Raw genomic sequence first — 55,364 nt, 5'->3', positions numbered from 1 at the left:
CGATCTCCTCCTCGCTGCTACAGCCAACGCACCGGACGGGGCTTTCGTTCCTCGGATTGCCCTGTGCGGGGGAGCGGCCGGAGCACGGCCGCCACCTCCACTCTGCCAGGTTCTGACCGTTCCGGCGCCCGGGCTGTGAGATGCCTCGCAATTTTCGGGGCATAACCAGGCATTCTCCCCCAGGATTCGAGCGTTGTCCTCCACCACCCCTGCGGGCGGGTCTCCGGTTCGCGTATGGTCCCAAGCCGGGAGCGGCCCCCTGCGCTCCCTTCGCCCGCCCCCGGCCCGGGCCACCGGGGTGGACCGACCGAGGACTGGCGCCGCCTAGGATGGCCTCCGTGATGCAGCCGTGATCAGATTCGACAACGTCTCCAAGACCTATCCCAAGCAGAACCGTCCCGCCCTGGACAACGTCTCGCTGGAGATCGAGAAGGGCGAGTTCGTCTTCCTGGTCGGCTCGTCCGGCTCCGGCAAGTCCACCTTCCTGCGCCTGTGCCTGCGCGAGGAGCGCCCGTCCACGGGCGCGGTGCACGTGCTGGGCAAGGACCTCGGCAAGCTGTCCAACTGGAAGGTGCCGCACATGCGCCGCCAGCTGGGCACCGTCTTCCAGGACTTCCGCCTGCTGCCGAACAAGACGGTCGCGCAGAACGTCGCCTTCGCGCTGGAGGTGATCGGCAAGCCCAAGAGCGCCATCAACAAGGTGGTGCCCGAGGTGCTGGAGCTGGTCGGCCTCGGCGGCAAGGAGGACCGCATGCCCGGCGAGCTCTCCGGCGGTGAGCAGCAGCGCGTGGCCATCGCCCGCGCCTTCGTGAACCGCCCGATGCTGCTGATCGCGGACGAGCCCACCGGAAACCTCGACCCGCAGAACTCGGTCGGCATCATGAAGCTGCTCGACCGCATCAACCGCACCGGGACCACGGTCCTGATGGCCACCCACGACCAGGCGATCGTCGACCAGATGCGCAAGCGCGTCATCGAGCTCGACAAGGGGCTGCTCGTCCGCGACCAGGCTCGCGGCGTCTACGGGTACCAGCACTGACCCACCAGCGCTGACCCGTAGGGCCGTCGGCCCGATCCGCCCGACCGAGCACCACCGACCCTGGAGTTGTTTCCCGCATGCGTGCCCAGTTCGTCCTGTCGGAGATCGGTGTGGGTCTCCGACGCAACCTGACCATGACCATCGCGGTCGTGGTCAGCGTCGCGCTCTCCCTCGCCCTCGCCGGCTCGTCCCTCCTGGTCCGCGACCAGGTGAACTCCATGAAGGGGTACTGGTACGACAAGGTCGAGGTGAGCATCTACTTCTGCACGAAGGCGGATGCCCGCAACTCGCCGCAGTGCGACAAGGGCGCGGCCACCGACCAGCAGGTCCAGGACATCAAGGGCCAGCTGGACAAGATGGATTCGGTGGTCCAGTCCTCCACGTACGAGAGCTCCGCCGAGGCGTACAAGCACTGGAAGGAGATGAACCCGGACAACCCGCTCATCTCCGTCCTGGGCCCGGACGCGATGCCGCAGTCCTGGCGGGTCAAGCTCAACGACCCGACCAAGTACGACGTCATCCAGAGCGCCTTCGCGGGGAAGCCCGGCGTGAAGTCGGTCGAGGACCAGCGCAAGATCCTGGAGAACCTCTTCGGCCTGCTCAACGGCCTCCAGACGGCGGCCTTCGTGATCATGGTGCTGATGCTCTTCGTCGCGCTGTTGCTGATCGTCAACACCGTCCGGGTGTCGGCGTACAGCAGGCGGCGTGAAACCGGCATCATGCGCCTGGTCGGCGCCTCGAACTTCTACGTGCAGATGCCGTTCATCGCGGAGGCCGCGTTCGCCGCGCTGCTCGGTGCGGCGATGGCCTCCGGCCTCCTGGTCGGCGGGCACTTCTTCGTCCAGAACTGGCTGGCCGACCGCGTCCAGTTCATCCACTTCATCGGCCTCGGCTCGGTGCTGGCGGTGATTCCGCTGCTGGTCGTGGTGGGTATGGGCATGGCCGGCATCGCGGCGTTCTTCACGCTGCGCAAGTACCTCAAGGTCTGACGGGCCACGGCCCCCGCGGCCCCGGACGGCACTGCGCCGTCCGGGGCCGCCGCCGTTCCCCGGCCCCCGTTCCGGCCCGGCGCGCGCGGTGCGGTGTCTACACTCCGGTTCCATGCTGCAAACTCCGCGCAGGGCACGGCAGGTGGCCACCCTCAGCCTGGTGTTCGGCGCCGTGCTGCTGGCCGGGGCCGCCACCGGTGCCTGGGGCGACGCCGACCGGCCGTCGCCCCGCCCGTCCGCCGACACGGCCCCGGCCCTCGCGGGGCCCGGCGCCGACCCGGCCGGCCGGGCGCTGTCCGAGCAGCAGGCCGAGCACCTGCTCGCGGCGGGCGGGGACCGCTGGGGGGCGTACTACAGCGCCCAGGAGTACGCCGAGTTCAGCCAGGGCCTCGACGGCCGGTACCTGGGCGTGGGCCTGTCGGTCGGCCGCGGCGAGGACGGCGTGACCGCCGTCTCCCAGGTCGCCCCCGCCGGGCCCGCGGCGCAGTCCGGGATCGCCCCCGGCGACCGGCTGCTGAGGATCGACCAGGACCAGGCCGACCACCTGCCCGTCACCGAGGTGGTGGCCCGGCTGCGCGGCCAGGGCGCCGAGCACCGGGCGGGCTCCGAAGTGACCCTCGCCGTCCAGCGCGGCGGCGGCGAGGTGCGCGAACTGCGGCTGCGGCGCGCGCTGCTGGACAGCCAGCAGGTCGCCGTCGAGCGCCTGGACAAGGGCGGGCTGCGGATCACCGTCCGCGCCTTCACCACCGGCGTGGCCGACCAGGTGCGCGCCGCCCTGCGTGCCCCGCACGCCGGGGTGGTGCTCGACCTGCGCGGCAACTCCGGCGGCCTGCTGGACGAGGCGGCCGGCACCGCCGGGATCTTCCTGGACGGCGGCTCCGTCGGCTCGTACCAGGAGCGCGGCGAGACCAGGGAGCTGACCGTCCCGGCCGGCGGCGACGTGCGCACCCCGCTGGTGGTGCTGGTGGACGGCGGCACGATGAGCGCCGCCGAACTGCTCGCCGGAGCCCTCCAGGACCGCAGCCGCGCCGTGGTCGTGGGCGCGCGCACCTTCGGCAAGGGCACCGTCCAGCAGCCCAGCAGGCTCGCGGACGGCGCCGTGCTGGAGATGACCGTCGGCCGCTACCACACCCCCGGCGGCCGCTCGCCGGACGGCACCGGGCTCACCCCGGACGTCCCCGCCACCGGCGGCGAGGACGCCGGCGCCCTCGCCCTGCGCGTGCTGGCCGGCCTCGGCACCCCCGCGTAAAGCGGCTGCCCGTTCCGCCCCCGAAGTGCGAGAATGACCGCGCTATGGCAAAGGAAACCGGACACAAGCTGATCGCGCAGAACAAGAAGGCGCGGCACGAGTACACGATCCTCGACACCTACGAGTGCGGCCTCGTACTCACCGGCACCGAGGTGAAGTCGCTGCGCGAGGGGCGGGCCAACCTGGTCGACGGCTACGCGTACATCCAGAACCACGAGGCGTGGATCGACAACGTCTTCATCCCCGAGTACACCCAGGGGACGTGGACCAACCACGCGGCCCGCCGCAAGCGCAAGCTGCTGCTGCACAGGATGGAGATCCACAAGATCGAGTCCAAGGTCCGCGACGCGGGCCACACCCTGATCCCGCTGTCGCTCTACTTCAAGGACGGCCGCGTCAAGCTCGAACTGGCGCTCGCGGTCGGCAAGAAGCTGTACGACAAGCGCCAGACGCTCCGCGAGAAGCAGGACACCCGCGAGACCGCCCGCGCCGTCGCGGCGGCCCGTCGGCGTCAGGGTTAATCCGCTGGACCCTCGCCCGTCGCCTGCCGTACTATGGCGCAAGCAACACGGACGGTCACAGTCCGAGCTGTTTCTCAAAAAAACATGGGGATGATCGGTTTCGACAGGGGATGTTGAAACAGGGGAAGCGAGCCGAGGAACGCGGCAATGATCTCGTTAACCACGTGTCGCAAAAAAATAATCGCCAACTCTAAGCGCGATTCCCAGCAGTTCGCTCTCGCTGCCTAATTAAGCAACGATAGCGCTTGGGTGTCAGCCCGGGGAGTTCCCGACCCGGATCCTGGCATAATCTAGGGAACTCAACCGTCCACCCGGGCTGCGAGGGTGGAGGGGAAATCAAACAGCAGCTGGGCCTGTTGGCGGCTTGTCCGTGTGACCGCCAGGGCCGAGAAAAGCACAGCGGACTGCGCTCGGAGAAGCCCTGAATTAACTCCACTGGACCCGGGTTCGATTCCCGGCATCTCCACCACCCCATGTTCACACCGAAGGCCGTCCACCGCTTCACGCGGAGGGCGGCCTTCGGATTTTGTACGGTCCGGAGCAGCGCGCCCCCCGGGTTGCGGCGTAGGATCATCCGTCCGCTCGTTTTCCGGAGCCGGATTCCGTCGCTACCACCGAGGGCCATGCAGAGCAACACGGGCGCCACCCACGCCGCCGACCACGAGACCATCAGAGAGCGCGAGATCGCCGGCGAGCAGCGGCACCTCGACACCGTCTACCACCGGCTGGAGGAGAAGCTCGCCGAAGCCGAGTACATCCTCGAGGACGCCGCCAAGCGGGTCCACGTCGGCACCCCCGGCGCCCTCGCCGAGCGCGACGCCCAGGTCTACCGGGCCGGTGCCCACCTCCAGCGCCTCAACAACGAGTTCGAGGACTTCCTCTTCGGCCGGATCGACCTCCAGCGGGCGGACGCCCCGGAGGAGCACGGCATCCCGTCGAACACCCCGCTCGACCCGGCCGACCCGGCCGTCGCCGAGACCCTCCACATCGGCCGCCTCGGCGTGCTCGACGCCGAGTACGGCCCGCTGGTGATCGACTGGCGCGCCCCCGCCGCCGCCCCGTTCTACCGCGCCACCCCGGTCGAGCCCGGCCGGGTGATCCGCCGCCGGGTGATCCGCTCCAAGGGCCGCAAGGTGGTCGGCGTCGAGGACGACCTGCTGCGCCCCGACCTCACCCCCACCCTGGGCGGCGAGGAACTGGCCGTGGTCGGCGACGGCGCGCTGATGGCCTCGCTCGGCCGCGCCCGCAGCCACTCGATGCGCGACATCGTCTCCTCCATCCAGAAGGAGCAGGACGAGGTGATCCGCGCGGCCGCGGCCGGCGCCACCCTCGTCACCGGCGGCCCCGGCACCGGCAAGACCGCCGTGGCCCTGCACCGCGCCGCCTACCTCCTCTACCAGGACCGCCGCCGCTACGCCGGGGGCATCCTGGTCGTCTCGCCCACCGCGCTGCTCGTCTCCTACACCGAGGGCGTGCTCCCCTCGCTGGGCGAGGAGGGCCAGGTCGCCGTCCGCGCGGTCGGCTCCCTGGTGGACGGCATCGAGGCCGGCACCTACGACACCCCGGAGACCGCCCGGGTCAAGGGGTCCTCCCGGATGACGCAGCTGACGCGCCGCGCCGCCCGCGCCGCGCTGGAGCTCGGTGCCCCGCAGGAGCTCAAGGTGGTGGCCCGCGGCGAGGTGCTGAAGCTCGACGCGGGCCGCCTCAAGGCCGTCCGCGGCAACGTGATCGGCGCCGGCGGCACCCCGCTCAACCTGCTGCGCCCCCGCGCCCGCCGGCTGCTGCTGGACGCGCTCTGGCACGAGGCGGTCAAGGACCTGCCCCGCCCCACCGACCACTACGCCCGCGAGCAGCGCCAGGAGGAGAAGGAGTCCTTCGACGACTACGTCTCGGACGAGGCGCCCTTCCTGGACTTCCTGGACGCCTGGTGGCCGGCCGTGACCCCGCGCCGGGTGCTCGGCACGCTCAAGCACCACCGCCACATCAACCGGATCGCCCGCCGCGCCGTCACCCCGGACGAGGCTCGGCTGCTGGCAGCCTCCTGGCGGCACCTGACCCCGGCGGGCGAGGGCGCGCTGTCCGCGCACGACGTGGCCCTGGTGGACGAGCTCCAGGTGCTGCTCGGCGAGCCGCACCGCCCGAAGGTCCGCGAGGTGGACGCGGTGGACCTGCTGTCCGGCCTGGAGGAGGTCACCACCTTCGCCGACCGCAGCTCCCGCCGGCGCGAGCGCCAGCCCGTCGAGCGCACCGAGTACGCGCACGTCATCGTGGACGAGGCCCAGGACCTCACCCCGATGCAGTGGCGGATGATCGGCCGCCGGGCCCGGATGGCGACCTGGACGATCGTGGGGGACCCTGCGCAGTCCTCCTGGCCGTTCCCGCAGGAGGCCCAGGCGGCGCTGGACGAGGTGCTCTCGGGCAAGCCGCGTCGCCGGTTCACCCTGACCGTCAACTACCGCAACCCGGCCGAGATCGCCGAGGTCGCCGCCAAGGTGCTGGCCCTGGCCGCGCCCGGCACGCCGTCCCCCAGCGCGGTGCGCCACGTCGGCGTCCACCCGCGCTTCGCGGCCGTCGCCGACCCGTCGCCGGAGGCCTTCGGCCGGGCGGCCCGGGCCGAGCTGGAGCGGCTGCTGTCCGAGGTGGACGGCACCGTGGCGATCGTGGTGCCGATGGACCGCCGCGCCGAGGCGGCGGGCTGGGCCGAGGGCCTGGGCGAGCGCGTGGTGGCCCTGGGCAGCCTGGAGGCCAAGGGCCTGGAGTACGACGCGACGGTGGTCGCGGACCCGACCGGCATCGCCGGCGAGTCCGAGGCGGGCCTGCGGGTGCTCTACGTGGCGCTGACCCGCGCGACCCAGCGGCTGACGGTGCTCTCCGGCCCGGACGACCTGCCGGACGCGGAGGGCGTGCCCGCCCTGCTGCACGGCTGACGGGCCCTACGGCCGACGGAAGAAGGCCCCTCACCCGATGGGTGAGGGGCCTTCAGACGTTTGAACACCGACCCGCCATGCTCGCCTCGCGGCAAGTGGTCCCTCGAAGGGACGAAGGTTGGGCCCGGGGGCTTGGATCGAGCCGGTGCCCGTCCAATGTAACGCATCGGCCCGCAGAGGCAAGGAGTCGGCGGACGCGAGGCCCGATCGAGCCGCGCTGTGGCGGGCGGGCGCCCAATGCCGTCGAGGGGTTGTGGGGACCGCACACTCAATGAACGTTATTTCTGGCAACCCCTTGGAAGGTGCGACGATCGAGGTCTAGCATGCGCAGGCGATGCCTTCAACAAAATGTTGAACCTGCGGGACGGACGGAAGAAGGAAGCGTCGATGGCGACGGTGCCCAGTGTCTCGAACTCGATCACGGTACGGCTGGAGGTCCCGGCCCGGGGCAACGCCGTCAGTGCGATCACCACGGCCGTGGAGTCCTCCGGCGGTTCGGTGACCGGTCTCGATGTCACCGCCTCCGGCCTGGAGGCCCTGCGGATCGACGTCACGGTGGCGGCCTCCTCCGTCGCGCACGGCGAGGAGATCGTCGAGAAGCTGCGCGCCATCGACGGCGTGGCCATCGGCAAGGTCTCGGACCGCACCTTCCTGATGCACCTCGGCGGCAAGATCGAGATGTCCTCCAAGCTGCCGATCCGCAACCGTGACGACCTCAGCATGATCTACACCCCGGGTGTCGCCCGGGTCTGCATGGCGATCGCCGAGAACCCCGAGGACGCCCGCCGCCTGACCATCAAGCGCAACAGCGTCGCCGTGGTCACCGACGGCTCGGCCGTGCTGGGCCTGGGCAACATCGGCCCGGCCGCCGCCCTGCCCGTCATGGAGGGCAAGGCCGCCCTGTTCAAGCGCTTCGCCGGCATCGACGCCTGGCCGATCTGCCTGGACACCCAGGACTCCGACGAGATCGTGGCCATCGTCAAGGCGATCGCCCCGGGCTTCGCCGGCATCAACCTGGAGGACATCTCCGCGCCGCGCTGCTTCGAGATCGAGGCCCGGCTGCGCGAGGCCCTGGACATCCCGGTCTTCCACGACGACCAGCACGGCACCGCCATCGTGGTGCTCGCCGCCCTCACCAACGCCCTCAAGGTCGTCGGCAAGGAGATCGGCGACATCCGCGTGGTGATGTCGGGCGCCGGCGCCGCCGGCACCGCGATCCTCAAGCTGCTGCTGGCCGCCGGCGTCGAGCACGCCACCGTGGCGGACGTGCGCGGCGTGGTCCACCTGGGCCGTGACGACCTCAACGACAGCCTGCGCTGGATCGCCGAGCACACCAACCGCTCGGGCCGCACCGGCACCCTCAAGGAGGCCGTGGCCGACGCGGACGTCTTCATCGGCGTCTCGGCCCCGAACGTGCTGGACGGCGACGACCTGGCCACCATGGCCGAGAACTCCATCGTCTTCGCCCTGGCCAACCCCGACCCCGAGGTCGACCCGGCCATCGCCCGCCAGACCGCCGCCGTGGTCGCCACCGGCCGCAGCGACTTCCCGAACCAGATCAACAACGTGCTGGTCTTCCCGGGTGTCTTCCGCGGCCTGCTGGACGCCCAGAGCCGTACGGTCAACACCGAGATGATGATCGCCGCCGCCCGCGCGCTGGCCACCACCGTCGCCGACGACGAGCTCAACGCGAACTACATCATCCCCAGCGTCTTCAACAAGGACGTCGCCAAGACCGTCGCCTCCGCGGTGCGCGAGGCGGCCCTGGCGGGGGCCCAGGAGGCCGTCGCGCCGCCCCGCCCCACCCCGGGCATCGTCGGCACCCTGGACACCGCCGCGTTCCCCACCGTCAAGCTCTGACCCTCCCGCCCCGAGGACGTGTCGGCGGTCGGTCAAATGTCCGATTGGCGGCCATACCCGCCCAAGCCCGCCCCGAACCCTTGCGACACAAGGGCGAGGGGCGTGTTTGGGCTTGTCAGTCCTAGGGCGTACGGTAGCCCTGCACGGGGCAGGCGTGTCCGACAATTACGGAACGTCCCCCTGGATTCCCGGCGTGTCGTCCCGACCGCCGCCCGCGCCCGGTTCGCCGGAGCCGACGGAGCGTCACAACTCCAACGGGCGGGTGATGTTCGGGTGGCTCGGCCGGGGCCCGATTGGCTTTCTCGGGGCCGGTCGGGGCAGGATTCGTACCCGGCAAGGCGGGCGTTGCCTTCGATGGCACCGGCGCGCGGCATCGGGCACGGACCCGGCCTGCGACCACGCATTGCCTGCATGAGCACAGTGTGCGGACCTGCGGCCCATCCGGGTGCCCCCCGGTGGGAGCACCGATGGGCCCCCGCACACCGCAAGCGAACAGACCACAGGAGTACACATGAACCGCAGTGAGCTGGTGGCCGCGCTGTCCGAGCGCGCCGAGGTGACCCGCAAGGACGCCGACGCCGTTCTGGCCGCCTTCGCCGAGATCGTCGGCGAGGTCGTCGCCAAGGGCGACGAGAAGGTCACCATCCCCGGTTTCCTGACCTTCGAGCGCACCCACCGCGCTGCCCGCACCGCCCGCAACCCGCAGACCGGCGAGCCGATCCAGATCGCGGCCGGCTACAGCGCCAAGGTGAGCGCCGGCTCCAAGCTGAAGGAAGCCGCCAAGGGCGCCTGAACCACCCCTTGAACGCCCGAGAAGGCCGGGCTCCCCGCGGGGAGCCCGGCCTTCTCGTCGTGCGTTCGGACGTTACGCGTCGACCAGCTGCTCGCTGGGCAGCTCGACGTGGGCGCCGAGGTCGCGCAGCTTCTCCATGAAGTTCTCGTAGCCGCGGTTGATCAGGTCGATGCCGTGCACGGTCGAGGTGCCCTCGGCCGCCAGCGCCGCGATCAGGTACGAGAAGCCGCCGCGCAGGTCCGGGATGACCAGCTCGGCGCCCATCAGCTTGGACGGGCCGGAGACGACCGCCGAGTGCAGGAAGTTGCGGGCGCCGAAGCGGCACGGGACGGCGCCCAGGCACTCGCGGTAGAGCTGGATGTGGGCGCCCATCTGGTTGAGCGCGCCGGTGAAGCCGAGCCGGGACTCGTACACCGTCTCGTGGACGATGGACAGGCCCGTGGCCTGGGTCAGCGCCACGACCAGGGGCTGCTGCCAGTCGGTCTGGAAGCCCGGGTGCACGTCCGTCTCCAGGGCGATGGCCTTGAGCTCGCCGCCCGGGTGCCAGAACCGGATGCCCTCGTCGTCCACCTCGAAGGCGCCGCCGACCTTCCGGAAGGTGTTGAGGAAGGTCATCATCTCCAGCTGGCGGGCGCCGCGGACGTAGATGTCGCCCTTGGTGGCCAGCGCCGCGCAGGCCCAGGAAGCGGCCTCCAGCCGGTCCGGCAGGGCCCGGTGGTTGTAGCCGTTCAGCTCGTCCACACCGGTGATCAGGATGGTGCGGTCGGTGCCCAGGGTGATGATCGCGCCCATCTTCTGCAGCACGCAGATCAGGTCGACGATCTCCGGCTCGATGGCCGCGTTGCGCAGCTCGGTGACGCCCTCGGCGAGGACGGCCGTGAGCAGCACCTGCTCGGTCGCGCCGACCGAGGGGTAGGGCAGCTCGATCCTGGTGCCGCGCAGGCGCTGCTGCGCGACCAGGTAGGTGCCCTGGGGGTGCTTCTCGATGCTGGCGCCGAACTGGCGCAGCACCTCGAAGTGGAAGTCGACGGGGCGGCCGCCGATGTCGCAGCCGCCCAGGCCCGGGATGAAGGCGTGGCCGAGGCGGTGCAGCAGCGGGCCGCAGAAGAGGATCGGAATCCGCGAGGAGCCCGCGTGCGCGTCGATGTCGGCGACGTTGGCGCTCTCCACGTGGGAGGGGTCGAGGATCAGCTCGCCGTCCTCGTCGCCGGTGCGCACGGTCACGCCGTGCAGCTGGAGCAGGCCGCGGACCACCTTGACGTCGCGGATGTCCGGGACGTTGCGCAGTCTGCTGGGGCCCTGCCCGAGGAGGGCGGCGACCATGGCCTTGGGGACCAGGTTCTTCGCACCGCGGACGCGGATCTCGCCTTCGAGGGGGTTTCCGCCGTGGACCAGCAGGACGTCGTCGGTCATCGTTCTCGCAATCCGGGGTGCCAGAGGGAGTGGGACGGGCTCCGGTGCGGAGCCGTCGGTGGACCGGTGTTACGGGCGTACGGGCGCGTTCGGGCCCCCGGCGAATCCGAGTCGGCACCGTAGAAGGGCGTCCACCATCCGTAGATGGTAGTAGGCGCGCCGCTGGTTCCCGTGAGCCTCTCCCGTGATGGTGCTCTCTCCCGGGGGGATACCGCCCGCCGGTACGGCCGTACGGGTGTTCGTCCGGCGTGGCGGGGTTTCGACCGTCGAGCTGTCCGAGGGGCCCCGGTTTGCGGGATCATGTGTGGCATGACCGCGGCCCACTCGCACGCAGGCCGGTCCCACACCGGCCGTCTGCTCGTCGCGACGCCCCTGCTCACCGACCCGAACTTCGCGCGCTCGGTGGTGCTGCTGCTGGACCACGACGCCGAGGGGGCGCTCGGGGTGGTCCTCAACCGGCCGACACCGGTCGAGGTGGGCAGCGTACTGGACGGCTGGGGCAGGCTCGTCGGCCGGCCGGCGGTGGTGTTCCAGGGCGGGCCGGTGGCGCTGGACTCGGCGCTGGGCCTGGCCGTGGCGCCGGGGGAGCCGGGCACCGGGCAGCCGCTGGGCTGGCGCCGGGTGCACGGGGCGATCGGCCTGGTCGACCTGGAGGCGCCGCCCGAGGTGCTGGCCGGGGAGCTGGGCGGCCTGCGGATCTTCGCCGGGTACGCCGGCTGGTCGCCGGGCCAGCTGGAGGCGGAGCTGGAGAGCGGCGCCTGGCACCTGGTGGACTGCGAGCCGGGGGACATCTCCAGCCCCGAGCCGGAGCGGCTCTGGCGTGCGGTGCTGCGCCGCCAGCGCGGCCCGCTGGCGCTGCTGGCGACGTACCCGGACGACCCGACGCTGAACTGAGGACGGGCCCGGGGGCAGGGGCCCGCCGCGCGACACTGGCCGGGTCTCCGGGGGCGCCCATAGACTTGGCACCTATGAGCACTCTTGAGCCCGAGCGCGGCCTCGGCACCGGCACCCTGGTCGAGCCCGTCCCGCAGGTGTCCCACGGGGACGGCGACCACGAGCGCTTCGCGCACTACGTCCAGAAGGACAAGATCATGGAGAGCGCGCTCTCCGGGTCTCCCGTGGTCGCGCTCTGCGGCAAGGTGTGGGTGCCCGGGCGCGACCCGAAGAAGTACCCGGTCTGCCCGATGTGCAAGGAGATCTACGACGGCATCGGCAAGCCGCAGGGCGGCGACGGGGACGACAAGAAGTAGTCCCGAAGCGGTCCCGTGCCTCCTCGCGGGGCCGTTTTGCATGGTGCCGTGTTCCCGGTAGTGGTCTATGCCAGTGGATCGGGCCGGGGCAGGATGTCGGAATGGACCTCATTCCCGCACCCACGAGTTCCGTCCTCCGCCCGGGCGAGGACTTCCCCCTCGACGCCGCCACCACGCTGACCGCGCCGCCGGAGCTGGCCGACGCCGAGCGCTGGCTGCGCGCCGCGCTGGGCGCCGCCACCGGGCTGCCGCTCGGGCCCGGGCGGGCGGGCGAGGGGATCGAGCTGGTCCTGGACGGGGCGCTGGCCGCCGAGGCGTACCGGCTCACGGTGCGCCCCGGCCACGCCCTCGTCGCCGCGGGCGGGCCGGCCGGGGCCCTGTGGGGCGCGCAGACCCTGCGCCGACTGCTCGGGCCGGACGCGTACCGCCGCTCCGCGCTGCGCGACGGGGGCTGGGTGCTGCCCGGCGCGGACGTCGAGGACGCCCCCCGGTTCGGCTGGCGCGGGGTGCTGCTGGACGTCGCCCGGCACTTCCTGCCCAAGTCGGACGTGCTGCGCTTCGTCGACCTGATCGCCGCGCACAAGCTCAACGTGCTGCACCTGCACCTGACCGACGACCAGGGCTGGCGGGTGGAGATCAGGCGCTACCCGGAGCTGACCGGGCGCGGCGCCTGGCGGGAGCGCTCGATGGTCGGCTACCGGGCCGGGCAGCGCCGGGACGACCGGCCGCACGGCGGCTTCTACACCCAGGACGACCTGCGGGAGATCGTCGCGTACGCGGCCGCGCGCGGGGTCACCGTCGTTCCCGAGATCGACCTGCCCGGCCACACCCAGGCCGTTGTCGCCGCCTACCCCGAGCTGGGCAACACCGACGTGGTGGACACCTCCGCGCTGGGCGTCTGGACGGACTGGGGGGTCAGCCCGAACGTCCTCAACGCCTCCGAGGAGACGCTGCGCTTCTTCGAGGGCGTGCTGGAGGAGGTGCTGGAGCTGTTCCCGTCCGAGTTCATCCACCTCGGCGGCGACGAGTGCCCCAAGGAGCAGTGGAAGGAGAGCGCCGCCGCCCAGGCGCGCATCCGCGAGCTCGGCCTGGCCAACGAGGACGAGCTGCAGAGCCACGTCATCCGGCACTTCGACCGCTGGCTGGCCGAGCGCGGGCGCCGGCTGATCGGCTGGGACGAGATCCTGGAGGGCGGGCTGGCCCCCGGCGCGGCCGTCTCCTCCTGGCGGGGGTTCGGCGGGGGGATCGCGGCGGCGACGGCCGGGCACGACGTGGTGATGTGCCCCGAGCAGTACGTCTACTTCGACCACCGGCAGGCGGACGGGCCGGACGAGCCGATCCCGGTCGGCTTCGTGCGGAGCCTGGAGGACGTCTACCGCTTCGAGCCGGTGCCGGCGCAGCTGGACGAGGAGGCGGCGCGTCATGTGATCGGGACGCAGGCCAACCTGTGGAGCGAGTTCATGGACAGCGCCCGGGACATCGACTACCGGGCCTTCCCCCGGCTCGCGGCCTTCGCCGAGGTGGCCTGGTCCGAGCTGCCGCGCGAGGGGGCCGAGCGCGACTACGCGGGCTTCGAGCGGAGGCTGGGGGAGCACCTCGCCGTGCTGGACGCGCTCGGCGTGGAGTACCGCCCGGTCGACGGTCCGCACCCCTGGCAGCGGTGGCCCGGGGTGGTCGGCCGGCCGATCGAGGGGCCGCCCCCGGTGCGATGAAAGCCCTCGTCGGGAACTAATGAGCGATCATCTGACGTCAAGAACAGATGAACATCTGCCCTGGCCCGGTCCGGGTCGGGGCAGATACCGCCCGGTATCCGTCCCAATCGGGCAGCCTCGTTCAGCGGCCCCGAAATGATCATCGAGCATTGTGTGCCAGAGTTGCCCAACCCGGCCCGATCGCCCGTACCCTACGGGCCAGGCCGGGCTGCCGACGCGGACAGCACGGCCGGTGCCGCGGCGGCAGGCGATCGATGAGCAAGTGGAGCACGGTGGGACCCAGGTGAACCGGACGATCATGCTGCCGGCCTCGCTCGACGAGGCCGTCGAGGCGCTGGCCACCGCCCCGGGCGCGGTGCCGGTGGCCGGGGCCACCGACCTGATGGAGGCCGTCAACGCCGGGCGGCTGCGCCCCGCCTCCCTGCTCGGCCTCGGCCGCATCACCGAACTGCGCGGCTGGCGCTACGAGGACGGCGGCACCGCCGTCCTCGGCGCGGGACTCACCCACGCCCGGATGGACCGCCCCGACTTCGCCGCGCTCATCCCCGCGCTCGCCGACGCCGCCCGCACCGCCGGCCCGCCCCAGGTCCGCAACGTCGGCACCCTGGGCGGCAACATCGTCACCGCCGCCCCGGCCGGCGACACCCTCCCGGTGCTCACCGCCCTGGAGGCGAGCGTCACCCTCGCCCGCGCCGGCGGCACCCGCGAGGTGCCGGTCAGTCACCTGCTCACCGGGCTCGACCCGGTGCGCCCCGGCGAACTGCTCACCTGGGTGCGCGTCCCCCTGCTGCACGCGCCGCAGGTCTACCTCAAGGCCACCGGCCGCAGCGGCCCCGCCCGCGCCACCGCCTCCGTCGCCCTCGTCCTCGACCCGGCCCGGCGCGGCGTGCGCTGCGCCGTCGGAGCCGTCGCGCCGGTGCCGCTGCGCCCGCTGGAGGCCGAGGCCTGGGTCGCCGGCTGCATCGACTGGGACGGCAGCCGGGAGATCGACCCGGCCGCCACCGCCGCCTTCGGCGAGTACGTGGCCGCCGCCTGCGTCCCCGCCGACTACGGGGCCGAGGGCGCCTGGGAGGCCGTCACCGAGGGGCCGACCGCGGCGGCCGTCCGGCTGCGGCGTACCGTGGCGGTGCTGGCCCGCCGGGCACTGGGAAGGGCGCTGAAGTGACTACGGACCCCATCGAGACCCTCGACGCCGACCCGCTCGGCCCGGGCACCCCGCAGGTCAGCCGTGAACTGCGCCCCTGCGCCTCGTACACCCTGAGGGTCAACGGCTTCGAACGGCCCGTCACCGACGCCTGGATCGGCGAGAGCCTGCTCTACGTGCTGCGCGAGCGCCTCGGCCTGGCCGGCGCCAAGGACGGCTGCGAGCAGGGCGAGTGCGGGGCCTGCTCGGTGCAGGTGGACGGCCAGCTGGTGGCCGGCTGCCTGGTGCCCGCCGCGCTGGCCGCCGACTGCGAGGTCAACACCGTCGAGGGCCTCTCGGCCGCCGGTGGCGCCAGCGACGTCCAGCAGGCCCTGGCCGCCTCCGGAGCCGTCCAGTGCGGCTACTGCGCGCCCGGCATGGCGATGGCCGTGCACGACCTGCTCCAGCGCAACCACCGGCCCACCGAGGTCGAGGCCCGGCAGGCGCTCTGCGGCAACCTCTGCCGCTGCACCGGCTACCGGGGCGTGCTGGCCGCCGTCCAGACCGTCGCGGACGCCCGGGCCCTGGACGCCGAGGAGGCCGAGGCGGCCGCCGTCGCCGCCGTCGAGGAGGCCCCGGCGCCCGTCGTGGAGGAGTCGGCGCCCGAGCCCGTCGTCGAGGAGCCCGTCTACGCCGATGCCGAGGCCTGGATCGAGGCCGCCCCGCCGGCCGCCCCGGCCGCCGCCGCTCCCGTCACCGCGCCCCTCGCCGACCCGAACTCCCCGTACGCCGACCCGGCCGGCGGCTACGACACCGGCGTGTACGACACCTCGGCCCTGACGGCCCACCAGGCCGTCATCCCCGCCCAGGCCGCCGACGACCAGGTCTACCAGCCGGCCCAGGGCTACTCCGAACAGCCGTACCAGGCCACCCCGGCGCACGGCACCTACGTGCCCGTCGGCTACCCGGACGGCTACCAGCAGGCCGCGGGCTACGACGCCGGGTACGACGCCCCCGTCTACGAGCCCACCCCCGCGCACGGCACCCCGCTGCCCGGCTACGACCCGGCGGCCGTGCCCCCGCACGCCACCCCCGCCCACGGCATCCGCCTCCCCGAGGACGACCACGCATCATGACGTCGCCTACCGACATCGGCGCAGCACTCCAGCAGGACGGCGGCGCGGGCGGCGCCGCACCGGAGGCCGCGGGCCTGGGCAGCTCCCCGCTGCGCGGCGACGCCCTGCCCAAGGCGCTCGGCATCTACCCGTACGCGGCCGACCTCTGGGCCGAGGGCCTGCTCTGGGGCGCCGTGCTGCGCTCCCCGCACCCGCACGCGCGCATCCGGGGCATCGACACCTCGGCCGCGCTCGCCCTGCCCGGCGTGCACGCCGTCGTCACCGGCGCCGACCTGCCGCCCGGCCCGGACGGCAGCCCCGACGGCGCGCCCTCGGGCCCGATCGTCGCCGACCGGCCCGTGCTGGCCGTCGGCGTGGTGCGCCACCACGGCGAGCCCGTCGCGGCGGTGGCGGCCGACCACCCGGACACGGCCCGGCTGGCGGTCGGTCTGATCGCGGTCGACTACGAGCCGCTGGAGGCCGTCACCGACCCCGAGCAGGCCTTCACCGCCCCGGCGCTGCACCCGGACGGCAACCTCTTCCGCCACCTGCCGCTGCGCACGGGGGACCCGGACGCGGCCGGCGAGATCATCGTCGAGGGCCTCTACCAGGTCGGCCGTCAGGACCCGGCCCCGCTCGGCGCCGAGGCCGGCCTCGCCGTGCCGCGCCCGGACGGCGGGGTGGAACTGCACCTGTCCTCCACCGACCCGCACGGCGACCGCGACCGCACCGCCGCCTGCCTCGGCCTGGAGCCGGACCGCGTCCGGCTGGTCGCCACCGGCGTGCCCGGGGCCACCACCGACCGCGAGGACCTCTCCTTCCAGGTCACCCTGGCCCTGCTGGCGCTGCGCACCGGCCGCCCGGTGAAGATGACCCTCACCCGCGAGGAGTCCTTCCACACCCACACCTCGCGCCACCCCGCGCTGCTGCGCTACCGCCACCACGCCGACGCCGAGGGCGTCCTGGTGAAGGTCGAGGCGCAGGTCCTGCTGGACGGCGGGGCCTACGCCGACGTCTCCTCCGAGGCGCTGGCCGCCGCGACGGCCTTCTCCGTCGGCCCGTACAACTGCCCCAACGTCTTCGTGGACGCCTGGGCGGTGCGCACCAACAACCCGCCGGCCGGGCGGATGCGCGGCGAGGGCGCGCTGCAGGCCTGCTTCGCGTACGAGTCGCAGCTGGACCAGCTGGCCGCCCGGGTGGGCGTGGACCCGGTGGAGATCCGCCGGCGCAACGCGATGTCCACCGGCGACCCGCTGCCCACCGGACAGGCCGTCACCTGCCCCGCGCCGGTGAAGGCGCTGCTGGACGCGGTGGCCGCCGAGCCGCTGCCGGCCCTGCCGGTGGACGACCCGGACGCCGAGTGGCTGCTGCCGGGAGGGCCCGGCGGCGCCGGGGACCCGGCGGCGGTGCGGCGGGGGATCGGCTACGCCGTCGGCATGGTGCACATGCTGGGCGCCGAGGGCGAGGACGAGGTCTCCACCGCCACCGTGCGGGTCAGCGGGGACCACGCCACCGTCATCTGCGCGGCCGTGGACGCGGGCCAGGGCTTCGCCACGCTGGCCCGGCAGATCGTGCAGACCGTGCTGGGCGTCAGCGAGGTCTACCTGGCGCCGGCCGACAGCGACCAGTCCGTCGCCGGGCCCTCCGCCCGGGGGCGGCACACCTGGGTCTCCGGCGGGGCCGTCGAGCGGGCCGCGCTGATGGTCCGCCACCAGCTGCTCCAGCCGATCGCGGCCAACTTCGGGATGTCCGCCGAGCTGCTCCAGATCGCCGACGGCAAGATCACCTCCTACGACGGGGTGCTCGGCATGCCGGTCGCGGAGGCGCTGGAGGGCAAGGAGCTGTGGGCGACCGCGCAGTGCCGCCCGCACCCGACCGAGCCGCTGGACGACAACGGGCAGGGCGACGCCTTCGTCTCCATCTCCTTCTGCGCGATGCGCGCGGTGGTGGACGTGGACATCGAGCTGGGCGCCGTCCGGGTGGTCGAGATGGCCGTCGCCCAGGAGGTGGGCCGCGCGCTGAACCCGCGCCAGATCGAGGACCGCATCGAGGCGGGCGTGGCCCAGGGCGTGGGCCTGGCCCTGCTGGAGGACCTGCGCACCGAGGGCGGCCTGCTGCTCAACCCCTCGCTGACGGGCTACCGGCTGCCGACCGCGCTGGACACCCCGGAGGTGCGGATCGCCGCGCTGCTGGAGGAGCGGGACGTGGTGGCCACCTTCGGCGCCAAGGCCGTCAGCGCCGTCCCCGCCGTGGTCGCCCCGGCGGCCGTGGCCGCCGCCGTCCGGGCCGCCACCGGCCTGCCGGTCGGCCGGCTGCCGATCCGGCCGGAGGACGCCGTCTCGGCCTGAGATCCGGGAGGATCCCCGGAAACGCGGAATTGCCGGTCGACTTTTCGGAGTCGACCGGCAATTCCTTTTCCATCGAGGCCGTGGCGGGAATTGAACCCGCGTGCACCGCTTTGCAGACGGTTCCCTGAGCCACTCGGGCACACGGCCAGTGAATTCAGGATGGCGGAATTCGCGAATCAGGTCAACGCCGTATTGTAAATTCTGCATGGCGAAGTGTGCTACCGTCGGAATCCGGTGGCTGTTTTCCCGCCACCCCGGACGAGCGCGTCGTACCCGGTGACGACAAGACGGCGCAGTTCAGCGGCAACCCGGCCGCTGTGAACTGCGGAGGTGGCCGTCATGGCCTGGCTCGTTCTGCTCGTCTCCGGTCTCCTGGAGACCGTGTGGGCGGTGGCCCTGGAATCGTCCAAGGGCTTCTCCCGTCTCGTCCCCAGCGTCGTCTTCGGCGTCGCCCTGCTGCTCAGCATGGGCGGGCTCGCGTACGCGATGCGCACCATCCCGATCGGCACCGGCTACGCGGTCTGGGTCGGCATCGGCGCGGTCGGCACCGCGGTCTACGGCATGGCCGTGCTGGGGGACGCGGTGACGGCGGCCCGGATCGGCTGCCTGCTGCTGATCGTCTCCGGCGTGGTGGGGCTCAAGGTGCTGCACTGACCCGCCGGACCCACCCGCCGGACCTACGCCCCGGGGCGGAGGCGAACAGCGACTCCCGTCAGGGGTCAACGAACCAGTCGGCACTTACGATGTTACGTATGACCACAGCCTCCCCCACCTCGGTCGACACCGCCCCTCCGCCCTCCGGAACCGACCCCGGCGGAGGGGTGCTCGGCGCCCGCTACCGCGCGCTGACGCTGGGGATCGTCTCCGTGGTCCTGGTGATCGCCTTCGAGGCGACCGCCGTCAACACCGCGATGCCGGTCGCGGCCCGGCAGTTGGACGGCCTCGGGCTGTACGCCTTCGCCTTCTCCGGCTACTTCACCACCACGCTGTTCGCCCTGGTCGTCTCCGGCCAGTGGTGCGACAAGCGCGGGCCGCTGCAGCCGCTGTTCGCGGGCATCGCGGTGTTCGGCGTGGGCCTGGTGGTGGCCGGGACGGCGCCCGGCATGTGGGTGTTCGTCGCCGGGCGCGCGATACAGGGGCTGGGCGGCGGGCTGGTGATCGTCGCCCTGTACGTGGTCGTCGGCCGGGCCTACCCGGAGCGGCTGCGGCCGGCCGTCTTCGCGGCCTTCTCCTCGGCCTGGGTGCTGCCCTCGATCGTCGGCCCGCTGGTCTCCGGGGCCGTCACCCAGCACCTGGGCTGGCGCTGGGTGTTCCTGGCCGTGCCGGCGCTGATCCTGCTGCCGCTGGCCGTCATGGGCCCGGCGCTGGCCCGCTCGGAGCGCGAGCACCCGGTGCTCAAGGGCGCCGACTTCGACCGCCGGCGCACCCTGCTGGCCGCGATGGCGGCGCTGGGAGCCGGCCTGCTCCAGTACGCCGGGCAGCGGCTCGACCTGATCGGGCTGGTCCCGGGCGCGGCGGGGGTGGCGCTGCTGGCCCCGGCCGTCCTCGGGCTGCTGCCGACCGGCACCCTGCGCTCCGGGCGGGGCCTGCCCACGGTGATCCTGCTGCGCGGGGTCGCGGCCGGGGCGTTCTTCGCGGCCGAGGCGTTCGTCCCGCTGATGATGGTCACCCAGCGCGGCCTGTCGCCGACGCTGGCCGGGCTCACCCTGACCAGCGGCGGGCTCTCCTGGGCGCTGGGCTCCTGGCTCCAGGGCCGGCCCGGGGCCGAGCGCTACCGGGCGGTCATGATCCGCGGCGGCTTCCTGCTGAGCGCGGTGGCGATCGCGGGCGCGGCGCTGGTGCTCGTCCCGGCGGTGCCGGCCTGGGCGGCGGCGGTGGCCTGGGGCGTGGGCGGCATCGGGATGGGGCTGACGGTCTCCTCCGTCAGCGTGCTGATGATGAAGCTCTCCGCACCGGAGGACGCCGGGGCCAACTCGGCGGCGCTCCAGATGAGCGACGCGCTGGGCAACGTGCTGCTGACCGGCCTGGCCGGGGTGATCTTCGCGGCCCTCGGCGGCGGTTCGCTGGCCGTGGCCCACGAGAGCGCCGAAGGCGCCGGCTCGGCCGGCGCCTTCGCGGTGATCCTGCTGACCATGGCCGGGGTCGCGCTGGTCGGGGCGGTGCTCGCCGGCCGGGTCCGGGCGAGGGCCTAGTTGGCCGCGGGCGAGGCGGGCGAGGCGGGCGGGGCGGCGGGGGTGCCGAGGAAGGTCGCCCAGCCGCCCGCCGGGGACTGGCCCGGGGCCAGGCTCTGCAGCTTGCGCAGCACCGCCGGGTCCTGGGCGTCCAGCCAGTCCACGAGCTGGCGGAAGGAGACCAGCCGGACCTCGGGCTTGCCCGCGATCTGCTTCAGGGCGTCCTCGACGGCGTTCATGTAGATGCCGCCGTTCCACTCCTCGAAGTGGTTGCCGATCACGTACGGCGCCCGGTTGCTGTTGTACGTCCGGTCGAAGCCCATCATGTACGAGTCCCGGGCCTGGGTCTGGAAGCCCGGGTGGAGGGCCGGGTCGGCCTTGGTGTTGGGGCCGCACTGGTTGTACATGATGTTGTAGTCCATCGACAGCACCTGGAAGGTGTGCCCGGGGAAGGGGATGGACTGCAGCGGGAGGTCCCACAGGGCGCCGCCCTGGATCTTCTGCGGCCAGACCTGGGTGCCGTTGCCGCTGCTGTCGTAGCGCCAGCCGCGCTTGACGGCGGTGGGCAGCAGGTTGCGCTGGCCCTCCAGGCAGGGGGTGCGGCTGCCGATCAGCTCCTTGCCGTAGTCGAAGGGCAGCGGGGGCAGGTCGGTGAAGCCGGTGTTGGTGCGCCAGTTGGTCACGAAGTCCATGGCCTGCTGGATCTCGCTGTCCCACTCCTCGGGGGACCACCGGCCGACACCCGTCGAGCCGCAGAAGTGGCCGTTGAAGTGGGTGCCGATCTCGTGGCCCTCCAGCCAGGCCGCGTGGACGTTCTCCAGGGTGTCGCGGATGTGCTGGTCGCTCAGGTACCCGATGTCGGAGGCGCCCGCCTTGTGCTGCGGCGGGCGGTAGAGGTCCTTCTTGGACTCGGGCAGCAGGTAGAGGCCGCTCAGGAAGAACGTCATCTTGGCGTCGTGCTCCTGCGCCAGCTTGCGGAAGCGGGCGAACAGGCCGTTGTCGAGTTCGCCGGCGCCGTCCCAGGAGAAGACCACGAACTGCGGGGGCCGCTGGCCCGGCTGCAGCTTCTCGGGGACGGGCTGGTGCGGCTGGGCGCCGGTGTCGGAGGTGGAGCCGTCGCCGATCAGGACGGCCTTCGGCTGGGGCGCCGGGGCCGGGGTGGGGGTCTCGGTGGCGGTGGCGGAGCCGGGGGCGTCGCTCACCGCCGGGGCCGCGCGCTCCCCGCCGTTGCCGTTGCCGGTCCCGCAGCCGGCCGCCAGGGCGGCGGCCGTCGCCGCGCCGGCGGCCAGCAGGGTGCGGCGCGAGAGGGCGTCCATGATCACTCCGTTCATCGGGCGTTCGGCGGGGGTGTGCGCAGGTGCGGTCCGGTGGGACAAGTGGGGTGATAGACCCGTGACCGGGTCAGCATGGCACGCGGGTCGTGACGGTCGTCGCGGCTCGGCGGACGGTCGTGAGCGATCGCTCGATTGACGCAACCGAACGCGCGGAGCGCTCGTCGAAGCACGTGTCGGGACCGCTGCCGCACCGGTGCGGGCCGCACCCCGAGGTCGCTCTCCGTGCCCGTTCGAGTGCTCGGCGCTGTCGCGGAGGCCCCGGCCCTGCCGATCGGGGGGTGTCGATGTGACCGTCGTGCCGACGTGGCTTACGGTTCGATCCGATTGAATGGGTTCTCAGGAAATTCCCAGGAAGCGGGATTCCGGTTCCGGCGGGTCGACAGAGGGGAGCGCTCGTGGGCGTCCAGAGCAGGAGCCCCTGGCCGGGCACCCTCGCGGCCGGCGCGGCGCTGGTGTTCGGGGCCTGGATGCTGCACGACGGCGGCTCCCTCACCCTGCCGCCCGCCCCGGGCGCCGGGCAGGCGCAGGCCGGCTTCGCGCCGGTCTCCGTCGTCCCGCCGCTGGGCCCGTCCGCCCCCGTCCGCATCCGCATCCCGTCCGTCCGCCTCGACGCCCCGGTCACCGCGCTCGGCCTCGACGCGGCCGGCCACCTCCAGGCCCCGCCGGCCGAGGACCGCAACCTCGCGGGCTGGTACCGCGGCGGCGCGGCCCCCGGCGCCCGGGGCACCGCGATCCTGGCCGGGCACGTCGACAACAAGGCCGGCCCGGCCGTCTTCTACCACCTGGGAGCGCTCCACCGGGGAGACCGGATCGAGATCGCCCGGGCGGACGGCGCCACCGCCGTCTACCAGCTGTACGCCATCGAAGTGCACGACCGAAAGGACTTCCCGGACGAGCGGGTCTACCGCCAGGCCGCCGACGCCCAGCTGCGGGTCATCACCTGCGGCGGCGCGTACAGCGCGGAGCACGGCTACGAGGGCAACGTCGTCGCCTACGGCTTCCTGGCCGACACCACCCCGCCGGGTAAAGCCGCATGACCACGGACAACCTCGCCGCACACCTGAACCCGCTCTACTGGCCGCTCACGCACGGTCCGATCCCCAAGGCCGTCCTCCTCGCGGGTTGGACGGCGCTGATCCTGCTGGCGCTGCGCCGGGACCGCGCCTGGTGGCGCTTCGGCCTGCCCGCGGCCCTGTTCACCGCCGCCGCCGTCAGCCTGCTGCTCGGCCTCGTGGTGGACGGCTGGCTGCGCCCCTTCCCCGAGGGGACGCCCCGGAACGTCACCTGGTGGGTCGCCACCGCGCTGCTCGGCCTCTGCCTGGCCGGCTACCGGCTGCGCCGCAGCACCTGGCCGCGCCGGGCGTTCTCGCTCGGCCTGGGCGCGGTGGTGGTGCTGATGGCCTCCTCGCAGGTCAACATCAGCTTCGACATGTACCCGAACGGCCGCGTCATGCTGGCGCCCTGGCTCGACAAGCCCGTCGTCCTGGTGACCACCAAGGCCGACGAGACCGTGTCGGCCCCGCCGGAGAAGTCGCTGGAGGAGGTCTGGACGCCCCCGCCGGGCCTGCCCGCCAAGGGCACCGTCTCCCAGGCGACGATCCCGGGGACCAAGTCGGGCTTCCGGGCGCGCAACGCGTACGTCTACCTGCCGCCCGCCTACCAGGCCAGCCCGCGCCCGCTGCTGCCCGTGCTGGTGATGATCACCGGCCAGCCCGGCTCGCCGGACGAGTGGGTGCACCAGGGGCAGATCGACGAGCTGATGGACGCCTTCGCCGCCAAGCACGGCGGCCTCGCGCCCATCGTCGTGATGCCGGACCAGCTCGGCGCCCACTGGAGCAACACGCTCTGCATGGACTCGAAGATCGCCAAGGTGCAGACCTACCTGGCCGTCGACGTGCCCCGGTGGGTCGAGCAGAACCTGCAGGCCGCCACCGACCGTCGGTCGTGGGCGATCGGCGGCGCCTCGATGGGTGGAACCTGCGCGCTGCAGATGGGCGTCAACGCTCCCGACGTGTACGGAACCGTCCTGGACATCTCCGGCCAGGAGGAGCCGACGCTCGGCAGCCGGGCCGCCACCGTCAAGGCGGCCTTCGGCGGTGACGAGGCGAAGTTCGACGCGGTGGACCCCGTCCAGGTGATGGCCCGCCGCAAGTTCCCCGACACCTCCGTCGCCGTGGTCGTCGGCGACGGGGACGGGTTGTTCAGGCCGGGGCAGGAGAAGGTGTTCAAGGCCGTTCAGGGGGCAGACATGAAGGCCACGTTCGTGCTGGTGCAGAACGGCGGTCACGCGTGGAGCGTGTTCCGCACCGCCGTCACCGGGCAGCTGCCCTGGCTGGGCCGGCAGACCGGGCTGATCCGGTGAACGGGGCCGCCACCGCGCTCGTCGTCGAGCAGCGCACTCCGCGCACCGAGCGGGAGCCCGACCGGGCGCCCGTCACCGGCGAGCCCGGCTCGCGCGGGCAGCGGCTGCGCCGCGCCGCCCGGGCCCTCGGCGCCCGGCTGCGGGCCGCGCCGCTGACCATGACGCTGCTGCTCGGGCTCTGGACGATCGGCGCCGCCACCGGCAGCCTCGCCCACGGCCCGTCCGAGCGGCTGCTCGACCACGCGGGCGTCGGCCTGCCCACCCTCGCCGAGGGGCGCTGGTGGACGCCGCTGTCCTCGCTGCTGTGGTGCTCCGGCCTCGGCTCGTACGTGTTCACCAGCCTGCTGCTGCTCCTGGTCGGCCCGGCCGCCGAGCAGCGGCTCGGGCGGGCCGGCACCCTGGCGGTGCTGGTCGGCGGGCAGGTGGCCGGGACCCTGGCCGGGACGGGGCTGGTCAAGGCCGGCTCCCTCGCCGGGGAGCAGTGGACCGTCTCCGTCGCCGACCAGACCTCGATCGGGCCGGGCGTCGGCCTGTTCGCCCTGGCCGGGGTGCTCGGCTACCGGCTCACCGTGCTGTGGCGGCGCCGGCTGCACCTGCTGGTGCTGCTCGTCCCGCTGGTCATGACGCTGTACGTGGGCCACCTGCAGAGCGTCCAGCGGTGCGCCGCCGCGCTCGCCGGGCTGGGCGCGGGCGCGCTGATCGGGCGAGGCCGCCCGTACCTGCGCAGCCACCGGTCCTCGCACGCCGAGACGCGCGTGCTGGTGGCGCTGTGCCTGGTGGCGGCCGCGTTCGGGCCGTTGATCGCCTCGCTGTACGACAACGCCAGCGGGCCGTTCAACACCTTCTCCGAGCTGTACTTCTCGCACCGGCTCAGTCCGGAGGAGGTCGCCGACTTCTGCGCGGTCTCGGCGCACGACTGCGCCCGCGCGCACGCCGTCGAGCGGATCTTCGACACCCCGGGCCGGCTGATGGCCGCGCTGTTCCCGGCGCTGCTGCTGGTCCTCGCCGAGGGGCTGCGCCGGGGGCTGCGGTTCGCCTGGCGGATCACCGTGGCCACCGAGCTGCTCTGGGTGGCGCTGCTGGGCTGGCTGTACCTGGACGCCGGGCCGGTGGACCGGGACCTGGTGCAGTACTTCGTCGAGGCGATGCTGCTGCCGCTGCTGACCACCGCGCTGCTGCTGGCCACCCGCCAGCGCTTCCGGCTGCGGCTGCCCGGAGGGGCGGTGCGCCGGATCGGCCTGCTCGTCGGCGGCGCCGCGCTGGTCACCGCCGCCGCGTACGTGGGCGTCGGGCGGCTGGCCGCCGGCCAGTTCGAGCCGGGGGCGGGGGTGCGGAGCCTGGTCAACGGGCTGCCCGCGCAGTTCCTGCCGCCCGCGTACAACGACCTGCTGCCGGACTACCCGATCGCCGTCGGCCCGGTGGCGCTGTTCCTGGAGACGTACTGCGGGCTGGCGTTCTGGGTCGTCGCCCTGGGCGCGCTGCTGACCTCGTTCCGGCGCCCGGTGCCGCACACCGACGCGGACGCGGCGGCCCGCGCGAGGGCGCTGCTCACCGAGCACGGCGGCGGCACGCTCTCCTTCATCACCACCTGGGACGGCAACCACTACTGGTTCGACGAGTCGGGCCGGGCGGCCGTCGCCTACCGGCTGCTCGGCACGGTCGCGCTGACCACCGGGGACCCGTTCGGCGCCCCGCAGGCCCGCGCCGAGGCGGTGGTGGGCTTCGCCCGGTACTGCGACGCGCGCGGCTGGACGCCCTGCTTCTACAGCGTCTCCCCACAGACCAGGTCGGCCGCCGGGCTGCTCGGCTGGCGCTCGGTGCAGGTCGCCGAGGACACCGTCGTCCCGCTGCCCGAACTGGCCTTCACCGGCAAGAAGTGGCAGGACATCCGCACCGCGCTCAACAAGGCGGGCAAGCAGGGCATCACCGCCGAGTGGTGGTCGTACCACGAGGCGCCGCTGGCCCTGAAGGACCAGATCCGCGCGATCTCCGAGGAGTGGGTCTCCGAGAAGGGGCTGCCCGAGATGGGCTTCACCCTCGGCGGGCTGGAGGAGCTGGACGACCCGGACGTGCGGGTGCTGGTCGCGGTGGACGGGCAGCGGACGGTGCACGGGCTGACCAGCTGGATGCCGGTCTACGAGGACGGCGTGGCCGTCGGCTGGACGCTGGACTTCATGCGCCGGCGCTCGGAGGGCTTCCGCGGGGTCAGCGAGTTCCTGATCGCCTCGGCCGCGCTCGGCTTCAAGGAGGAGGGCGCCCGCTTCCTGTCCCTCTCCGGCGCGCCGCTGGCCCGCACCGGGCAGGAGGAGCCCACCGGGCTGCAGCGGATGCTGGACTGGATGGGCAGGGTGCTGGAGCCGGTGTACGGCTTCCGCTCGCTGCTGGCGTTCAAGGCGAAGTTCCAGCCGGAGTACCGGCCGATGTACATGTGCTACTCGGACCCGGCGGCGCTGCCCGCGATCACCAGGGCGATCGGCAAGGCGTACCTGCCGCACCTGACGCCCGCGCAGGGCGTGCGGCTGATGCGCCGGCTGTCGGGCTGACGGCCGTCCCGCCCCGCTCCATCCTCCCGGGCCCCGGACCCGGGTGGGCGGTGGCGGTGGGACGGCCGGAAGCGCGGGGCGCTCCCGGACGCCGTACCGCCGTCAGCCGAGCAGCTCGGCCAGTGCGCGGTCGGCGTCCAGGTGCAGGTGCTCCTCGCCCTCGGGGACGGCGAGGCGGCTGCGCCACAGGAAGCGCCGCAGGTCGGTGGAGTCGAACTGGATGAGCGCGGTGCCCTCCGGGGCGCGCAGCTCGACCAGGGTGCGGCGGCCGACCGCGGGCCGGACGTGGACGTCGCCGGCGCCGGAGGGCAGCTCCAGCCCGGCCGCGAGGAGCTGGCGGGCGAAGACCCAGACGATGTCGGCGGCGTCGGGGCCGTCGGTGGCGTCCCCGTCGAGGGAGAACTCGGCGGGGAAGGCCATGTGGACGGCGAGGGGGTCCTCGGGGAGGTAGGACAGGAGGACCCGGAGCCGGGCCGAGCGCTGCGCGGAGAGGATCAGGCGGGCCTGGACGGTCTCTTCGACGGATTCGACGGAGTGGTGCACGGGTGGGTCCCTTCGTTGCTGCGCGGCCGGGAGGGCAGGGTGGGGTGGGGCGGCCTCGCACTGGTGAGAGCGGTGGGAGCGGATGTGATTACCCGGTTCGGCGAGTGATTCCCTGTGATCCGGGTCACACCGATTTCCGGCCGCCCGGGCCCGGCGCGGGAGGCCGCCTGGAGGCCCGTACGGCGCCGGGCCGGTAGGCTGGGCGGGTTGTCCGACCGCCGACCGACCGCGGGGCGGGGCCTCGAAAACGCCTCTGACCTGCGATGATCCCCCTCGGAGCCCGTGAGTACCGCCGCCGCCTCCTCGATGCCGCTGTTCTCCGACGCGCCTGACTCGCAGGCGCCCGTCAGGTCGGTGGGCCATGCCGCCCCCGCCGCTTCGCACCACCTGTCGCCCGCCTTCCCCGGCCGCGCCCCCTGGGGCACCGCCGGCAAGCTGCGGGCCTGGCAGCAGGGCGCGCTGGACAAGTACATCGAGACCCAGCCGCGCGACTTCCTCGCGGTCGCCACCCCGGGCGCGGGCAAGACCACCTTCGCGCTCACCCTGGCCTCGTACCTGCTGCACAACCACCTCGTGCAGCAGATCACCGTCGTCGCCCCGACCGAGCACCTCAAGAAGCAGTGGGCCGAGGCCGCCGCCCGGATAGGGATCAAGCTCGACCCGGCGTACTCCTCGGGGCCGCTGTCCCGCGAGTACCACGGCATCGTGGTCACCTACGCGGGCGTCGGCGTGAACCCGATGCTGCACCGCAACCGGACCGAGGCCCGCAAGACCCTCGTGATCATGGACGAGATCCACCACGCGGGCGACTCCAAGTCCTGGGGCGAGGCCTGCTTCGAGGCCTTCGAGCCGGCCACCCGGCGGCTGGCGCTGACCGGGACGCCGTTCCGCTCGGACACCAACCCGATCCCGTTCGTCGCGTACGACGCGGGCAGCGACGGCATCCGCAAGTCCGTCGCCGACTACACCTACGGCTACGGGCACGCGCTCGCCGACCACGTCGTCCGCCCGGTGATCTTCCTCAGCTACAGCGGCAACATGCGCTGGCGCACCAAGTCCGGCGACGAGCTGGAGGCCCGGCTCGGCGAGCCGATGACCAAGGACCTCATCGCCCAGGCCTGGCGCACCGCGCTCTCCCCGCAGGGCGAGTGGATCCCCGCCGTGCTCCAGGCCGCCGACCGGCGCCTGAGCGAGGTCCGCAAGGCCATCCCGGACGCGGGCGGCCTGGTCATCGCCACCGACCAGAACGTGGCCCGCGCCTACGCCAAGATGCTGCGCGAGATCAGCGGCGAGAAGGTCGCCATCGTCCTCTCCGACGAGGCCGAGGCCTCGAAGCGGATCTCCGACTTCTCGGAGGGCACCTCGCGCTGGATGGTCGCCGTCCGCATGGTGTCCGAGGGCGTCGACGTGCCCCGGCTGGCCGTCGGCGTCTACGCCACCTCGATCTCCACCCCGCTGTTCTTCGCCCAGGCCGTGGGCCGCTTCGTGCGCGCCCGCAAGCGCGGCGAGACCGCCTCGGTGTTCCTGCCGACCATCCCGATGCTGCTCGGCTTCGCCAACGAGATGGAGGTCCAGCGCGACCACGTGCTGGACCGGCCCAAGAAGGAGGGCGACGGCCTCTTCGACGAGGAGGACCGGCTGCTCGCCGAGGCCGAGAGGGCCAACGACGGGCCGGACGGCGCCGGGGGCGAGGAGTTCTCGTACGAGGCGCTGGGCTCCGACGCCGTCTTCGACCGCGTGCTGTACAACGCGATGGAGTTCGGCATGCAGGCCCACCCGGGGAGCGAGGAGGAGGAGGACTACCTCGGCATCCCGGGCCTGCTGGAACCCGACCAGGTGCAGATGCTGCTGCAGAAGCGTCAGCACCGGCAGATCCAGCGCAGCAAGACCAAGCCCGCCGAGGAGGCGGACCTGCTGGAGATGCCCGCCGAGCAGCGGCCGGTCGTCACCCACCAGGAAATGCGGGAGCTGCGCAAGGAGTTGAACGCGCTGGTGGCCGCCTGGCACCACCGCACCAGCCAGCCGCACGGCACCATCCACAACGAGCTGCGCCGCGAGTGCGGGGGGCCGCTCACCGCGCAGGCCACCGCCAACCAGCTCAAGGCGCGGATCGTCCGCATCCGGGAGTGGGCGGCGAAGTAACGGTCCGTCAGAATTCCCCGGCGGACGGTCATGGCCGGGCCCGCGGGGCGGTGGGGGCAATTCGGTATGCCGAAACGTGACATGACATTTTGATATATGTGCGGGATTGATGAAGGCCGCACGTCAGTTCGCTCGGCTAGTGTTCCGCCTATCACGCCACCCGGCAGCGGTCCCGCGCCACGCCGGACATGTCATTCAAGGAGCGCAGCGAACGTGACGTACCCCCCTCAGCCCGGCCAGCCGTACCCGGGCCAGGAGTACCCGGGTCACCCGGGCTACTCGGACAAGTCGAAGATCGTTGCGGGCATCCTGCAGCTGTTCCTCGGCGGGTTCGGCATCGGCCGCTTCTACACCGGTCACATCGGCATGGGCATCGCCCAGCTCCTGACCTGCGGCGGCTTCGGCATCTGGGCCCTGATCGACGGCATCATGTTCCTGGTCAGCAACGACCGCACGGACGCCCAGGGTCGTCTGCTGCGCGGCTGACCGTGCGCACCCCGAACGACGCAGGCCGCCCCGGCTCCGGCCGGGGCGGCCTCGCCGTGCCCGCCCGCCTGCGCACCGCGGGCCTGCCGCTGGCGGCCCTGCTCGGCGGCGTGGCCGGGTCGGCGTACCTCTGGTCGCGCAACCCCCACCTGCCCGGGCAGGCCCTGCCGTTCTGCCCCTTCCGGCGCGTCACCGGCCTGCAGTGCCCCGGCTGCGGCGGCACCCGGATGGCGTACGACCTCCTGCACGGCGACCTCGCGGCGGCCTTCCACGACAACGCGCTGCTGCTGCTCTCGCTGCCGCTCGTCGCGCTGATGTACCTGACCTGGCTGCGCGAGGGGCTGGCCGGGCGCAGCTGGAGCCCGCCGCTCGGCCGGCGCGGCACGGCGGCGGTGCTCGGCACGGCCCTGCTCTGGACGGTCGCGCGCAACCTCCGGTGACCTCCGGCTCGCCCTGCCCGATGTGTCCGGTTTTCGGATCGGGTCCGAACGCGCGGCCGGACCGGCAGGGTGATCCGCCCCGGTTCGTCCCGGTTTTGCCGAGGCGTTGGCGCTGATCACGCCCGAATTTTGGACAACCACTTCCGTCCCGACATTTCCTTCACTACCTTTCCCCCACGCTCTTCCGCCGGGCGACCCCCGCGGGACGGGCTCCGCAGGGCCGCACGGGCGTCAAGGACGACATCCGTACGGTCCGAGCGCGGCCACCCCGCCTGCGCGCGACACCGACCTCTGGACCGGAGCCGCCCGCCCCGCGAGCGCCGCGGAAAGGATTGCCCGTCGTGACTGCCGAGACCTCCCAGACCCTGGACCGTGGCGTCAGGGTCCTCAAGCTCCTCGCCGACTCCGAACGCGGACTGACCGTCACCGAGCTCGCCGCCCGGCTGGCCGTCAACCGCACCGTCGTCTACCGGCTGCTCGCCACCCTCGAACAGCACGGCCTCGTCCGCCGGGACATCGGCGGTCGGGCCAGGGTCGGCCTCGGCGTGCTGCGGCTCGCCCACCGGGTGCACCCGCTGCTGCGCGAGGCCGCGCTGCCCGCGCTGCGCAGCCTCGCCGAGGACCTCGGCGCCACCGCCCACCTCACCCTGGTGGACGGCAACGAGGCGCTGGCCGTCGCCGTGGTCGAGCCGAGCTGGACGGACTTCCACGTCGCCTACCGCACCGGGCTGCGCCACCCGCTCACCGAGAGCGCCGCCGGCCGGGCGATCCTGGAGGCCCGGGGCTTCCCCAGCCAGCGGCGGCCCGAGCAGGGCTTCGTCATCACCCGCGCGGAGGAGCAGTCCGGGGCCAGCGGCGCGGCCGCCGCGCTGATCGGGCTCAGCGGCATCGAGGGCAGCGTCGGCGTGGTGATGCTCAACGGGATGGTGCCCGAGCGGGTCGGCCCCCGGGTGGTGGAGGCGGCCACCGAGGTCGCCGACGCCCTGCGGTAGCGCCCGCCCACCCCGTCGGGTGTGTTTGGATTCCCCTTGTGTCCGAGACCAAGCCACCCAAGGCCCTGACCTCCCCGCGCACCCGCACCCTGGCGGTGTGCGGGGCGCTGGTGACCGCGCTGTTCGGCGTCGCCGCGTTCGTCCCGCTCCCGTACACCCTCACCTGGCCGGGGCTGACCGCGGACACCCTGGGCAGCTACCAGGACCGGCCGGTGCTCACCGTCACCGGGGCGCCGCTGCGCACCACCGAGGGCGAGCTGCGGATGGTCACCATCTCGGCCACCAACCCGGGGGAGCGGACGAAGCTCTGGCGGGCGCTCCAGGCCTGGTTCGACCCGCACGAGGCCGTGCGCCCGACCGAGACGGTGTACCCGCAGGGCGACCCGGCCAAGGCCGAGGAGGTGACGGCCCAGCAGATGGCCGACTCCCAGGACAGCGCCACCGCGGCCGCGCTCGGCTACCTGAAGCTGTCGCCGGCCCAGGTGAAGGTCAAGGTCGACCTCGGGGACGTCGGCGGGCCGAGCGCCGGCCAGATGCTGGCGCTGGGGATCGTCGACAAGCTCGCCGGCGACGGCAAGGGCGGTGACCTCACGGGCGGGGCGAAGATCGCGGGCACCGGCACGATCGACAAGGACGGCACCGTCGGCGCGGTGGGCGGCGTCCCGCTCAAGACGCAGGCCGCGGCCCGGGACGGGGCCACGGTGTTCCTGCTGCCCAAGGACGAGTGCGCGGACGCCAAGGTGAACACGCCCGGGACGCTGCGGCTGGTGCCGGTGGGCACGCTCGCCGAGGCGGTCTCGGCGCTGGAGGCGCTCAAGAGCGGCGGCAGCGTCCCGAGCTGCTGAGGCACGTCCGCCCCCGCTCTCCCGGCCTGCCCTGCCGGGGGAGCGGGGCGGTCAGAACCCGAAGGCGGCCGAGGTGAAGTCGTCGCCGAGGCGGTCGCACAGCTGGGAGGCGATCCCGGCCAGGCGGTGCGCCTGGGCCATCGGCAGCGAGACCGAGACGGCTCCGATGCCGTTGCCCGCGACGATCGGCACCGCCGCGCCGGCCGTGCCCAGCGAGTACTCCTGGAACTGGGTGATCGGCGTCCCGCGGCGGGTGCCCTGGCGCGGCAGCAGCGGGAGGTCCGCCGGGTCGCGCAGGGTGTGCCGGGTGAAGGGGATCATCGGGTGGCGGGCCAGGTGGTCGCGGCGCTCGTCCGCGGACATCAGGGCGAGCAGGGTCTTGCCGGCCGAGTGGGCGTGTGCGCCGGCCCGGTAGCGGCGGGGGTCGACCATGGGGGCGCCGGGGGCCTCGACCGCGTCGACCAGTTCGACCTCGCCGTCGCGGTACCAGGTGAAGTAGACGGCGGCGGACAACTCGTCCGCCAGCGTGGTGAGCAGGGTGCGCAGCCGGGCCCGCCCGGTGGCCGGGCACTCCTCGCGGACCAGCCCGGCGACGGCGGGGCCCGTCCGGTAGTGGCCGGAGAAGCGCTCCAGGTAGCGGTCGTGGACCAGGGTGCGCAGCAGGTGGTACGCGGTGCCCAGGGCGAGGTCGGTGTCGCGGGCGAGCTGCTTGGCGGTGGCGCCCTTGGGGTAGCGGGCGGCGGCCTCCAGCAGGCGCAGGGCGCGCTGGGCGGAGGCGATGAGGGTGGGGGCGGCTGAGGCCGCGACGGTGCTGCTCATGCGTGGGTCACGGTGGGGGGCACGGGGTGACCGGACGCGGGGGGCACGGGTTTGAGCCGGTGGCGTGACGACATGACGAATAGTAGAACGTTCATACGTTGATCTTGCGGGAGTCGGGGGGCGGTGCCTCTGCCGAATCGGCGCATACCGCCCGAGGGACCGTCCTACTCGGCGGCCGCCTGGTCCACGAGCGGCAGGATGCGGTACGGCACCGGGTTCTCCAGGGCGATCGCGGTGGAGGAGCGGACGATCCCGTCGAAGCCGACCACCCGGTCGATCACCCGCTGGAGGTCGGCGTTGGAGCGGGCCACGATCCGCACCATCATGTCCCCGGCGCCGGTGATGGTGTGCAGCTCCAGCACCTCCGGCACGCTCGCCAGGTGCGCCCGGACGTCCGCGCCCTGGCCCTGGGAGATCTCCAGCGTGGCGAAGGCCGTCACCGGGTAGCCGAGGGCGGCCGGGTCGACCTCGGGGCCGAAGCCGCCGATGACGCCCTTGGCCTGGAGGCGGTCCAGCCGGGCCTGCACGGTGCCCCGGGCGACCTGGAGGCGTCTGGAGCACTCCAGCACGCCGATCCGGGGCTCCTCCGCCAGCAGCCGGATCAGCCGGCCGTCCAGGGCGTCGATCGCGTCGTTGATGCTGCCGCCGGGAGCGGGCGAAGACACCTGCGGGGCAGGGGAGTTGGCCGGGCCGGGTGGGCTCGGGGGGTGGGTGGCGGACATCGTCGCTCCGTCCTGGGGTGGGCATTGTGTACAGCTGCGCCGCCGATTCTCCCGCCCGGGCGCGCAGCTTGACCAGGATGAAACGGAACAGTTGCGCGGTGGTCGACCCGGCGCCACCCTCCAGCCACGACCCCGTGCAGCCCCTGCTCCGGCCGCTCGGGAGGTACGCCGACCGGGAGGCCGCCATGACCGACATCGCCGACATCGCCGCGGGGTTCCTGGCCCCCGGGGTCCCGGACGCCCCGGGGGATCCCGGGGTGCTGCGGGCGGGCCGCGCCGACGCGGTGGTGTTCGTGGTCGGCGACGCCGAGCGGGCCGCCCGCCGCTACCGGGCCGCGCTCGGGCTGCGCTGCGTCGCGTACGCCGGGCCCGAGACCGGCGAGCCGGAGACCGTCTCCTACGTGTTGGCCGCGCCGGGGACCCGGATCGTGCTCACCTCGCTGGTGCAGGTCATCGGGCCGCGCGGGCGGGAGCTGGCGGCGCACCTGGCCCGGCACGGGGACGGGGTGCTGGACCTCGCGGTGGGGGTGGCGGACGTCCCGTACGCCTACGACTACGCGGTGGACCGGGGCGCGCTGTCGCTCGCCGAGCCGTACGAGGTGCGGGACTCCTACGGGGCGGTGGTGCTGGCCGCCATCGGGGTGCCCGGGGGGACGCGGCACACGCTGGTGGACCGGAGCGGGTACGCCGGGCCGTACCTGCCGGGGTACGTGCCGTTCTCGGGGTGGTGAGGCGGTGGTGGGGCCGTGATGAGGCGGGTGGTGAGGCGGTGGTGAGGCCGCTCAGCGGACGGCGGTCTCCACGATCGGGGGGTGGCCGTTCCAGGCGACGAACACCGAGTTGGCCTCGGTGTCCCTGATGAAGTCGACCCGCATCCACATGTCGCCGTTCCACACCTTCATCTGCCAGCCCGGGTCCGGGACGGCGGAGACCAGCGTGGCCTTGTCCGGGCGCAGGTCCAGCGCGACGCGGCCGCCGGGGATCGGGTAGCTCTGCACGGTGGACGTCGGGGTGGGGGTCGGCGTCGGTCGGCGGACGGGCGTCGGGGTGGCCGGGGCCGGGGCGTGGGCCGCGGTGGTGGCCGGGGCGGGGGAGGCGGTCTGGGTGGTGGTGCGCGCCTGGTCGGGCGTGGGGGCGGTGGTGGCCGGCTGGGGGGCGCCGGCGAGCTTCGGGGAGGGCAGCGGCAGGGCGGTGGGCCGCTCGAACGCGGCGCCGCTCATCACCGCGTGCACCCCCAGCCAGGACAGCAGCACCGCAGCTCCGGTGGCCGCCACCCAGGCGCCGAGTTGTACCAGTCCGTTGCGCATCGTGCGGACATCCTGCCCCATCGGGGGGCCGGGGCGGACCCGCACCCCCGAAGTGACGCAGTCCTGTTGTGACCCATGGGAGTTGAACCTTGGCAGGTCCGAGCACGTGGTACCACCCGAGGTACAGACCACTGAGCGCCGATGGCGTACCGTGCAGGGCCATGGCAACAGTGCTCGTGGTCGAGGACGACCCCTTCGTACGCTCCGCCCTCATCCGGCACCTCACCGACACCGGCCACGCCGTCCGCAGCGTGGGCACCGCTCTGGAGGCGCTGCGCGAGGTGGCCCAGGTCGGCTGCGACCTGGTGATCCTCGACCTGGGCCTGCCGGATCTCGACGGCAGCGAGGCGCTGAAGATGATCCGGGGGCTGACCAACGTGCCGGTGATCATCTGTACCGCGCGCGACGACGAGGCCGAGATCGTCCGGCTGCTCAACGACGGCGCCGACGACTACCTGGTGAAACCTTTCTCCGGGGAGCACCTGAGCGCCCGGATGACTGCCGTGCTGCGTCGGCTCGGCGGCGGCGCGGCCCCCGCCACCCAGGTGCTGCGGGTGGGCGGGCTGGCCATCGACCTCCAGCGCCGCGAGGCCGCCCTGGACGGCAGGGCACTGGACCTGACCCGCCGTGAGTTCGACCTGCTCGCCTTCCTCGCGCGCCGGCCCGGGGTGGTCGTGCCGCGCAAGGAGATCCTCGCCGAGGTGTGGCAGCAGACCTACGGTGGCGACCAGACCATCGACGTCCACCTGTCCTGGCTGCGCCGCAAGCTCGGCGAGACCGCCTCCAGCCCCCGCTACCTGCACACCGTCCGGGGCGTCGGGGTCCGGCTGGAGGTCGCCGGAGGGCTCGCGGAGCACCGGGCATGAGGAGGTTCGGGCGCTCGCTGCGCTGGGCCTTCGTCAAGGCCGCCGTCGCCGGGACGACCATGGTCGCGCTGGCCTTCCTGATCCCGCTCGGCCTGATGGTCCAGCAGACCGCGCGGGACCGGGCCTTCACCGCCGCCGAGCGGCAGGCCGCCGCGCTCGGGCCGGCCCTGGCCATCACCACGGACCAGGACGCCATCAACCGGGCGCTGGCCAGCACGGACGCGGGCGGGCAGCGGCGGATGGCCGTCCACCTGCCGGTGCCGGCGGGCGCGGCGGTGCTGCCGGGGACGCCCGCGGGGGGCGGCTCCGGCGCCGGGTCCGCCGTCGGCGGGGGGCCGGACGGGCCGACGATCGGGGTGGTGCGCGCGGCCGCCGAGGACGTCTCCACCGCCGGGCTGCAGGGCCGGGCCTTCACCGTCGCCGTGCCCGGCGGCTACGTGCTGCTCCAGCCCGTCGCCGTCGACACCGGCCGCACCGCCGTGGTCGAGGTCTTCGTCGCCGAGGGCGACCTCACCCGGGGCGTGGTCACCGCCTGGCTGGTGCTCTCCGGCGTCGCGCTCGGGCTCGTCGCCATCTCGGTGCTGGTCGCGGACCGGATGGGCGCCCGGATCGTCGCCTCGGCCCGCCGACTCGCCACCGCCGCACGGTCGTTGGGCACCGGCAACCTCACCGTACGGGTGCCGCTGGAGGGCAAGCAGGCCGCCGACAGCCCGGAGGAACTGCGCGAGGCCGCCCACGCGTTCAACGCCATGGCCGACCGGGTCGTCCAACTCCTCGCCGCCGAGCGGGAGTTGGCCGCCGACCTGTCGCACCGGCTGCGCACCCCGCTGACCGTGCTGCGGCTCAACGCCGCCTCGCTCGGCGACGGGGACGCGGCCGACGCCACCCGGCACGCCGTCGCCCAACTGGAGCGGGAGGTCGACCAGATCATCCGCTCCGCCCGGCGCGACCCGGAGGACGCCCAGCCCGCCGTCGCCGTCGGCTGCGACGCCGGGGAGGTGATCCGCGAGCGGGTGGGCTTCTGGTCCGCCCTCGCCGAGGACGAGGGGCGGCACTGGCAGCTGGCCGGCGCCGAGTGCCCGGCGCCCGTCCCCGTCCAGCGGGCCGACCTCGCGGCCGTGGTGGACGCGCTGCTCGGCAACGTCTTCCGGCACACCGCCGTCGGCACCGCCTTCTCGGTGGACGTCCTGGCCACCGGCGGCTCGGTGGTCGTCCTGGTCGGCGACGCCGGACCGGGCTTCTCCGACCCGGCCGCCGCCCTCAAGCGCGGCGAGGGCGACGGGGGCGAGGGCTCCACCGGGCTGGGCCTGGACATCGTCCGCAAGCTCGCCGAGTCCACGGGCGGGGACCTCGCGCTCGGGCGCTCGGCGGTGCTCGGCGGCGCCGAGATCCGGCTGCGGATGCGGACCGGGCCGGCGGAGGAGGACGTACGGGCGGGGCGGCGGCGGAGCCGGGGGGCGCTGTTCCAGCGGTGAGGACCGTCTCGTTCGGGGCTCCGGCAAGGGCCTCGTCGGTGCTTCGTCGGTGCTTCGTCGGGGCCTCGTCGGAGCTTCGGAGGGGGGTTCGGAGGGGGTTCTGCCGGGGGTTCCTTAAGGGCGGCCTAAGGGAGTTCTACCCCTGGCTGAGCCGGGTGCCGCTGCCGCCCGGCTCTGGCTAGCGTCGGTGGCGTCGGTCGGTTCGCTCCCCGCGCCCCACGCGGGCGGAGCCCGTCCGATCCCCGGTGCGGCTCCGGCCGTCCGTGCTCAGTCCGCAGCCGAGCACGGGCGACCGGGGCCCATTCGTCACTGTGCGTAGCCGATCGATCCAGGGCCCGGTTCGGCGGCATCCGGTATCGTCGCTGGTTGGCCGAGCGGTGGACGGAGTGAGCAGTGACAGCGGTGCAAGACGAGCGCAGACCGGTGCGGACCACCCCCGAACCCTCGCCCGCCCCCCTGTCCGACCGGATCCGGTTCGCGCTCGGCGCCCCGGTGCGCGCGCTGCGGGAGGCCCCGCGCCGCCCGCTGGCGGTCGCCTCGGTCCTGGCCCTGCTCTCCCTCGTCGCGTACGCCGTGGTGCGCCACTTCGTGCACACCTCGATGGTCGACATGATCGTCTACCGCGCCGAGGGCGCCGCCGTCGCCAACGGCACCGACCTGTACGCGCTGCGCGTCACCGAGTGGAACCTGCCCGCGACCTACCCCCCGTTCGCGGCCATGCTGTTCGTCCCCACCACCTGGTTCCCGGTGCCCGTCCTGCGGGTGGCGATCACCCTGGGCAACGTCGCGCTGCTCGCCGTGCTCGCCCACCTGTCCTTCAAGCTCGTCGGCTGGCCGCGCCGGGAACTGCGGGCGATCGGCGTGGTCCTGGTCACGGGCTTCGGCGTCTGGCTCGAACCCGTCTTCACCACGCTCCGCTACGGCCAGATCAACCTCGCCCTCGCCTGCCTGATCCTCTGGGACCTCACCCGCGCCGACGGGCACCGCAGCAAGGGCGTGGCGATCGGCATCGCCGCCGGCATCAAGCTCACCCCCGGGCTGTTCGCCGTCTACCTGCTGGTCACCGGCCGCGTCCGGGCCGCCTTCACCGCCGGACTGACCTTCCTCGGCACCTTCCTCATCGGCGCGCTGTTCCTGCCGGACGCCACCTGGGGCTTCTGGACCAAGTACCTGTACGACTCCTCGCGGGTCGGCAAGACCGAGATCGTCGACAACCAGTCGCTGCGCGGCGCCTTCGCCCGCCTGCTGCACACCACCGAGCCCGGCACGGCCGCCACCCTCGGCGCCGCGCTCGTCGCGCTGGCGGGGCTCGCCGTCGCCGCCTGGGCCTACCGCAGCGGCCGCTGGCTGCCGCGCTCCGAGGCCTGGGGCGTGTGCTGCGCGGCCGTCACCGCCGTGCTGATCTCGCCGATCAGCTGGACGCACCACTGGATCTGGTGCGTGCCGGTGCTCGTCCTGCTCGCCTCCGAGGCCTCCGTCGAGCGGGCCCGCCCCGACGGCGTGCGCCGGGTGCGCTGGCGGGCCGTGTTCTGGGCCACGCTGCTGGCCTTCCTGTCCTTCGCGATGTGGCTGGCGAAGCCGCTCGGCCCGGCGGTCCTCCACATGTCAGCGCTGCGCCAGCTGCCGACCTCGGTGTATCCGTGGGTCGGGCTCTGCTTCCTGCTCGCCGCCGCCGTCCGGATAAGGGCCCGGCGCCGCTCCGCCGGGGCTCCGCTCGTCCGGCTGCCCGGACAGCGGCGTGACGGAGGCGGCCCGGACGCCGCCCGCGGTCGTCAGCAGGCCCCCGCGGCCCGCTGAGGTTCCGGCGGGGGCTTCGCCGCGCCCGTTCTCGTTCCCGTTCTTGTTCTTGTTCTCGTCCTGGTTCCTCGTGGTGTCGGTCGGCGCCCGGTACGTGAGCACGTGCCAGTGCACGCTGCGGCGCACGGCCTAGGCGAGCAGCTCGGCGAGCGAGCCGTCCATGTCGAGGGTCGCCATCTCGCTGCCCGGCGGGACGAGCCGGTGCGCCTTCTCCAGCCAGGCCGCGACGGCCGGCAGCGGGGCCTCCAGCAGCGCGTCCCCCGCCGGGGAGCTCAGCGCCAGGCAGAGCACGCTGCGCCGGCCCGAGCGGGTCGGCCAGATCCGTACGTCGCCCTGGCCGCAGGGGCGGAAGGTGCCCTCGACCAGCAGCTCGCGGGCGAACACCCAGGTCACCGGGTTGCCGGTGTCCAGGTGGAAGGTGATGTAGACCGCGTACGGGTCGTGGCTGCCGTACGACAGCCGGGCCGGGACGGGGACGCTGTGCTCCGGGGAGAGCACGAGGTTCAGCTCCAGCTCGTGCTCGACGACGCTGACGGGACGCTCCATGACCGTCTTCCTCTCTGCTGCTGCGCTGCCTTTGACCTGTGAGAGGGCCGTGCGCGCCGGCTCTTACACGCGTTTCCCGAATTTCTTCGGGAAGTTCTGCGCGGGGTGGTGAACGGCAGGGGCCGGGGCGCTCGGGTGGGCGTCGCGCGCCGGGGCGTGACCCGGCCGCCCATACCCCGGGTGGGTCCCGGTTGTCCGGGGATTCGCCGATTCTCCGTCGCCGCTCCGGCGAGGCACTACCCTTTGTGACTGCCCGGCGACTGTCCGCCCATCGGTGGTGCCCCCACGCGTGCGCCGACGGCGTGCGCCGGGCGCGCGGCTCCGGCCCCAGGTTTCCCCCGTTCCAGGCCCCAGGAGAGAAGACCCCCATGACGGACCGCCCCATCGCCGACGCCGGCGACCCGGCCGTCGCACCCGAGCCGGGGTACTACCCGGACCCGTCCATCCCCGGCTTCGTCCGGTACTGGGGCGGCTCGGCCTGGGTGCCCGGCACCAGCCGCCTCGCGCCCGTGGAGGGCGAGGTGCTGGAACCGCCCCGCTTCGCCACGCGGCGGCCCGCTCCCGGCGGGTTGGCCGCCGGTGGGCGGGTGGTGCCGCCGCCCGTGGTGGGCCCCGGGCGGGCGGGGGACACCGGGCCGGTCTACCTGGACCAGACGACGGGCGGGGCGTCCTTCGTGCTCGGGCCGGGGGCGGGGGAGCCGGTGGAGGCCGCCGTGGAGGTGGCGGGCGGGCCGGTGTTCCGGGAGGTGGGGGCGGCGGCCGTCGGGGCTGCGTCTCTTGGGGCCGCATCGGTCGGGGCCGGGGTGGACGGTTCGGGGTGGCAGGCCGATCCGCGGGCCCAGCACGGGCTCCTGGAGACGGGTGGTGCGCCGCGCTGGGTCTCCTGGGGGGTGCTTTCGGGGGCGTCCGAGGAGGGGGAGGGGCGTGCGGAGGAGGCGCACGCTCCCGTTGCCGTGGAGGTGGCCGCGGGTGTCGCCCCGGTTGCTGCTCCGGCCGTGGCCGTGGTGGTGCGGGAGCCTGCGGGGTTGCCGGCGGTTGTCGGCGAGGCGCCTGTTGAGGTGCCCGTCGTGGTGCCGGTCGTGGCGCCGGGTGAGGTGTCGGGTGAGGCACCCGTCGAGGTGCCGGTCGTGGTGCCCGTCCCCGCCCCCGTGGTGCGGCGGGCGCCGAAGGAGGCGGCCGCCCCGGCGCGCAGGCCCGCCGCGCGCCGTCGGCCCGCCGCCGCGGTGCCGGCCGGGCTCGGGCGGCGGCTGGCCGCGCGGGTGGTGGACACCCTGGTGATGCTGGCCGTCGCGGCCGCCGCCGGAGTGCCGCTGGGCCGCTCGGTCTCCGACCACCTCCAGGAGAAGTTCGACCAGGCGAAGATGGCCAGCGTGCTGACCCACCGCCAGGTCCAGGTCTGGCTGGTGGACGGCGTGGTGCTCGGCAAGATCGGCGTGCTGATCGGCATCCTGCTCTTCGTCGGCCTGCTCTACGAGGTCCTGCCGACCGCCCGCACCGGGCAGACCTTCGGCAAGCGGCTGGCCCGGGTGCGGGTGGTGGACGCCGCCGCGTCGGGCGGGCGCTCGCGGCTGGGCTTCGGGCGCTCGCTGCTGCGGTGGGTCGTCCGGCAGTTGGGCCTCCTGCTGCTGCTCGGGCTGGTCTGGCCGCTGTTCGACCGCCCGGCCCGACGGGGCTGGCAGGACCGCGCGGCCCGGACCAGGGTGGTGCGCGCCTGAGGCGGCGTCTGGGCAGGCGCTGATTTCCGCGTCGAACGGCAAAACGGACAGAATGTCCTAAAGAGCATGAATATGTGATGTTCTACTCGTGGGATGAGCACCCACGACCCCTCAGGCCCCGAGCCGGAGGGGGGCGGCAAGCCCTCCTTCGACAAGCAGCCCCCGCAGCCGGGTGGCGGCACGCCGGAAGGCGCGCCGCAGGGCCCGACCACCCCCACCCCTCCCGGCGGCCCGGGTGGCCCCGGCAGCCCCGGCGCGTACGGCGGCAGCTACGGCGGCGACCCGTACGGTCAGGGCCAGTACGGCCAGGGCGGCCAGCCCCCGTACGGTCAGAACCCCTACGGCCAGAACCCGTACGACCAGCCGCCGCCCGGCTACGGCCCCTCCGGCTACGGGATGCCCGGCACCGCCCCCGTCCCCGGGATGCCGCCCATCGGCAGCTGGCCCCGGCGCATCCTCGCCCGCCTCATCGACTACCTGCTGATGCAGGCCGTCGGCGCGATCATCGTCGCGCCCTTCTCCGACCTCAGCGATCGCACCGGCTCCGCCAGCGCCTTCTGGGTCGGCGCCATCATCTACCTCCTGTACGAGGCCCTGATGCTCAGCCGGGACGGGCAGACCCTCGGCAAGAAGGCGATGAAGATCCGGGTCGCCATGCTCATCGACGGCAACAAGCCCACCCAGTCCGCCGCCTGGACCCGCGCGGCCGTCTTCATCCTGCCCGCCGTGCTCTGCTGCGCCGCCCTGTGGTGGCTCATCGACGGCCTCTGGGGCGTCTTCGACAAGCCCTACCGGCAGTGCATCCACGACAAGGCCGCCAAGACCGTGGTGGTCACCACCGAGGTCTGACGGCCCGTCCCCTGACGACGCCCGGCGGTGCTCAGCGCTGCCGGGCGTACTCGTGCGCGCCGCCGCGACCGGAGGCCGCCGCCGAGCGGGAGCGGCCGGCGGCGGTGCGCATCGACAGCACCGTCACCAGGGTGCCGAGGGCCAGTGCGAACGCCACCAGCACCGCGACCTCCAGGACGCCGGAGGCGCCCGAGACGGCCAGCAGCGCCACCGTGGCGGCGACGACGGTGAACGAGCCGAGGCAGAACCGGGCAGCGGACGGACGCGGCATGGCGGGGGTCCTTCGCACGTCGGGGGGAACGGGCGGGGGTGCGTCTTCGGTCGGTCCAGGCTAAGGCTCCGGGGCCGGGGGCACGGGGGGCGCACGGGCTCACCGCGGGGTCGTCCGGGGCCGTCCGGGGCCGTCCGGGGCCGTCGTCGCGGCTGGGTACGGTGTGGGACCGTGTCCGTCCGTTGTGACCGAAGGGGGAACCGTCCCGTGCCCATCCCCGCCGACTGGCCCGCCACCGAGGCCCAGGCGCTCGCCGAACAGGAACGGCTGCGGCCCCTCGTCCGCGCCCTCGACGACGGGGACCCGCCCGGGCGGCTGATCGCCGGAGTGGACGTCGCCTACGACGACGAGCACGACCTCGTCGCCGCCGCGGCCGTCCTCCTCGACCGGGACACCCTCGACGTCGTCGAAGAGGCCACCGCCGTCGGGCGGATCGCCTTCCCGTACGTCCCCGGGCTCCTCGCCTTCCGCGAACTCCCCGCCGTCCTAGACGCGTTGGCCGCCCTCGCCGCCCTGGGGCACACCCCCGACACCGTCGTCTGCGACGGCTACGGCCTCGCCCACCCCCGCCGCCTCGGCCTCGCCAGCCACCTCGGCGTCCTCACCGGGCTGCGCACCCTCGGCGTCGCCAAGACCCCGTTCACCTTCGACCACGGCGACCCCGGCCCCGAACGCGGCGCGTCGAGCCCCCTCACCGACCCCGCCACCGGGGAGGAGGTCGGCCGCGCCGTCCGCACCCGACCCGGCGTCAAACCCGTGTACGTCTCCGTCGGCCACCGCATCGGCCTCGACACCGCCGTCCGCACCACCCTCGACCTTGCCGCCCGCTACCGCCTCCCCGAGACCACCCGGCGCGCCGACTCCCTCTGCCGCCGCGCCCTCGCCGACGCCCTGCACGCCCGGACGCCCCCGAACTGACCATGTCCCAGGCCGAATTCGGCCCCGGTGTGTTAGACATGACACCCCGGGGCCGGGCCCCGGCCACAGCCTCGGCCACGGGACGAACGGGGGAGTGCCGCAGTGTCATCGGGAACCGGCTCGACCGGTGGGACCGGCCAGGGGTACCGCGTCGAGGTCGAACAGCTCCGGATGTTCGCCAGCCACGTGCGCGTCATGCTTCGGACCTTCGAGACCGATGCGAACGGCAGGACCACCCACGGGCGCACCGGCCTCGGCAAGGACGTCTTCGGCACCTTCGCGGAGGCCACCGAAGTCCACGGCCGCTACGAATCCATGCGCAACGCGCTGCGCGACATCCTCGACCAGCTCCAGAAAGCCGTCGACGAGGCCCAGCACAAGGCGGAACTCACCGCCAGCGGCTACGAGGAACACGAACAGCGCACCGCGAAGAAGCTGAAGCTCAAACTCGGCGGCGACGGCTGGTCCCCCGCGACACCCTCCGACACCGGCGAGGCCGCGTACCAGAAGAACCTCCACCTGCCCGAACGCGGCAACACCACCCGCGCCTGACCCGGACCCGGAGGCGAAGGAATGGCCTACACCAACTTCCACGACTTCAGCCACGCCGACCTGCGCAAGATGGCCAAGGCCCTCAACCCCGGCGCGGTCATGGCGGCCGGCGACCCGTGGCACAAGGCGGCCGACGCGCTCAAGGACATCCGAAGGCGGCTCGCGAAGGTCAGCACCGAGGCCGTCGACACCTGGGAGGGGCCGACGAGCGACGCGTTCCACAAGCGGATGCTGGACCTGTCGAACAGCATCAACCTGGCTGCTGCGTACGCCCAGGACGCCGGCAACGCGCTGTACAACATGTCGGAGGCGATGGCGAAGGCCAAGCGCGACATGCCGGAGGAGCCGGGGCTCTGGGACAAGGCGAAGGACACGGCGGGCGACTTCGCCAACTTCGTCTCGGGCGACGACGACGAGCACATCGGCATCACGGCCCGACGGAAGGCCGAGGCGGCGCAGGTCATGCAGACGCTCGCGATGCACTACCGGATCGTGACGCCGTCGTTGAAGACACCGCCGCCACTGTCGACTTGGAGGGAGGACTCCCGGGATGTGGGGCCGCAGACAGACCCGGGAGCCGCAGCGGCAGCCGCCGCTGTGGTCTCGGGAGCCTCGGCAGGAGTGCCCGCACGGGCAGCCGGTGCTCCGGATGGGCAACGGTCGAGAGCCGTTGTGTCTCAGAAAGCAGCAACTGGGGCATCGAAATCCGTCTTCGTTCCGGCTGATTCGGGAATCAAGGGCGGAATGGCACAGGAGCCTCCAAAGTCCGCAAGCGCAAGCGTCAAGGGGCCGTCAGCGGGGATCTCAGGCACTCCGGTTGCGTTGCCGAGCACGAGCGTTCCCAGCCCCGCCACCGCGGGGGCTCAGACCTCGACCCTGAATGCCACGCAGGTGGTCACACCAACTAGCGGCCCTGCCGGTGGTAGCGGGCCGGAGGTTCGTCCCACGAGTCCGACCGTCGTTGCGCCGGTCGGCCCCGGTGGCCTGCCGGTGGAGGGTGTCGGTCCGCGCGAGGGCCGCGCCGTCCAAGCGGGCGCCGGGGGTGCGGGGCGTGGCGTTGCAGCCAGGCCTGTGAACGGCCCGATCTGGCAGGTGACGCGGCCTGGCGCCAAGCAGGCCTTCACCGAGGGCGGTTCTGGCCTGGGGGTCCGAGGCCGGCTGCGGGGCGATGCCGGTGTCGGTACGGCCGGGGCTGTGCCTCACGGGGTTCCGATGGGTGAAGGGCGTGCTCGAAGGAAGGACATGGGGAAGGACGGCAAACGGCCGGACTACCTCGTCGAGGACGAAGAGACCTGGGCGTCGGACCAGCCGACCAATCCGACCGTGGTGAAATGAGCCGTCCGTTGATGGGCGGCTGATCTGATCGCATTCCGCAGGTCGGTTCGATGATCTGCGGGATGCCTTGGTGAGTGGGGTGGACAAGGTTTGACGCACCGTTGGTTGACGCGAGGCGCAGCGGCTCTTGCCGTCGGGACGCTGATCTGGAGCCTGGCGGCGCCGGCCGCGTCAGCCGATGAGATTCGTGATCAGCAGTGGGCCTTGAAGTCCTTCGAGGCGGAAACGAAGGTCTGGCCGGTCAGCCAAGGCGAGGGCATCGTCGTGGCCGTCATCGACAGCGGGGTGAGTCAAGATCACCAGGATCTGACCGGGCAGGTGCTTCCCGGAGCAGACTTCTCCGGTGCGGGAACGGATGGAAGGGTGGACCGAGACGGCCACGGCACGGCGATGGCCAGCCTGATTGCGGGACATGGTCATGGCTCACAGGTCGGAATCATTGGGCTGGCCCCCAAGTCGAAGATTCTCCCGGTGAAGGTGAGAGGTACGGGGGAGAACCCTGATCCGGACCTGCACGATGTGGCCGATGCGATCCGCTTCGCTACGGATCACAGTGCGAAGGTCATCAATTTGTCCTTGGGCGGGCCGTACCAGTACGACAAGGAGATTCGCCGAGCTGTCGCCTACGCGGGTTCCAAGGACGTGGTCGTGGTCGCGAGTACCGGCAATGAAACCGAGCCGCGCGTCGCGTACCCTGCCGCTTTTCCCGGAGTGGTCGCGGTCGGAGCTGTAGGTTCAACAGGTGCCGTGTGGGAGCGGTCCAACACAGGCCCGGAGACGACGCTCGTTGCGCCCGGGGTGGAGATCTACCACGCCTCCGCCAAGTCCACGACGGGCTATGCGATCGGCGACGGTACCTCTGATTCCACCGCCTACGTCTCCGCGACGGCCGCGCTGATTCGCTCGAAGTACCCGAACCTGTCGGCAGGTCAGGTGATCAATCGGATGATCACGACGGCTTCCAAGCCGGCGGACGGATCGAAGGTGCCGAGCGACCGGTACGGGTACGGGCTCGTGTCACCGGCGAAGGCGCTGGAGGCGAATCCGGCGGTCGACAACGGGACCAGGGACAACCCCCTGGTGGGTCGGCCCGAGTCGCAGGGGTCGCCGGACGACTACCCGACGGCGGTGCCGGACCGGGCGTCGCCCGACCGGAACGCCGACGACGTCCTCGCCGTCGTGATCGTCGCCGCCGGCGTTCTCCTCGTCCTCGCCGTGCCCGTGCTCGTCGTCCTGCTCCTCCTCCGCGCGCGCCGCCGCAGGCGGCAGGCGGCGGCGGAGGCGGCCGCAGCCGCCGCCCGGGCCGCCTACGCCGCGGCGTACCCGTACGGGCCGCCGCCGCCTCGGTGAGTGGCGAGCCATTCCTCCCGTAGGGCCGCCATGTGCAGGGTGTCCCAGTAGCGGCCGTCCCAGTGGTGGGATTCGCGGGCGCGGCCTTCGTGGTGGAAGCCGGCCTTCTCGTAGGCGCGGACGGCGCGTTCGTTGTACTCGTAGACCTCCAGGTGCACGCGGTGGAGGCGGATGGTCTCGAAGGCGTGCCGCAGGACCAGGTGGGCGGTTTCGGTGCCGAGGCCGCGGCCGGTGCTGTCGGGGGTGAGGGCGATGCGGAAGCTCGCGGAGGAGTTGTCGGGGTCGAGGTCGTTGAGGGCGGTCTCGCCGAGGAAGCGGCCGGTGGCCGGGTCCTCGACGGCGAGGTCGAGGCGGTCGGGCTGGTCGGCGCGGGTGGTGCACCACCGTTCGATCCGGTCGCGGGTGAAGGCGGTCCGGGTGCCGGTGAGCCGGTTGGTGGTCCCGTCGGCGCACAGGTCCCACATCGGGTCGGTGTGGCGGGCGGCGAGGGGGACGAGGCGGACGGTCGGCCCGTGGAGGGTCGGCTTCACCGCGAGGGCGGCCAGGTCGGTCAGGTCGGTGGTCATGGCGGAAGGATCCACCGACGGGGATCTGTTCGTCCACGTCGTTCAGCGGCTCATTCCGCGACGGCGATCTGCTCCCGGTGGTGCGCGGGCGCGGCGAGTTCGTCGATGACGGCCACGGCCAGGTCGGCCTGGGCGATGCGCGGGCCGAGGACCTGGGGGCCGCCGCTGCGGTAGTGGCCGGTGCCGGGGGCGGTGCGGTCGAGTTCCATGGGCGGGGTGACGACGACCCAGTCGAGGTCGGCGGGGGAGTCGCGGAGCAGGTCGAGGGCGGTGGCGTGGCCGAGGGAGAAGGCGCGGTACTCGGCGGGGAACGCGGGGTCGTCGTGGACGGCGACGCCGGGCGCGGTCTCCAGGGTGGTGGCGACGCCGACGCTGACGAGCCGCTGGACGCCGGCCCGGCCGAGGCCGGTGACGAGGGCGGTGGTGGCGGCGCCGTAGAACTCGGTGGACGGCGTGTCCGGGGTGTAGACGGAGCTGACGGCGGCGGTGTGACCGGCGGCCGTGGCGGCGACGGCCGCCGGGTCGGTGACGTCGCAGGCGACCAACCGGACGCCCGGCCCGGCGAGTTCGGAGTGCCGGGCGGGGTCGCGGACGGCGGCGGTGACGGTGAGGCCGCGCCGGGTGGCCTCGGCGACGACGGCCCGGCCGATCTGGCCGCCCGCGCCGTAGACGATGACGTCGGTGGTGGGTTCGGTGGTGGGTTCGGTGCTGCCCATGGTGGTGTCCGTTCCGCTCGTGGGCGGACGCTGTCGCCCGCCGCTGACGGGACGGTAGGCCAGGGGGTGCCGGTTACTTCAACGGTACCGGCGCGGTCGTGGGCGGGCCGGGGGTACGGTCGGGGGTATGACGCAGACCGTGCTGGAGCCGCTGCCGGCGGACTTCTTCCCCGCCGACTGCCCCGTGCAGTCCGTGCCGGTGCTGGGGAGCAGGAAGTGGACGTGGAAGATCATCCGCTGCCTGGAGGCCGGCCCGCGCCGCTTCTCGGAGCTGCGGGTGCCGCTGGCGGGGATCACCGCCAAGGTGCTGGCGGAGTCGCTGCGGTCGATGGAGCAGGACGGCGCGGTGCTGCGGACGGAGTTCGCCGAGAACCCGCCCCGGGTCGAGTACGCGCTGACGCCGCTGGGCCGTTCGCTGCTCGGGCCGATGGACGCGGTGTGCGCCTGGAGCCGGGAGCACCTGGGCGGCCTGCTCGCGGCCCGGGAGGAGTACGAACGGGAGCACGGGCGGTAGCCGGGGCAGCCGGGGGCCGTGGCGGCATTTCGGCGACGGCTGGCGGTCCTGCCGCTGGTGGGCGGGGCGGCGGGGCGGCGATGCTGGGCCCATGACCACCGAAGAGCACACCCCCGACACCCTCGACGGCGCCGAGCAGATCGCCCCCGACACCAAGGACTGGACGTGGGTGCTGGAACGCCCGTGCCCCGACTGCGGGTTGAACACCCCGGCGGTGGTGCGCGAGGACGTCGCCGGGATGATCCGGGCGAACGCCGAGGGCTGGCTGGCCGTCCTGGGCGGCGAGGAGGAGGGGCTGCGCCGGCGCCCGCAGCCGTCGGTCTGGTCGCCGCTGGAGTACGCCTGCCACGTCCGGGACGTCTACCGGCTGTTCCTGGTGCGGCTGAACCTGATGCTCGACGAGGACGACCCGCTGTTCCCCAACTGGGACCAGGACGAGACGGCCGTGGCCGAGCGCTACGGCGAGCAGGATCCCCGGGTGGTGGCCGGGGAGTTGGCGGAGGCCGCGCAGGCGCTGGCCGCGGCCTTCGAGGCCGTGGCGGGGGAGCGGTGGCGGCGCACCGGCAACCGTAGCGACGGGGCCCGTTTCACGGTGGAGTCCTTCTCCCGCTACCTGATCCACGACCCGGTGCACCACCTCGTCGACGTGACGGGCGAGCGGGTCTGAGGGGCCTGAGGGACCGGCGGGTTGGCTGTCACCAGCCGGTGGCCTCGCGCAGCATGGTGCGCCGCAGGCGCCCGGCCACGCTGGCGGTGTCGGTGCCGATGACGTCGGCGATCTCGGGGGCGGCCAGCCCGACCACGTAGTGCAGGATCGCCAGGTCGTCGTCGGCCGGCCGGCGGTCGTGCTCGACCGGGTCGACCCGGCGCAGGACGACGGGGTCGGCGGGGCTTCCGGGATCGCCGGGATCGCCCGGGTCGGCGGAGGAGCGCAGGGCGCTGTGCTCGGCGACGGTGCCGCGCAGGATCTGCCAGGCCCGCGCGGTCGGGTTGGAGCTGCCGAGCAACTCCCGCCACTGGACGGCGATTTCGGCGAACGCCTGCTGTACGGCGGCCGCCGCGGCCGTGTGCTCGGTGAGCCATACGCGGGCGTAGCTGAGGTACCGCGGACGGTGGAGTTCGCAGAAGGCGGCGAACTCCAGCGGGACGTCCGGCGGTACGTCCGGTGTGGCGTTCGGGAGTGCTGACGGCGGCGGGCCCGGTGGTACGTCCTCCGGTTCGCCCGGTCCGGCCTCCTCGGCCGGTCCGGTGGAACCCATGTGACGGTTGGTCATCTCGTCTTCTCGGCAAGGGAGATGGGTATCTGACGGTCGATCATCTGTGCTCACTCTACGGTAGGCCCTCGGTGCACTGGGTGACCAATCCGATGGAATGCCCGGAACCCGTCGCCACCTCGTCCGGTTCCGGCGGGGGCCGGCGCCGTGGCGCGGCGGGTGCGGTGGGGAACGGGGGAGGGCTGTGGTCCAAGGGGTGGGCGGAGAGCGTCGCGCAGGGGCGCCGGCGGAGTTGTTGCGAGCACGTCGCAGCTGGTCAGAGGGTGTAGGACGGCAATGGCTGCAGAGCAGTTGATGTGCCACCGTAGGCCCTGTGGAGGCTGACGTCCACGCCCACGGCGCGAACCCGCGCCCGCACAACCACCCGCACAACCGCGCCCGCACCCGTGGGGGCGACGGTCCGCACACCCACGATCACGCCCACGATCACAGCAACGACCACACCCACGACCACGGCCATGATCACGCGAACGGCCGCGCCCGTTCCCGCGCCGCCGCCCTGCGCCACCGCCTCGGCCACGCTCTGCGCCCCCCACTCCCACGACGCCGCCGACCGGGTCGGCGCCGCCCCGGAGGCCTCCGCCGAGGGGCTGCGCACGCTCTGGACCTCGTTCACCGTGCTCGCCGTCGCCGCCTCGGCGGTGTTCACCGGGCCGGCGGCCGTGGACCGGCTGCTGCACCCCCGCCCGGTGGACCACCTGGCGGCGGTGGCGGCGATCACGCTGGTGCTGCGCGGCTCGGTGCGCGAGGTGGGCCGCCGGCTGATGGACGGGGTGGACCCGGCGCTGGTGGACGCCGCCGAGGGTGCGCTGCGCGAGGTGGAGGGCGTGCGCGGGGTGGGCGCGCTGCGGATGCGCTGGATCGGGCACTCGCTGCGCGCCGAGGCGGACGTGGTGGTGGACGGTGCGCTCACCGTGGTGGCGGCGCACCGGGTCGCCGAGGCGGCTGAACAGGCGTTGATCAGGATCGTCCCGCGCCTGCTGGCCGCCACGGTCCACATCGACCACGCCCCGGCGGCGCACGGCGCCTGACGCAGGGCGTGGTACGGGATCTGACGGTCAGTGGGACGTTCGCGCCTCCCCGGGGGCCGCCTGCGGCTGGGCGAGCGGCACGGCCCGGTCGTCGGCCGCGGTGCTCCGCTCGACCTGCGAGGGGAACGCCTCCACGGCCCGCTGCCGGGCCAGTTCGGCCGCCACCGAGGCGGTGCGGTCGGGCACGGTCGCCTCCTCCCGGTCGCACCGGTGCCCCGCGCCGCCGCCCTGATGCGATGCGCCCGGCTGGTGCGTAGCTCCTCCGGCGTGCGCGCTGCCCGCGCGCGCCCCCGGTGCCCGTCGTCCGCGTCCGAGCGCGGCCCGGGCGGCGTGTTCCTCGGCCATCTGTCTAGCCGCCAGGTACGCCTGAACGGCCGCCATGCCGTACACCGGTTGGATGAGTTGGTGGCCCTTGAAGAAGGGTCTGGCCGGCGCGAACCCGGCGGCGACCACGAGGTCGCGGATCTCCGCTATCTCCGCTTCGCTGCGGGCGGTGAAGCGGACCTCCCAGCCCTTCTTGTACGTATGGCCCTTCTCCCCGCTGCGGCGGGCCGGGTCCGGGCGGCGGACGTATCCGGGCAGGCGGCCGAGGCGGAGCTGGGCCGCGCGGAGGCCGGCGGTCTCGTCACGTGACATGACGTAAGCCTAGGCAATCTTCGGGGCGGGATTGACGCCTGGGGAGTCCCTCGCCGTATGCCCTTGGTCACGCTGGGTCAGATCGCCAGGTGGGTGATCACTTTCGATCAGATCCGACAACCTTATGAACGACAAATCCTCCGAATGAGTGAGGGTATGAGGACTTTAGTGCAGGCTGATCCCGGTTTCGCGACGGTTGAGTAACAGTGCGTCAGGTGACCGGTCGCGGGCCCGGGCGGTTGGGGATGGTGTCGGCATGAGCTACCGGATTCCTTCGCCGCCGCCGTCCCTGGAGGAGTTGGCGAAGCGTCAGCAGAACGTCGTCACCGCGAGCCAGCTGCGCGCCCGGGGCGTGCCGGCCCGGGTCGTCACCGAGCACTGCCGCCGGGGCGGCCCCTGGCAGCGGCTGCTGCCGAGGGTCTACCTGCTGCAGTCCGGCGGGCCGACCCCGGAGCAGCGGATGTGGGCCGCGCTGCTGTACGCGGCGCAGAACGGCCGGGAGGAGGGCCGCCGTGCGGGCGCGGTGATCACCGGCACGGCCGCGCTGGCACTGTACGGCTTCGCCGCCGTCCCCCGGCTCCCGGCGGTGACCGGGGTGGATGTCCTGGTGCCCCGGCAGCGCCGCCTCAAGGACGTCGGTGAGGTCCGGATCCGGCGCACGGAGAGGGAGTTGGAGGCCCGCTCGGTGCACGGACTGGCCTGCGCCCCGGTGGCCCGCGCCGTCGCCGACGCGCTGCTGGAGTGGACGGCGGAGCCGACCGGCGAGGGCGCCCCGGTGCGCGAGGTGCTGCGCGAGGCCGTCGCCCGGGCCGAAGGGGGCTGCACGGTACGGGAGTTGGTCGCCGAGCTGGCCGAGTGCGGCCTGACGGCCGAACCCCGGATCCGCGCCGCCCTCGACGAACTCCTCGCCGCCGAAAGGGACTTCGTGCGCGGTGAGCTCCGCCGCCTGGCCGAGGAATGGCGGCTGCCCGTCCCGCTGGAGGCCCCCGAGCTGCGGATGCGCGGCGGCACGTACATCGCCGTCCCGGACCTCTACTGGCCCCGGCGCGGCGTCGTCGTCGAGGTGGACGCCGACCTGCGCTGCGTCAGCGAGGGCGAGGCCGCCTGGGTGCGCGGCGGCCAACACCGGATGGAGTACCTGGGCATCCGCGTGGTGTACGTCTCCGGCGCCCGGTTCGCCGCCGATCCGGAGGCCGTCCGTGCGGAGCTGTGCGAGGCCCACCGCGCGGGCGGGACGGACGTGGTGGAACTGCTGACGGTCTAGCGGACAACCGGGTTGCCGACCAACTCGACGCCCGCCTCCCGCAGTTCCTCCAGCGCCTCGGCCGTGGTCTGCGCCGACACCCCGGCGGTGAGGTCGAGCAGCACCCGGGTGCGGAACCCCGCCCGGGCGGCGTCCAGCGCGGTGGCGCGCACACAGTGGTCGGTGGCGATGCCGACCACGTCGATCTCGTCGACCTGCCGCTCGCGCAGCCACTCCACCGGGCCGCGGCTGTTCTCGTCCAGCCCCTCGAACCCGCTGTACGCGGCCGAGTACGCGCCCTTGTCGAACACCGCCTCCACCGCGCCGGAGATCACCGCGGGCGCGAAGTTGGGGTGGAAGCCCACGCCCTCCGTGCCGGCCACGCAGTGCGGCGGCCAGCTGCGGACGAAGTCGGGCTCGGCGGAGAAGTGGTCGCCCGGGTCGAGGTGGTGGTCGCGGGTGGCGAGGATGTGCTGGTAGCCGGGGGAGGACTCGGCGATGAGGTCGGTGATGGCGGCGGCCACCTCGGCGCCGCCTGCGACGGCCAGGCTGCCGCCCTCGCAGAAGTCGTTCTGCACGTCGACGACGATCAGTGCCCGGTGCATGGTTCGCGTCCTCGGATTCGGAAGGCAGGGGCGGTGTGCCCCGGTGGTCGCGCCCGCGGGGGCCGCGGGCGCTCGGGGGGCTCGGGGGTGCTGGCCCCGGGAGCCCCGGGGGAGCAGGGGAACTCTACGGCTGACTCTAGGGAGTGGCGCGCGGAGGCGGAAGGCCTGTGCCCGCCGCCTCCGCGGGACGCGCCCGAGCCGCCGTCAGACGAGCAGCTCGGTGGGGATGACGGCCTCGCCCTTGGAGAGCTGGGTGGCCGACAGGGGCAGGGCGGCGCGGGCGCGCACGTGGCGCTCCCGGGCGGCGGTCAGCGGTTCGCGCCCGACCGTCTCACCGGCCTTCACCAGCGGCACCTGGACCAGGTGCGCCTCCAGCCCGGCCGGCACCGGCCCGGTGCCGACGACCTCGGCCTCGGCCACGCCGTCGGCGTCGGGCCGGCGGGCAGCCCACTTGCGGCCGCCGACGCTGGTCTTGCCGCCGGCCGCGCGCTTGGCGACGGGGATCAGCGGCCCGCCGGGGCGCTCCTCGCGGGCGACGAGCTTGTAGACCATCGCGCAGGTCGGGTGCCCGCTGCCGGTGACGAGGCTGGTGCCGACGCCGTAGCCGTCCACGGGGGCGGCGGCCAGGGCGGCGATGGCGTACTCGTCGAGGTCCGAGGTGACGATGATCCGGGTCCTGGAGGCGCCGAGCTCGTCCAGCTGCCGGCGGACGCGGTGGGCGAGCAGGGTGAGGTCGCCGGAGTCGATGCGCACGGCGCCCAGCTCGGGCCCGGCCACCTCGACGGCCGTGGTGACGGCCTCGCGCAGGTCGAAGGTGTCGACGAGCAGGGTGGTGCCCCGGCCCATCGAGGCGATCTGCGCCCGGAAGGCGTCCCGCTCGGTGTCGTGCACCAGGGTGAAGGCGTGCGCGGCCGTCCCGGTGGTCGGGATGCCGTGGGCGAAGCCGGCCGCGAGGTCCGAGGTGGCGGCGAACCCGGCCACGTACGCGGCGCGGGCGGCGGCGACGGCGGCCTGCTCGTGGGCCCGGCGGGCGCCCATCTCGATGACCGGACGGCCCCCGGCCGCGGAGGTCATCCGGGAGGCGGCCGCGGCGATCGCCGAGTCGAAGTTGAGGATCGACAGGATGACGGTCTCCAGGATCACCGCCTCGGCGAAGCTGCCCTCGACGGTGAGCAGCGGCGAGCCGGGGAAGTACACCTCGCCCTCGGGGTAGCCCTGGATGTCGCCGCGGAAGCGGTAGCCGGCGAGGAAGGAGAGGGTGTCCTCGTCGACGACGCCCTGGGAGGCGAGCCAGTCCAGCTGGGCGGTGTCGAAGCGGAAGTTCTCGACGGCGTCCAGCACCCGGCCGGTGCCGGCCATCACGCCGTAGCGGCGGCCGCTCGGCAGGCGCCGGGTGAACACCTCGAAGACGGATCGGCGGTGCGCGGCCCCGCTGCGCAGGGCTGCCTGCAGCATGGTGAGCTCGTAGCGGTCGGTGAGGAGCGCGGTCGAACCGGCCGCGCGCACGGAAGTGGCGTCCATGAGGATGATGCTACTACCACTTAGCGTCAAAGTGACGATTTCTCGTGCGGGGCGCCGGGGCGGAATCGCCCGGGTGTCCCCCGGATGGCAGCATGGGGCACGAGGGGTCATGGACGAGGGCGCAGGAGGCTGCGCGAAGAAGGAGGCCCGGCGGTGAGTGTCGCGCCCGTGGAGATCGAGCGCCCGGAGGTCGAAGGACAACCGGTGGTGGAACCGGACACGCCCTGGGTGACCATCGTGCACAACGACCCGGTCAACCTGATGAGCTACGTCCAGTACGTCTTCCAGGCCTACTTCGGCTATCCGAAGGACAAGGCCCGCACGCTCATGATGGACGTGCACACCAAGGGCCGGGCGGTCGTCTCCAGCGGCACCCGCGAGGAGATGGAGCGCGACGTGCAGGCGATGCACGGCTACGGCCTCTGGGCCACGCTCCAGCACGACTGACCCCACCCGCACCCGGGGTACCCCACGACGACGAGGACGGGCTGACCGATACAGATGGCCGCATTGTTCGAGAGCACCGGAGACGGCGGCGC

At 73.4% G+C, this 55,364-nt stretch carries 52 protein-coding genes, 1 tRNA gene, 1 other RNA gene, 1 pseudogene and 1 riboswitch (1 of these 56 only partly in view); of the genes and pseudogenes, 40 read left to right on the top strand and 15 right to left on the bottom strand.

Going from position 1 to position 55,364, the window contains the following annotated elements; translation table 11 throughout:
• Positions 1 to 349 precede the first annotated feature (349 nt).
• The 8 genes from ftsE to ACIRRS_RS19050 all read left to right on the top strand — a co-directional run bounded on the left by ftsE (position 350) and on the right by ACIRRS_RS19050 (position 9,378).
• Complete coding sequence (gene ftsE, locus ACIRRS_RS19085) at positions 350 to 1,039, top strand: cell division ATP-binding protein FtsE (protein WP_030059730.1); 690 nt, start codon at positions 350 to 352, stop codon at positions 1,037 to 1,039.
• Positions 1,040 to 1,116: 77 nt separating this feature from the next.
• On the top strand, positions 1,117 to 2,028 hold the full coding sequence (gene ftsX / locus ACIRRS_RS19080; protein WP_402972019.1) for a permease-like cell division protein FtsX: 912 nt from the start codon (positions 1,117 to 1,119) through the stop codon (positions 2,026 to 2,028).
• Positions 2,029 to 2,140: 112 nt separating this feature from the next.
• The gene (locus ACIRRS_RS19075) at positions 2,141 to 3,277 is read left to right on the top strand and encodes a S41 family peptidase (protein ID WP_402972018.1); all 1,137 of its coding nucleotides are present in this window, start codon (positions 2,141 to 2,143) and stop codon (positions 3,275 to 3,277) included.
• Positions 3,278 to 3,321: 44 nt separating this feature from the next.
• Positions 3,322 to 3,798: an SsrA-binding protein SmpB gene (smpB, locus tag ACIRRS_RS19070; protein WP_402972016.1), complete on the top strand. Its 477-nt coding sequence runs from the start codon at positions 3,322 to 3,324 to the stop codon at positions 3,796 to 3,798.
• 86 nt (positions 3,799 to 3,884) lie between these two features.
• Positions 3,885 to 4,267: a transfer-messenger RNA gene (gene ssrA / locus ACIRRS_RS19065) on the top strand.
• 154 nt (positions 4,268 to 4,421) lie between these two features.
• A complete protein-coding gene (locus ACIRRS_RS19060; protein ID WP_402972014.1) occupies positions 4,422 to 6,725 on the top strand; it encodes a HelD family protein in 2,304 nt (767 codons plus the stop codon).
• Positions 6,726 to 7,112: 387 nt separating this feature from the next.
• Positions 7,113 to 8,585 (top strand): NAD-dependent malic enzyme, encoded by a 1,473-nt coding sequence (locus ACIRRS_RS19055; RefSeq protein WP_402972012.1) that lies wholly within the window; start codon positions 7,113 to 7,115, stop codon positions 8,583 to 8,585.
• Positions 8,586 to 9,096: 511 nt separating this feature from the next.
• On the top strand, positions 9,097 to 9,378 hold the full coding sequence (locus ACIRRS_RS19050) for an HU family DNA-binding protein (protein ID WP_030059737.1): 282 nt from the start codon (positions 9,097 to 9,099) through the stop codon (positions 9,376 to 9,378).
• A gap of 72 nt (positions 9,379 to 9,450) precedes the next feature.
• On the opposite strand, the gene murA is transcribed toward ACIRRS_RS19050, so the two are convergent.
• Positions 9,451 to 10,791, bottom strand: a complete 1,341-nt coding sequence (gene murA, locus ACIRRS_RS19045) for a UDP-N-acetylglucosamine 1-carboxyvinyltransferase (protein ID WP_402972010.1) — start codon at positions 10,789 to 10,791, stop codon at positions 9,451 to 9,453.
• Positions 10,792 to 11,091: 300 nt separating this feature from the next.
• Between murA and ACIRRS_RS19040 the strand changes: the two genes are divergently transcribed.
• The 6 genes from ACIRRS_RS19040 (at position 11,092) to ACIRRS_RS19015 (ending at position 18,339) form a co-directional block, all read left to right on the top strand.
• On the top strand, positions 11,092 to 11,685 hold the full coding sequence (locus ACIRRS_RS19040) for a YqgE/AlgH family protein (RefSeq protein WP_402972008.1): 594 nt from the start codon (positions 11,092 to 11,094) through the stop codon (positions 11,683 to 11,685).
• Positions 11,686 to 11,759: 74 nt separating this feature from the next.
• Positions 11,760 to 12,041, top strand: coding sequence for a DUF3039 domain-containing protein (locus ACIRRS_RS19035; RefSeq protein WP_402972006.1), 282 nt, complete (start codon positions 11,760 to 11,762; stop codon positions 12,039 to 12,041).
• 101 nt (positions 12,042 to 12,142) lie between these two features.
• On the top strand, positions 12,143 to 13,753 hold the full coding sequence (locus ACIRRS_RS19030) for a beta-N-acetylhexosaminidase (RefSeq protein ID WP_402972004.1): 1,611 nt from the start codon (positions 12,143 to 12,145) through the stop codon (positions 13,751 to 13,753).
• 298 nt (positions 13,754 to 14,051) lie between these two features.
• Positions 14,052 to 14,918 (top strand): FAD binding domain-containing protein, encoded by an 867-nt coding sequence (locus ACIRRS_RS19025; protein WP_402972084.1) that lies wholly within the window; start codon positions 14,052 to 14,054, stop codon positions 14,916 to 14,918.
• Positions 14,915 to 16,012, top strand: a complete 1,098-nt coding sequence (locus tag ACIRRS_RS19020; RefSeq protein ID WP_402972002.1) for a (2Fe-2S)-binding protein — start codon at positions 14,915 to 14,917, stop codon at positions 16,010 to 16,012. Before ACIRRS_RS19025 ends, ACIRRS_RS19020 begins: the two co-directional genes overlap by 4 nt.
• The gene (locus tag ACIRRS_RS19015) at positions 16,009 to 18,339 is read left to right on the top strand and encodes a xanthine dehydrogenase family protein molybdopterin-binding subunit (protein ID WP_402972000.1); all 2,331 of its coding nucleotides are present in this window, start codon (positions 16,009 to 16,011) and stop codon (positions 18,337 to 18,339) included. The genes ACIRRS_RS19020 and ACIRRS_RS19015 overlap by 4 nt, the downstream gene beginning before the upstream one ends.
• Before the next feature lie 75 nt (positions 18,340 to 18,414).
• Here ACIRRS_RS19015 and ACIRRS_RS19010 read toward each other — a convergent pair.
• A tRNA-Cys gene (locus tag ACIRRS_RS19010) sits at positions 18,415 to 18,486 on the bottom strand.
• A gap of 84 nt (positions 18,487 to 18,570) precedes the next feature.
• A riboswitch (guanidine-III (ykkC-III) riboswitch) is annotated at positions 18,571 to 18,636 on the top strand.
• 42 nt (positions 18,637 to 18,678) lie between these two features.
• On the opposite strand from ACIRRS_RS19010, the gene ACIRRS_RS19005 reads away from it, so the two are divergent.
• Positions 18,679 to 18,993, top strand: coding sequence for a DMT family transporter (locus tag ACIRRS_RS19005; RefSeq protein WP_402971998.1), 315 nt, complete (start codon positions 18,679 to 18,681; stop codon positions 18,991 to 18,993).
• Positions 18,994 to 19,091: 98 nt separating this feature from the next.
• Positions 19,092 to 20,531, top strand: a complete 1,440-nt coding sequence (locus ACIRRS_RS19000; protein ID WP_402971996.1) for an MFS transporter — start codon at positions 19,092 to 19,094, stop codon at positions 20,529 to 20,531.
• Here ACIRRS_RS19000 and ACIRRS_RS18995 read toward each other — a convergent pair.
• Positions 20,528 to 21,826, bottom strand: coding sequence for a hypothetical protein (locus tag ACIRRS_RS18995; protein ID WP_402971995.1), 1,299 nt, complete (start codon positions 21,824 to 21,826; stop codon positions 20,528 to 20,530). The genes ACIRRS_RS19000 and ACIRRS_RS18995 overlap by 4 nt on opposite strands.
• A 485-nt stretch (positions 21,827 to 22,311) precedes the next feature.
• Here ACIRRS_RS18995 and ACIRRS_RS18990 point away from each other — a divergent pair, with 485 nt between their 5' ends.
• From ACIRRS_RS18990 to ACIRRS_RS18980, 3 genes are read left to right on the top strand one after another with little or no spacing between them, the layout of a single operon-like run.
• Entirely contained in the window at positions 22,312 to 22,881 is a 570-nt protein-coding gene (locus ACIRRS_RS18990) for a class F sortase (RefSeq protein WP_402972082.1), read from the top strand.
• The gene (locus ACIRRS_RS18985; protein WP_402971994.1) at positions 22,878 to 24,206 is read left to right on the top strand and encodes an alpha/beta hydrolase; all 1,329 of its coding nucleotides are present in this window, start codon (positions 22,878 to 22,880) and stop codon (positions 24,204 to 24,206) included. Before ACIRRS_RS18990 ends, ACIRRS_RS18985 begins: the two co-directional genes overlap by 4 nt.
• Positions 24,203 to 26,749, top strand: a complete 2,547-nt coding sequence (locus ACIRRS_RS18980; protein ID WP_402971992.1) for a bifunctional lysylphosphatidylglycerol flippase/synthetase MprF — start codon at positions 24,203 to 24,205, stop codon at positions 26,747 to 26,749. Before ACIRRS_RS18985 ends, ACIRRS_RS18980 begins: the two co-directional genes overlap by 4 nt.
• A gap of 102 nt (positions 26,750 to 26,851) precedes the next feature.
• Here ACIRRS_RS18980 and ACIRRS_RS18975 read toward each other — a convergent pair whose 3' ends face one another.
• Positions 26,852 to 27,292: an SsgA family sporulation/cell division regulator gene (locus ACIRRS_RS18975; RefSeq protein WP_402971991.1), complete on the bottom strand. Its 441-nt coding sequence runs from the start codon at positions 27,290 to 27,292 to the stop codon at positions 26,852 to 26,854.
• 306 nt (positions 27,293 to 27,598) lie between these two features.
• Between ACIRRS_RS18975 and ACIRRS_RS18970 the strand changes: the two genes are divergently transcribed.
• The 5 genes from ACIRRS_RS18970 (at position 27,599) to ACIRRS_RS18950 (ending at position 32,197) form a co-directional block, all read left to right on the top strand.
• Entirely contained in the window at positions 27,599 to 29,434 is a 1,836-nt protein-coding gene (locus ACIRRS_RS18970) for a DEAD/DEAH box helicase (RefSeq protein ID WP_402972081.1), read from the top strand.
• A 213-nt stretch (positions 29,435 to 29,647) separates the two neighbouring features.
• The gene (locus tag ACIRRS_RS18965; RefSeq protein WP_402971989.1) at positions 29,648 to 29,920 is read left to right on the top strand and encodes a TM2 domain-containing protein; all 273 of its coding nucleotides are present in this window, start codon (positions 29,648 to 29,650) and stop codon (positions 29,918 to 29,920) included.
• 2 nt (positions 29,921 to 29,922) lie between these two features.
• A complete protein-coding gene (locus ACIRRS_RS18960; RefSeq protein WP_402971987.1) occupies positions 29,923 to 30,360 on the top strand; it encodes a DUF2752 domain-containing protein in 438 nt (145 codons plus the stop codon).
• A 341-nt stretch (positions 30,361 to 30,701) separates the two neighbouring features.
• On the top strand, positions 30,702 to 31,352 hold the full coding sequence (locus ACIRRS_RS18955) for an IclR family transcriptional regulator (protein ID WP_402971985.1): 651 nt from the start codon (positions 30,702 to 30,704) through the stop codon (positions 31,350 to 31,352).
• Between the two features lie 38 nt (positions 31,353 to 31,390).
• Complete coding sequence (locus ACIRRS_RS18950; RefSeq protein ID WP_402971983.1) at positions 31,391 to 32,197, top strand: S16 family serine protease; 807 nt, start codon at positions 31,391 to 31,393, stop codon at positions 32,195 to 32,197.
• A 51-nt stretch (positions 32,198 to 32,248) separates the two neighbouring features.
• Here ACIRRS_RS18950 and ACIRRS_RS18945 read toward each other — a convergent pair whose 3' ends face one another.
• Positions 32,249 to 33,016, bottom strand: a complete 768-nt coding sequence (locus ACIRRS_RS18945; RefSeq protein WP_402971981.1) for an IclR family transcriptional regulator — start codon at positions 33,014 to 33,016, stop codon at positions 32,249 to 32,251.
• A 164-nt stretch (positions 33,017 to 33,180) separates the two neighbouring features.
• On the bottom strand, positions 33,181 to 33,738 hold the full coding sequence (locus tag ACIRRS_RS18940) for an Lrp/AsnC family transcriptional regulator (RefSeq protein WP_402971979.1): 558 nt from the start codon (positions 33,736 to 33,738) through the stop codon (positions 33,181 to 33,183).
• A 77-nt stretch (positions 33,739 to 33,815) separates the two neighbouring features.
• Here ACIRRS_RS18940 and ACIRRS_RS18935 point away from each other — a divergent pair, with 77 nt between their 5' ends.
• A complete protein-coding gene (locus ACIRRS_RS18935) occupies positions 33,816 to 34,469 on the top strand; it encodes a VOC family protein (RefSeq protein ID WP_402971978.1) in 654 nt (217 codons plus the stop codon).
• Positions 34,470 to 34,520: 51 nt separating this feature from the next.
• Here ACIRRS_RS18935 and ACIRRS_RS18930 read toward each other — a convergent pair whose 3' ends face one another.
• On the bottom strand, positions 34,521 to 35,045 hold the full coding sequence (locus ACIRRS_RS18930) for a hypothetical protein (RefSeq protein ID WP_402971976.1): 525 nt from the start codon (positions 35,043 to 35,045) through the stop codon (positions 34,521 to 34,523).
• A gap of 161 nt (positions 35,046 to 35,206) precedes the next feature.
• Here ACIRRS_RS18930 and ACIRRS_RS18925 point away from each other — a divergent pair, with 161 nt between their 5' ends.
• From ACIRRS_RS18925 to ACIRRS_RS18915, 3 genes are all read left to right on the top strand, one after another.
• On the top strand, positions 35,207 to 35,911 hold the full coding sequence (locus tag ACIRRS_RS18925) for a response regulator transcription factor (RefSeq protein ID WP_402971974.1): 705 nt from the start codon (positions 35,207 to 35,209) through the stop codon (positions 35,909 to 35,911).
• A complete protein-coding gene (locus ACIRRS_RS18920; protein WP_402971972.1) occupies positions 35,908 to 37,386 on the top strand; it encodes a sensor histidine kinase in 1,479 nt (492 codons plus the stop codon). Before ACIRRS_RS18925 ends, ACIRRS_RS18920 begins: the two co-directional genes overlap by 4 nt.
• A gap of 393 nt (positions 37,387 to 37,779) precedes the next feature.
• The gene (locus tag ACIRRS_RS18915) at positions 37,780 to 39,183 is read left to right on the top strand and encodes a glycosyltransferase 87 family protein (protein ID WP_402971970.1); all 1,404 of its coding nucleotides are present in this window, start codon (positions 37,780 to 37,782) and stop codon (positions 39,181 to 39,183) included.
• Between the two features lie 129 nt (positions 39,184 to 39,312).
• Here the strand turns inward: ACIRRS_RS18915 and ACIRRS_RS18910 are convergent, their stop codons facing one another.
• Positions 39,313 to 39,729, bottom strand: coding sequence for an SsgA family sporulation/cell division regulator (locus ACIRRS_RS18910; protein ID WP_031070273.1), 417 nt, complete (start codon positions 39,727 to 39,729; stop codon positions 39,313 to 39,315).
• 368 nt (positions 39,730 to 40,097) lie between these two features.
• On the opposite strand from ACIRRS_RS18910, the gene ACIRRS_RS18905 reads away from it, so the two are divergent.
• Positions 40,098 to 41,444, top strand: a complete 1,347-nt coding sequence (locus tag ACIRRS_RS18905) for an RDD family protein (RefSeq protein ID WP_402971967.1) — start codon at positions 40,098 to 40,100, stop codon at positions 41,442 to 41,444.
• A 93-nt stretch (positions 41,445 to 41,537) separates the two neighbouring features.
• Positions 41,538 to 42,293, top strand: coding sequence for an RDD family protein (locus ACIRRS_RS18900; RefSeq protein WP_402971966.1), 756 nt, complete (start codon positions 41,538 to 41,540; stop codon positions 42,291 to 42,293).
• Positions 42,294 to 42,324: 31 nt separating this feature from the next.
• Here the strand turns inward: ACIRRS_RS18900 and ACIRRS_RS18895 are convergent, their stop codons facing one another.
• On the bottom strand, positions 42,325 to 42,564 hold the full coding sequence (locus ACIRRS_RS18895; RefSeq protein ID WP_402971964.1) for a hypothetical protein: 240 nt from the start codon (positions 42,562 to 42,564) through the stop codon (positions 42,325 to 42,327).
• 207 nt (positions 42,565 to 42,771) lie between these two features.
• Here ACIRRS_RS18895 and ACIRRS_RS18890 point away from each other — a divergent pair, with 207 nt between their 5' ends.
• From ACIRRS_RS18890 to mycP, 4 genes are all read left to right on the top strand, one after another.
• On the top strand, positions 42,772 to 43,482 hold the full coding sequence (locus tag ACIRRS_RS18890; RefSeq protein WP_402971962.1) for an endonuclease V: 711 nt from the start codon (positions 42,772 to 42,774) through the stop codon (positions 43,480 to 43,482).
• A gap of 102 nt (positions 43,483 to 43,584) precedes the next feature.
• A complete protein-coding gene (locus ACIRRS_RS18885) occupies positions 43,585 to 44,034 on the top strand; it encodes a hypothetical protein (RefSeq protein WP_402971960.1) in 450 nt (149 codons plus the stop codon).
• Positions 44,035 to 44,055: 21 nt separating this feature from the next.
• Positions 44,056 to 45,369 (top strand): hypothetical protein, encoded by a 1,314-nt coding sequence (locus ACIRRS_RS18880; protein WP_402971958.1) that lies wholly within the window; start codon positions 44,056 to 44,058, stop codon positions 45,367 to 45,369.
• 105 nt (positions 45,370 to 45,474) lie between these two features.
• Positions 45,475 to 46,719, top strand: a complete 1,245-nt coding sequence (mycP, locus tag ACIRRS_RS18875; RefSeq protein WP_402971956.1) for a type VII secretion-associated serine protease mycosin — start codon at positions 45,475 to 45,477, stop codon at positions 46,717 to 46,719.
• Here mycP and ACIRRS_RS18870 read toward each other — a convergent pair.
• Both ACIRRS_RS18870 and ACIRRS_RS18865 read right to left on the bottom strand, forming a co-directional pair.
• A complete protein-coding gene (locus ACIRRS_RS18870) occupies positions 46,677 to 47,285 on the bottom strand; it encodes a GNAT family N-acetyltransferase (protein ID WP_402971955.1) in 609 nt (202 codons plus the stop codon). The genes mycP and ACIRRS_RS18870 overlap by 43 nt on opposite strands.
• Before the next feature lie 50 nt (positions 47,286 to 47,335).
• Positions 47,336 to 48,001, bottom strand: a complete 666-nt coding sequence (locus ACIRRS_RS18865) for an NAD(P)-dependent oxidoreductase (RefSeq protein WP_402971953.1) — start codon at positions 47,999 to 48,001, stop codon at positions 47,336 to 47,338.
• 127 nt (positions 48,002 to 48,128) lie between these two features.
• Here ACIRRS_RS18865 and ACIRRS_RS18860 point away from each other — a divergent pair, with 127 nt between their 5' ends.
• Positions 48,129 to 48,515: a winged helix-turn-helix transcriptional regulator gene (locus ACIRRS_RS18860; RefSeq protein WP_402971951.1), complete on the top strand. Its 387-nt coding sequence runs from the start codon at positions 48,129 to 48,131 to the stop codon at positions 48,513 to 48,515.
• A gap of 91 nt (positions 48,516 to 48,606) precedes the next feature.
• Complete coding sequence (locus tag ACIRRS_RS18855; RefSeq protein ID WP_402971949.1) at positions 48,607 to 49,182, top strand: DinB family protein; 576 nt, start codon at positions 48,607 to 48,609, stop codon at positions 49,180 to 49,182.
• 28 nt (positions 49,183 to 49,210) lie between these two features.
• Here ACIRRS_RS18855 and ACIRRS_RS18850 read toward each other — a convergent pair whose 3' ends face one another.
• On the bottom strand, positions 49,211 to 49,789 hold the full coding sequence (locus tag ACIRRS_RS18850) for a hypothetical protein (protein WP_402971947.1): 579 nt from the start codon (positions 49,787 to 49,789) through the stop codon (positions 49,211 to 49,213).
• A 313-nt stretch (positions 49,790 to 50,102) separates the two neighbouring features.
• On the opposite strand from ACIRRS_RS18850, the pseudogene ACIRRS_RS18845 reads away from it, so the two are divergent.
• Positions 50,103 to 50,820 (top strand): annotated as a pseudogene (locus tag ACIRRS_RS18845) (cation transporter dimerization domain-containing protein).
• Between the two features lie 27 nt (positions 50,821 to 50,847).
• Here ACIRRS_RS18845 and ACIRRS_RS18840 read toward each other — a convergent pair.
• On the bottom strand, positions 50,848 to 51,456 hold the full coding sequence (locus tag ACIRRS_RS18840; protein WP_402971946.1) for a hypothetical protein: 609 nt from the start codon (positions 51,454 to 51,456) through the stop codon (positions 50,848 to 50,850).
• A 256-nt stretch (positions 51,457 to 51,712) separates the two neighbouring features.
• On the opposite strand from ACIRRS_RS18840, the gene ACIRRS_RS18835 reads away from it, so the two are divergent.
• Complete coding sequence (locus tag ACIRRS_RS18835; RefSeq protein ID WP_402971944.1) at positions 51,713 to 52,720, top strand: hypothetical protein; 1,008 nt, start codon at positions 51,713 to 51,715, stop codon at positions 52,718 to 52,720.
• On the opposite strand, the gene ACIRRS_RS18830 is transcribed toward ACIRRS_RS18835, so the two are convergent.
• Together ACIRRS_RS18830 and ACIRRS_RS18825 are read right to left on the bottom strand one after the other, a co-directional pair.
• A complete protein-coding gene (locus ACIRRS_RS18830) occupies positions 52,717 to 53,304 on the bottom strand; it encodes an isochorismatase family protein (protein WP_402971942.1) in 588 nt (195 codons plus the stop codon). The genes ACIRRS_RS18835 and ACIRRS_RS18830 overlap by 4 nt on opposite strands.
• Positions 53,305 to 53,508: 204 nt before the next feature.
• The gene (locus ACIRRS_RS18825; protein ID WP_402971940.1) at positions 53,509 to 54,825 is read right to left on the bottom strand and encodes a nicotinate phosphoribosyltransferase; all 1,317 of its coding nucleotides are present in this window, start codon (positions 54,823 to 54,825) and stop codon (positions 53,509 to 53,511) included.
• Between the two features lie 153 nt (positions 54,826 to 54,978).
• Between ACIRRS_RS18825 and clpS the strand changes: the two genes are divergently transcribed.
• Positions 54,979 to 55,272: an ATP-dependent Clp protease adapter ClpS gene (clpS, locus tag ACIRRS_RS18820; protein WP_402971938.1), complete on the top strand. Its 294-nt coding sequence runs from the start codon at positions 54,979 to 54,981 to the stop codon at positions 55,270 to 55,272.
• Positions 55,273 to 55,326: 54 nt separating this feature from the next.
• On the top strand, positions 55,327 to 55,364 hold the 5' portion of the coding sequence (locus ACIRRS_RS18815; protein WP_402971936.1) for a DUF2017 domain-containing protein. The gene runs 538 nt beyond the window's last position; 38 of the gene's 576 nt are visible here — the first part of the coding sequence; it begins with the start codon at positions 55,327 to 55,329; the stop codon falls past the right edge of the window.

The organism is Kitasatospora sp. NPDC101183, from assembly GCF_044767945.1.
Lineage (GTDB): Bacteria > Actinomycetota > Actinomycetes > Streptomycetales > Streptomycetaceae > Kitasatospora.
This window is presented reverse-complemented; position numbering and strand designations above follow the sequence as displayed.

Coding starts and splice junctions, on each gene's coding strand:
- ftsX (WP_402972019.1), top strand. CDS start 1,117: ATGCGTGCCCAGTTCGTCCTGTCGGAGATCGGTGTGGGTCTCCGACGC.
- ACIRRS_RS19075 (WP_402972018.1), top strand. CDS start 2,141: ATGCTGCAAACTCCGCGCAGGGCACGGCAGGTGGCCACCCTCAGCCTG.
- smpB (WP_402972016.1), top strand. CDS start 3,322: ATGGCAAAGGAAACCGGACACAAGCTGATCGCGCAGAACAAGAAGGCG.
- ACIRRS_RS19060 (WP_402972014.1), top strand. CDS start 4,422: ATGCAGAGCAACACGGGCGCCACCCACGCCGCCGACCACGAGACCATC.
- ACIRRS_RS19055 (WP_402972012.1), top strand. CDS start 7,113: ATGGCGACGGTGCCCAGTGTCTCGAACTCGATCACGGTACGGCTGGAG.
- ACIRRS_RS19050 (WP_030059737.1), top strand. CDS start 9,097: ATGAACCGCAGTGAGCTGGTGGCCGCGCTGTCCGAGCGCGCCGAGGTG.
- murA (WP_402972010.1), bottom strand. CDS start 10,791: ATGACCGACGACGTCCTGCTGGTCCACGGCGGAAACCCCCTCGAAGGC.
- ACIRRS_RS19040 (WP_402972008.1), top strand. CDS start 11,092: ATGTGTGGCATGACCGCGGCCCACTCGCACGCAGGCCGGTCCCACACC.
- ACIRRS_RS19035 (WP_402972006.1), top strand. CDS start 11,760: ATGAGCACTCTTGAGCCCGAGCGCGGCCTCGGCACCGGCACCCTGGTC.
- ACIRRS_RS19030 (WP_402972004.1), top strand. CDS start 12,143: ATGGACCTCATTCCCGCACCCACGAGTTCCGTCCTCCGCCCGGGCGAG.
- ACIRRS_RS19025 (WP_402972084.1), top strand. CDS start 14,052: ATGCTGCCGGCCTCGCTCGACGAGGCCGTCGAGGCGCTGGCCACCGCC.
- ACIRRS_RS19015 (WP_402972000.1), top strand. CDS start 16,009: ATGACGTCGCCTACCGACATCGGCGCAGCACTCCAGCAGGACGGCGGC.
- ACIRRS_RS19005 (WP_402971998.1), top strand. CDS start 18,679: ATGGCCTGGCTCGTTCTGCTCGTCTCCGGTCTCCTGGAGACCGTGTGG.
- ACIRRS_RS19000 (WP_402971996.1), top strand. CDS start 19,092: ATGACCACAGCCTCCCCCACCTCGGTCGACACCGCCCCTCCGCCCTCC.
- ACIRRS_RS18995 (WP_402971995.1), bottom strand. CDS start 21,826: ATGGACGCCCTCTCGCGCCGCACCCTGCTGGCCGCCGGCGCGGCGACG.
- ACIRRS_RS18990 (WP_402972082.1), top strand. CDS start 22,312: ATGCTGCACGACGGCGGCTCCCTCACCCTGCCGCCCGCCCCGGGCGCC.
- ACIRRS_RS18985 (WP_402971994.1), top strand. CDS start 22,878: ATGACCACGGACAACCTCGCCGCACACCTGAACCCGCTCTACTGGCCG.
- ACIRRS_RS18970 (WP_402972081.1), top strand. CDS start 27,599: ATGCCGCTGTTCTCCGACGCGCCTGACTCGCAGGCGCCCGTCAGGTCG.
- ACIRRS_RS18945 (WP_402971981.1), bottom strand. CDS start 33,016: ATGAGCAGCACCGTCGCGGCCTCAGCCGCCCCCACCCTCATCGCCTCC.
- ACIRRS_RS18940 (WP_402971979.1), bottom strand. CDS start 33,738: ATGTCCGCCACCCACCCCCCGAGCCCACCCGGCCCGGCCAACTCCCCT.
- ACIRRS_RS18935 (WP_402971978.1), top strand. CDS start 33,816: ATGAAACGGAACAGTTGCGCGGTGGTCGACCCGGCGCCACCCTCCAGC.
- ACIRRS_RS18930 (WP_402971976.1), bottom strand. CDS start 35,045: ATGCGCAACGGACTGGTACAACTCGGCGCCTGGGTGGCGGCCACCGGA.
- ACIRRS_RS18925 (WP_402971974.1), top strand. CDS start 35,207: ATGGCAACAGTGCTCGTGGTCGAGGACGACCCCTTCGTACGCTCCGCC.
- ACIRRS_RS18920 (WP_402971972.1), top strand. CDS start 35,908: ATGAGGAGGTTCGGGCGCTCGCTGCGCTGGGCCTTCGTCAAGGCCGCC.
- ACIRRS_RS18910 (WP_031070273.1), bottom strand. CDS start 39,729: ATGGAGCGTCCCGTCAGCGTCGTCGAGCACGAGCTGGAGCTGAACCTC.
- ACIRRS_RS18905 (WP_402971967.1), top strand. CDS start 40,098: ATGACGGACCGCCCCATCGCCGACGCCGGCGACCCGGCCGTCGCACCC.
- ACIRRS_RS18900 (WP_402971966.1), top strand. CDS start 41,538: ATGAGCACCCACGACCCCTCAGGCCCCGAGCCGGAGGGGGGCGGCAAG.
- ACIRRS_RS18895 (WP_402971964.1), bottom strand. CDS start 42,564: ATGCCGCGTCCGTCCGCTGCCCGGTTCTGCCTCGGCTCGTTCACCGTC.
- ACIRRS_RS18880 (WP_402971958.1), top strand. CDS start 44,056: ATGGCCTACACCAACTTCCACGACTTCAGCCACGCCGACCTGCGCAAG.
- ACIRRS_RS18870 (WP_402971955.1), bottom strand. CDS start 47,285: ATGACCACCGACCTGACCGACCTGGCCGCCCTCGCGGTGAAGCCGACC.
- ACIRRS_RS18865 (WP_402971953.1), bottom strand. CDS start 48,001: ATGGGCAGCACCGAACCCACCACCGAACCCACCACCGACGTCATCGTC.
- ACIRRS_RS18860 (WP_402971951.1), top strand. CDS start 48,129: ATGACGCAGACCGTGCTGGAGCCGCTGCCGGCGGACTTCTTCCCCGCC.
- ACIRRS_RS18855 (WP_402971949.1), top strand. CDS start 48,607: ATGACCACCGAAGAGCACACCCCCGACACCCTCGACGGCGCCGAGCAG.
- ACIRRS_RS18850 (WP_402971947.1), bottom strand. CDS start 49,789: ATGACCAACCGTCACATGGGTTCCACCGGACCGGCCGAGGAGGCCGGA.
- ACIRRS_RS18840 (WP_402971946.1), bottom strand. CDS start 51,456: ATGTCACGTGACGAGACCGCCGGCCTCCGCGCGGCCCAGCTCCGCCTC.
- ACIRRS_RS18835 (WP_402971944.1), top strand. CDS start 51,713: ATGAGCTACCGGATTCCTTCGCCGCCGCCGTCCCTGGAGGAGTTGGCG.
- ACIRRS_RS18830 (WP_402971942.1), bottom strand. CDS start 53,304: ATGCACCGGGCACTGATCGTCGTCGACGTGCAGAACGACTTCTGCGAG.
- ACIRRS_RS18825 (WP_402971940.1), bottom strand. CDS start 54,825: ATGGACGCCACTTCCGTGCGCGCGGCCGGTTCGACCGCGCTCCTCACC.